A 48,442-nucleotide genomic window follows, 5' to 3' on the forward strand; every position below is an offset into this window, starting at 1 on the left:
GGGAGTGGGGCCGTCGCACCATTGGATCATCCGGGACATGCTCGGCCTGCCCTACGACAAGCCGGCCGCCTACACCCGCGACTACCTGCAAGTGCTGGGCGCCGCGCTCGCCGGTCCCGGACCGGTGGACGTCGAGAACGACCACTTCACCGTGCACAACCCGACCGCCCTGGGCGCCGACACCAAAATGCCGGTCCTGGTGGCCGCGCTCGGTCCGGTGATGTTGCAGATCGCCGGGGAGCACGCCGACGGCACGTCGTTGTGGATGGCCGACGAGAAAGCGATCGCCGAGCACATCGCCCCGAAGATCAACAAGGCCGCGGCCGATGCGGGCAAACCGCAACCGCGCATCGTGGCCGGGATCCCGGTCACCCTGTGCGCCAATTCCGAGATCGAGGCCGCCAAGCAGCGCGCCAACCGCATCCTGGCCGAGGCCGAGACCTCGCCGAACTATCAGCGGCTGCTGGACCGCGGTTCGGCCCGCGATGTCGGTGACCTTTGCGCGGCCGGCGATGAGGAGTCGATCCTGAAGCGGTTCAAGCAGTTCGCCGACGCCGGAGTGACGGATCTGTCGGTCCGGTTGCTGCCGATCGGCGACACCCGCGATGAGCTGATCGCCTCCAAGTACCGCACCCGCGAGGTGATCGCCGAACTCGCCAAGGCCGTATAGGTGGCCGGACCGCTTGCCGGAATCCGCATCCTCGAAGTGGGGGTGATGCTGGCCGGCCCGTACGCCACCATGCTGCTGGCCGACCTCGGTGCCGAGGTCATCAAGATCGAACCGCCGGGTGGGGAGATCTCCCGCCAGGTCGGCCCCAGTTACTTCGCCAGCCTCAACCGCAACAAATCCAGCATCCAGCTGGATTTGGCGTCGGAGGCCGGGCAGGCGAAGCTGGGCGAGCTGGTCGCCGAATCCCATGCGCTGCTGGTGAATATGAAACCGTCGGTAATCAAACGGCTCGGGCTCACCTACGACGCACTGTCACGGTTCAACTCGCGGATCGTCTGTGTCGCGCTGACCGGGTTCGGCCTCGACGGCGGCGACGAACCGGCCTTCGACTACGTGATCCAGGCGGCCACCGGGATCGCCGCGATGACCGGCGACCCCGACGCGCCGCCGACCCTGCCGGGCTACTCCTCGGCCGACAACTCCACCGGGCTGACGGCGGCACTGGGTCTGTTGGCCCAGATCGTTAGCGGCCGCGGCGGGCAGGTGGAGGTATCGCTGCTGGATGTGATGCTGTCGCAGCTCAACTACCGTGCGGCGGCCTACCTCAACGACGGAGTCGAACCCCAGCGTCACCCGCACGGCGCGCATTCGTATTACGTTCCCGCACAGCTCTTCCCGACCGCACAGGGATATCTGGCCCTGTTCGTCACCCATGACGGGTTCTGGAAGACCTTTGCCGCAGAAGCTGGAATCGACGGCTTCGCCACGATGGCCGAGCGCGCGGCCTGCCGCGACGAGGTCCTCGCTGTCGTCACCGCAGCGCTGGCCGGCGACACCGCGGCCGGCTGGGAGGCGCGACTGCGTCCCCTGGGCATCCCGGCGGCAGCGGTGCGCACCCTGCCCGAAGCGCTGCGGGAGCATCCGGAAATGGTGGTCACGGCAGGCGATTTCCGGCTGGTGGGCAGCCCGATCCGGATCGCCGGATATGAACCGTCCTACTCACCGCCGCCGGGGTTGGCGGAGTAACCGCCCGCCGTCCGGCTCAGACCGTGACGATCGATGCCGACGCCGTGCCGGGTGCGCCGTAAACCTGGGCGAACCCCACCTTCGGGCCGCCCGGCACCTGACGGTCGCCGGCCTGGCCACGTAGTTGCAGCACCAGCTCGTGGATCTGGCGCAGGCCCGACGCGCCGATCGGTTCGCCGTTGGCGATCAGCCCGCCGTCGGTGTTGACCGGCAGTGACCCGCTGATCTCGGTCGCGCCGTCGGTCAGCAGCTTCTCCTGATCGCCGTCGGCGCAGAAGCCGCACTCGGCCATGTGGATGATCTCGGCCCCGGCGTCGGTGTCCTGCAACTGGACCACATCGACGTCTTCCGGTGTCACGCCGGCCTTCTCGAAGGCGGCGCGGGCGGCGTAGACCGTCGGCGCCACGTCCTCTTCGATCGGGGCGGAGGTGGCGTGCACCTCGTAGGCGCCGTAGCGGCGGGTGCGAATCTCGGTGGCCTGCAGGTAGACCGGCTTACCGCTGAAGCGGTGTGCGATGTCGGCGCGGCACATGACCACCGCGGCCGCGCCTTCGTCGGGTGCGCAGAACATGTACTGGGTGAGCGGGTAGTTCAGCACCGTCGAGTCGAGGATGGCGTCCTCGGACATCGGCTTGCGCCGAAACGCGTTGGGGTTCAGCGCGCCGTTGCGGAAGTTCTTGGCGGCGACCTTGGCCAGCGTGCGCGCCGAGATGCCGTGGTCGTGCAGGTAGCGGTTGGCTTTCATGCCGAAGAACTTGGTGGTGACGAACTGTCCGTTCTCGGCGTACCAGGCCGGCAGGGCCAGCTTGGCCGGGTCGTCGGTGAACGCCCCGCGGGGGTGCTTGTCCATGCCGATCGCGATGCCGATGTCGTACTTGCCGGACCGGATGTTGTCGGCGCAGACCTGGGTCGCGGTGGCCGCAGTGGCACAGGCGTTGAACACGTTGGTGAACGGGATGCCGGTCAGACCGACCAGCCGGGTCACCGCATCGGGATTGGAGATCTCATAGCTGCCGCCGACGCCGAACTGGATGTCTTTCCACTGCGCGCCGGCGTCGGCCAGGGCCAGGTGGATGGCCTCGGCGCCCATCTGCATCGCGGACTTGTCGAATCGGCCGAAGGGGTGCAGCCCGACCCCGATGATCGCCACATCGTTGTTCGCTACCGTCATGTTCCAGGTCTCCTTAGACGGGCTGGAATGCCCAGGTGAGAATCTCGGTCCCGTCGTCGTCGACATAGAACGGCACCATGGTCAGTTCGACGTTCATGCCGAATTTCAGCTTGGCGGGATCGGATTCGGTCAGGCGGGCCTCGACCTGGACCACATCACCGAGCCGGACCAACCCGACCCCGTACGGGGCGAAGCCTTCAGCGGTCTCGCCGCCGGCGTAGGGCAGCTTCGGGACGAAGCCCTGAGTGGTCCAGGCCTCCAAGGTGCCTTGGCGGGGTAGCAACAGGTCCTGCATCTGGGGGCCGCTGCATCGCGGGCAGTGATCCTGGCGGGGCCAGACGGTGGCTTGGCACTCCGCGCACTGGCTGCCGATCAGGGCCACGTTCTCGTCGGGCCAGTTCGTGACGTCGGGAGCGAGGGCCTTACGCATCCGCGGCGGTCTTCCAGGCGGACACGCACAAAGTGGAAATCACATTCTCGATTAGAGCATACGCACGTACTGCTAGGGAAGCCTGAACGGGCCATCCGGAGGGTGCGGCGGCGGTACCGGTTGCGCGAGGGTGCGCAGAATGTCAGTTTTTTGCGGCGTGTCGCGTGCAAACACGCACGCTCGCGGCAGAAATGGCGCTCGCGGCAGAAATGGCGGGGGCCTACTTGGCGAGGCCGTGGGCGCAGAAGTCCCAGACCTCATCGGCGGTGATCGGGTGAGCCGCCGGGTCCTCGGATTCGGCACTGGACTGCGCCACGAACATGACGGTCTGCATGATCATCGCGGCCATCCGCCGGGCATTGACACCCGCGCGCAGTTCGCCGGCGGCGTCGGCCGCCTCCATCAGCTCGGTGAGCAGTGACAACAGCGGCGTGAAGGCCACCCGCACTTCGGTGGGGTGGGAGACCAGCAGCCGCGGCGCGAAGTCGGTGAACAGCGGTCGCTTGGCCGAGGGGTCCGGTCGAGACAGCTCAAAGAGCAGCTCGATCGCCACTTTCAGCTGCTCCAGCGGCTTGCTCTGGCCCTCGGTGGCGGCCCGGATCTGGTCGGACGTGCGCACCAGGGCGTCTTCGAAAAGTGCCAGCAGCAGCTCGTGCTTGCCGTTGAATTGCAGATAGAAACTGCGCAGCGACTGCCGGGAGCGCTCGACGACCTCTTGGACGGTGAAGTCGGTGCTGCCCTTTTCGATGATGATGGCTTGGGCTGCGTCCAGGAAGCGCTGAACGCGCTGGGCGGCCCGCAACCGGGCGGTCTTGATCGACCGCTCGACCGCCCGCTGCTTCCAGACGGGCTCTTCTTCCGGGTTACTCACCAGCGGCTCCGATGGTTGCCTTTTTGGGAGAACACGAATGCACCCTACCGGAGAACAGGCCCGGATCGGCGTCGGCTGTCGCGGCGCTGCCATCCCGGTGGGGAAGATGGTAACTTTCCTCTCATGAGAAGAGCATTCTCAACAGTTGTCGGCGCAACCTGAAGGACGCTCATGTACATCGACTACGAGGTCGCCGATCGGGTCGCGACGATCACCCTGAACCGGCCCGACGCCGCCAACGCCCAGAACACCGAGTTGCTCGACGAGCTCGACGCGGCCTGGACGCGCGCGGCCGACGATGATGACGTCGCCGTCATTGTGTTGCGGGCCAACGGCAAACACTTCTCGGCCGGCCACGACATCAAGGGCGGCGGTCCGGTGCCGGACAAGATCACCTTGGAGTTCATCTACAAACACGAGTGCAAGCGCTACCTGGAGTACACGCTGCGGTGGCGCAATGTGCCCAAGCCGTCGATCGCCGCAGTGCAGGGCCGCTGCATCTCCGGCGGGCTGATGCTGTGCTGGCCGTGCGATCTGATCATCGCCGCCGACGACGCGCAATTCTCCGACCCGGTGGTGCTGATGGGCATCGGCGGCGTCGAATATCACGGGCACACCTGGGAATTGGGTCCACGCAAGGCCAAGGAGATGCTGTTCACCGGTCGGGCGATGACCGCGCAGGAAGCCGAACAGACCGGCATGGTCAACCGGGTGGTTCCGCGTGATCAGCTGGACGCCGAGACCCGCCAACTCGCCGAGCACATCGCCACCATGCCGTCTTTCGCGCTGCGCCAGGCCAAACGTGCGGTCAACCAGACCCTCGACGTGCAGGGCTTCCACTCGGCGATCCAGTCCGCGTTCGACATCCACGAAACCGGTCACGGCAACGCGCTGTCGGTATGCGGGTGGCCGATTCTGGTCAACCTCGACGAGATGAAGTCTCAGGTCAAATAGCCACTCGGCGGATCCAGCCCCGTGATTCGGTTCTCGGGGAATCTAACGATTGAGGCGAGCGACACCTCATGGCACCGTGGTACCCACAAGTACCGATCGGTGTGGAAGGTGTTGGAGTGGCCGAGAAGACGACCGAGCCGGTGCGGCTGCCGCCGGTAGCGCCGATCCCAAAGCCGCTGGCGGCCCTGCTGTTTATGACCGCTCGCAAGACTGCGATGCGGGCATTGGGAAAACGCTACGGTGGCGCCTTTTCGCTGCGGCTGCCGATCGTCGGACATGCGGTGGTGCTCAGCGATCCGGTGTTGGTCAAAAGCCTCTTCACCACCCACAGCGACCTGGTGGCTCGACCCGGCAATCTGGGGGCGGTCCTGGGGCCGGGCTCGACCTTCAGTCTGAACGGCACCCCGCATCTTCGGCGCCGAAAACTGCTGGTGCCGCCGTTCCACGGCAAACGGGTGACCGGATACGAATCCATCGTCGAAGAGGAGGCGCTGCGCGAGATCGCGACGTGGCCGCAAGACCGCGAGTTCGCCACCCAACCGTCGATGATGCGGATCACGCTCAACGTGATCCTGCGTGCCGTGTTCGGTGCTCAAGGAGCCGAGTTCGACGAATTGCGCGAGGTGCTGCCGACTTTGGTGGCGTTGGGGTCGCGGTTGGCGGTGCTGCCACCGCGAGCGCGACGCGACTTCGGCCGACTGAGCCCGGGCGGGCGCTACCACGACTATCGGCGACGCTACGACGCGTTGATCGCGAAATTGATCGACACCGCGCGCAACGCGCCCGACTTCGCCGAACGAACCGACGTCCTGGCTTTGCTGTTGACGGCCCGCTATGACGACGGGCAGCCGATCAGTGACGTGCATATCGCCGATGAGCTGCTGACGTTGCTGGCCGCCGGTCACGAGACGACGGCGACCACCCTGGCATGGGCGGTGGAACGGCTCCGCCGTCACCCGGACTTCTTGAATCGATTGGTCGCCGAAGTCGATTCCGGCGGAGCGGACCTGCTGCAGGCGGTGGTCTGGGAAGTGCAGCGGACCCGCTCTGTTGTCGAGGGGACCGGTCGCATCACTCGTACGCGGATCAAATTGGGCCCGTGGGTCATTCCGGAGAACCACGCGGTGGTGGTGGCTTTCCGGTTGCTGCACTTCGCCGAGGACAACTTCGCCGACCCTGAGACCTTCGACCCGGATCGGTTCGTCGGCAATCCTCCCGACACCGCACTGTGGGTCCCCTACGGCGGTGGGGTGAACCGTTGCGTGGGTGCCGCGTTCGCCAACATGGAGATGCTGGTGACGCTACGGACGCTCTTGCGCCACTACGACCTTCTTCCGACCGCGGCCAAGGGGGAGCGCCACCACTCCCGAGGTATCACGACCGCCGCAGGGCGCGGCGGACTGGCGGTGGTGCACCGGCGCGACACCGGCGGCCCGGTGGTCGCCCGCCTCACCCCAGCTGGGAACGCAGCTGGCGTTTGAGCACCTTGCCGTAGCTGTTTTTGGGCAGCGCGTCGACGAACTCGTAGCGCTTGGGGCGCTTGAAGCGCGCGATGCGTTCCAGCAGATGACTGTCCAAGTCGGCAACGGAGACGTCGCCCACGATGAAGGCGACCACGATCTCGCCCCACTCGGCGTCGGGGGCACCCACCACCCCCGCCTCGATGACGCCGGGATGACTCAGCAGCGCCTCTTCGACTTCACGCGGGTAGATGTTGCTGCCACCGCTGATCACCACATCCTTCGAGCGGTCGCGCAGGGTGAGACAGCCGCGGGCATCGAACGAACCCTTGTCGCCGGTGAACAGCCAGCCGTCCCGGATGGCCTCGGCGGTGGCGTCGGGGTTGTTCCAGTAGCCGGCCATGACGACATCGCCGCGGCAGACGATCTCGCCGACTTCGCCGATGGATGCGCGGGTGCCGTCGTCGCGCAGCACCGCGACCTCGACCCCGGAGCGCGGCCAGCCGACTGAACCCAGGACCGCGTCGTCGCCCCGGTGATCAACGCGCCCCAGGCCGGTGATCGTCATGGGCGCTTCGCCCTGGCCGTAGAGCTGGGCGAACACCGGCCCGAACGCGGACATCGCCCGCTTCAGATCCCCGAGATACATCGGACCGCCGCCGTAGACGATGCTGCGCAGGTTGGACGGCCGCCCGCGTCCGGTGGCCACCAGTCGGCCTACCATCGTCGGCGCCAAAAAGGCGGTGGCGCCCGGATGGTGATCGCACAGGGCGAGGAACTCCGCGGCGTCGAACGAACCCGATGCCGGCACCACCTGGCGCGCTCCGCGCAGCACATACGGCGCGATATAGAGACCCGATCCGTGCGACATCGGCGCGCCGTGGATCAGGCTGCAGTCGGCGTCGGGGTCATCCAGGTCGGACAGATGCGCCAGCGTCATCGCCATCAGGTTGCGGTGGGTGAGCATGGCGCCCTTGGAGCGCCCGGTGGTGCCGCTGGTGTAGAACAGCCACGCCAGCCGGGACGGATCCGGGTCGACCGCATCGACCGCAGGGCAGCAAACCCGGTCCAGGTAGGTGCTGTCGCCGAGGGTCTCGACGGGTGCAGCAACGAGGTCGGCCAGCCCTGGCGCCAGTTTCGGGGACGCGAAGACCAGCGCCGCGCCGGCGTCGCCGATGATCTGCGCCATCTCCCGTGGGTGCAGTTTGTAATTGAGCGGCACCACAACACAGTCGGCCGCCCAAGTGGCGAACATCAGCTCGATGATCTCCGGCCGATTCTCGCTGGCGATCGCGATCCGGGCGCCGGCCCCCGCCACCCGCACCAGCGACGTGGCCAGCCGTCGCGCGCGATCGGCCAGCTCGCCCCAGGTGTGCAGGCGGCGCTCGCCGTGATACACCGCGCCCCGATCGCCGAACCGGGTCGCCGCCTGGTCCAGCACCGTGAACAGGTTCACGGTGTCACCCAGTCGGAGTCGAGGCCGAAGTCGGACAGATACTTGGTCGAGCTCCAACCTCCGTCGACGACGATGGTCTGGCCGTTGATGAAAGAGCCGGCTTCCGAGCACAAGAACGCTACGGTGCCCGCGATGTCGTCCACCCGGCCCAGCCGCGGAGCCGGCGTCATCTCGGTGTTGAGCTTGCGGAACCGGTTGTCGGTCAGGCGTTGTTCGACCATCGGGGTGACAGTGACGCCGGGTGCCACCGCGTTGCAGCGAATGCCCTGGGCGCCGTACTGGCAGGCGATGTGGGTGGTCAGCGCGGTCAGGCCGCCCTTGGCGGCCGAGTACGCCCCGCCGCGCAGTCCGCCCACCACGGCGAAGGTGGAGGTGATGTTGATGATCGCCGATCCCGGCTGCAGGTGCGGCAGCACGTCACGGGTAAGCCGGAACGGCGCCCGCAGCATGAGATCGAGGAACTGGTCCAGGGTCTGGTCGTCGGTCTCATGCAGCGGTTTGGGGCTGCCGATGCCGGCGTTGTTGATCAGGTAGTCCACTCGCCCCCACCGGGCCAGGGTGGCGTCGACGATCTGCTGTGGCGCCGTGTCGGCGGTCAGATCGACGGCCAGCGTGGCGATCCGGTCGGGATCTGTACCTGCGGCCCGCAGTGTCTCCGCCAAGCCGGCCAGGCGGCCCTCATCACGTCCGGTTGCCAGCACCGCCATCCCGGTCTCGGCAAGCTTTGTCGCGCAGCCCAACCCGATTCCGCTGCTGGCCCCGGTCACGATCGCTACCTGCATGATCTACTCACCTAACTTCTGTGCGGGACAGCTGCGCCCGGATCTGCTGCTTGACCACTTTGCCGGCGTCGTTGCGGGGCAATGCATCCCAGATCATCACCTGTTCAGGGGTTTTGAACAACGCGACGCCATGCTCGGCCAGCAGGGCGCGCAGCTCGGCGACACCCGGAGCGGTCTGGCCGGCCGGCACGATCACCGCGCAGGCACGCTCGCCGGTGCGGTCATCGGGGATACCGACCACGGCGACCTCCGCGATCTGCGGATGACCGATCAGGATGTCCTCCACCTCGCGCGCGGAGATGTTCTCGCCGTTGCGGATGATCACGTCCTTGAGTCGCCCGGTGACCAGCAGACAGTCCCCGTCGACCCACCGGCCGAGATCGCCGGTAGCGAAGTAGCCCTGGTCATCGAAGCAGCCGTTTTCGTCGTCGGGGCGCTGGTAGCCCAGCAGCATCTGCGGGCCGCGGACGTAGATCTCGCCTTCGCCCGGCGGAGCGCCGGGGTGCGGGGCCAGTTTGATGTCGGCGATCCCGGCCCGGCCGTCGGTCTCTGCGGCGTGGGCGAGGTCGCCTGGACCCAGCGATCCGACCGTGCTGACCGGAACTTCGCTGGACCCGTACACCCGGGTGACGACGGCGGTGCGAAAGTAGCCGGCCGCGTCGCGGATCAGCGATGCCGGGACCGACGCGCCGCCGCAGACGAAGAGCTTGAGATGCGGCAGAAACGTGCCGGCAGCGCGCGCGGCGGCCAGCAATTGGGCCAGAAACGGTGTCGCGCCTGCCACGTGGGTGCAGTGCTCGGCGAGCATGAGCGCTATCGCGGCATCGGGGTCCCAGGTGTCCATCAGCACGGCGGTGGTGCCCAGCAACAACGGGGCCTCGAACGTGTAGATCGATCCGCCGATGTGGGCGATGGGGGACGGGACCAGAAACCGGTCACCGGGTTCGACCAGCCAGTGCCGGCCCACCTGGCGGATCAGGGCGTTGATCGAATTATGACTGTGCAGAACGCCTTTGGGATGTCCGGTGGTACCGGAGGTGTACAGCAGCAACCGGACTGCATCGGCATCCACCGCCGGCAGCGCCACCGGTTGCCGGACGCCGTGCAGCAGGTCCCGGTAGTCGGTGTGAACAGTCGAGGACCCTCGCACCACCACCACTTCGGGTGCCTCGGGCAGCGACGCAGTCACCCGGGTCAGCATCTTTGCGTAGTCGTGGCCGCGGAACCGCTGGGGCGCGAACAGCATTCGGGTGCTCGAGTCGGTGAGGATAAAGGACAATTCCGCGTCGCGCAGCGACGGCAGGATCGGGTTGACCACCATCCCGGCCAGCGTCGCCGCCAGATACACCGCGGCAGCCTCATGCCAGTTCGGCAACATGAAGGACACCACACTGCCGGGACGGATCCGTTCCAGCATCGCCCCGGCCAGCATCGTCGCCTGGGTGTGCAGCTCCCGGCAGGTCAACCGGGTGTCGCCGTCGATCACCAGAACCCGGTCCGGAGTCTGCTCGGCCGCCTCGCGCAGAGTGTCGGCCAAGGTAGTCGAGACCCACAGGCCCGCAGCGTAAGCGTCGGCGGCCTGTTGGGCGGTGCGGCGGGGTGTCACGGGCTGCTCGGTCCGGGCACCCGGTGCAGCGTCATCGAGTAGCGATAGTCTTCGCCGGCGTGGGTGTTCACCGTCACCTGGGCGACCTCACCCTCGGAGGTGGTGTAGTTGCGCTGCATCTGCAGCCCGGCGGTCCCGGGTTCGACGGCCAGCGCAGTGCTGAGTTCGGGCGTGATGATCACCGCCCGGATGTGCTGGCGGACTTCGACGACGCTGACCCCGAACACATCCTCGATCAGCGGGAAGATCGGGCCGGAGTGGCGCTGCAGCAGCCGGCCGACTCCGGCGAACGCCCGGTTGATGTAGTACTCGGTTCGACAGATCGGCGCGGACTGTCCTTGGCTGCGCCGGTTGCCGCGCACGGCCAGCCATTCGGTGCCCACCGGCAGGCCGGTGCGGGCAGCGACATCCTCGTCGAGGGTGACCATGGCGTTGGAGTCGATCTCGAACCGTGCCCCGGCCGCGAACGCCACCAGGTCATCGATCGACACCACGTCTTGGGCGTAGCAGTTGGTCGCGGCGCGGGGGATCACCACGGTGCCCGCGCGGGGACGGGAGACGACGAGGTTGTCTTCCCGCAGTCGTCGCAACGCCTCACGGACCGTGTAGCGGCTGACGGTGAACCGTTCGCAGAGTTCATGTTCGGTGGGCAGCTGCGATCCGATCGGATAGACGCCGTCGGCGATCTCCTTGCGCAGCGTCCGCGCGACCTTCAGGTAGCGGTGGTCGGTCACGGGACGACCGGGTGCAGTGCCAGCACGCTGCCGTCGCCGTCGGCCGAGACGAACAGGGTGCCGTCGCGGCCGCGCGCGATGCCGGCGAACGGGCCTTGGGGGCCGGAGAACGGCGGCATTCCGTTGAGCGGTTTGGGTGTCACGCCCGGTGCGGGCCCGATCGGTAACCCCTCGGCGATCAGCTGCCGTGCCCCGGTGTCGAGGTCGACGGCGAGCACCTGCCGGGTGCCGGCGTCCACGACATAGAGCGTGCGGTGCGCCAGCGCAATCCCTTGCGGCCGAACAAGTCCGTCGACCACCGGTTGGACATCTGAGCCGCTGATGCGCAGTACCCGGCCAGCGCCGGACTCGGCCACCAGGTAGGTCCCGTCGCCGGCGATCTCGATCCCGACCGGGCCGGCCAGGTCGCGAGCCAGCACGTCCACCGCACCGGCGCGCACCCCCAACACCCGGCCGGTGCCGAACTCGGTGACCGCGATACCAGCGGGGCCCACCGCCACTCCATAGAGCTGGTCGAAACCGTCGGCGAGCACCTCGCTGGACGAGCGCGCCGGCAGGTAGCGTGCGACCTGCCCGCCGGAGGTGGTGACGACGAATTCGCCGGGGCCGACGGCTGCCACGCCCCGCACGAACCCGGGATAGCCGGGGCTGAAGAGCATTCCGAGGGTTTCCAGGCGACCGCTCGCACCGATCGCGTAGAAGTAGGTGCCGTCGGCGACGTAGAGCCTGCCGGTACCGTCCACGGTGAGATCCAGCGGCCAGTTCAGGCCGCCGGGCAGCACCGTCGATATCTCGCCGGTGGCGCCGATCTCAGTGATCTCGCCGGTGAAGTTCGAGACGAACAACCGCCGGTCAACGAAGGTGCAGTTGTCCAGTCCGGGATGCAGCTGCGCCAGCACGGCGGTCGTGCCGGTGCGCGGATCGATGCGCAGCACCTGCCCGCTGGCGGCTTGGGTGGACACGATGAAGCCGTCGGCGTCGAATTTCACTGAGTCCGGTACGCCCAGATCGCCCGCGACCCGTTGCGGGGCGGCGTCGGCGGCGAACGGATCGATGCGCCAGATCTCGTTGGCGGTCATCACCGGGAAGTACAGCAGGCCGTCAGGCCCCACCTCCATGGCGTTGGGCGACGGCAGGTTCTCGGTCACGATGCGCCTGCCGCCGGTGGCCCGGTCGAGTTCCATCAGGCGGCCGCCCTCGCGGCATTCGCCGACGAACAGCCGGTCTTGGTGCACGGTGATGCCGTTGGCGCAGGGCAGGTCATCGCGCAGCACGCGGCTGCGCCCGGAGGCGTCGAGCGCGCTGACCCGGGCGTCCATCACCTCGGTGGCGTACAAGGTGCCGCCGGCATCGAAGGCTACGTCGTCGGGGGCGACGACATCGCCGCCGCGCGCGCTCACCACCGCCAACTCGCCGGTGACCACGTCCAGTGCACTGATCTGACTGCCGGTCACCTGCGCGATGTAGACCCGCTCGTCCGGTCCGGTTCGCAGCCCGTTGGCGCCGAACAACCGGCTCGGTTCGGTGATCCGTTCCAGCCGCCAGCCGGGCGCGGCGGAGGGGGTACCGGCCACCTCGCGAGGGAGCGGCAGGGAGGCAGTCATGACTCCGGACGTTATCAAGCCCGGTTAGTCCAGACAATAGGCCGCAAAAGCACGACCACCCGGCCTTGACGCACGAATAACCGCTGCGGAATAGTGTTCTGCATTACGCAGAACGGAGTATTTTGTCCGAACAAATGAGGGCGGGCGCCCACGGCGCCGGTGGGTACGCTCCGGCGCACGGGCCGCTGAGCGGCGTGCGCGTGGTCGATCTGACGACCATGGTGATGGGCCCGTACTGCACCCAGATCATGGCCGACATGGGTGCCGACGTCATCAAGGTCGAGCCCCCGGAAGGCGACGCCACCCGCTATATCTCGGCCGGTCCCGCACCCGACATGAGCGGAGTGTTCGTCAACGTCAACCGGGGCAAGCGCAGCGTCGTACTGGATCTGCGCAGCGCGGCCGGGCAGACCGCGATCACCGCACTGATCGGCCGGGCCGACGTGTTCATTCACTCCATGCGGGCCAAGGCGATGGCCAAGCTGGGCCTGGGCTACGCCGAGGTGGCCGCGCTCAACCCGGGGATCGTCTACACCAACTGCTATGGCTACGGCCGCCGCGGCCCGGCCGCCGACCGCCCGGCCTACGACGACACCATTCAGGCCGAATGTGGACTGCCCGCGGTACAAGAACAGCTCACCGGGCGAGCCGACTACGTCGGCACCATCATGGCCGACAAGATCGCCGGACTGACCGCCCTCTACGCCACGATGATGGCGCTGTTCCACCGGGAACGGACCGGACAAGGCCAGGAAGTCGAAGTCGCCATGTTCGAGACCATGGCCTCGTTCATGCTCGTCGAACACGCCAACGGTGCGATGTTCGACCCGCCGCTGGGTCCGGCCGTCTACCCGCGCACGGTGGCACCCAACCGGCGGCCCTATGCCACCAGCGACGGCCAGATCGCCGCGCTGATCTACAACGACAAGCACTGGAACGCCTTCATCGGTGCGGTGCAACCGCCGTGGTCCTCCGAGCAGTACGCCACGCTGGCGCAGCGGGCCCGACAGATCGACACCATCTATGGGCTGGTGGCGCAGACCATGAAAGAGCGCACCACCGCCCAATGGCTGGCGCTGTTCGAGGAACTGGAAATCCCAGCGGCCCCGCTGAACTCGCCCGGGGCACTGTTCGACGATGCGCACCTCAACGCGGTCGGTCTGTTCGAGACCGTGGACACCCCCAACGGCCCGGTTCGCTTCCCCGGGGTGCCCACCTGGCTGTCGCGGACCCCCGGCCGGGTCGCCGGCGCGGCCCCGGAACTCGGCGCGCACACCGCGGCGGTCTTCGCCGAACTCGGACTCGAGCAGGGCGCCTCGTGACACTCGACTTCGACATGGGGACGCGGGCCGGTGAACTACGGCTCCAGCTGCGCGACCTGATCGGACGTGAACTGCCCGAACGCTTCCCGGGTGCGTTCACCGACGACCCCGCAGATCTTGCTGCGGCACAACGATTCTGCCGGGTGATGGCGGAGCAGGATCTGCTGTGTCTGTCCTGGCCGGAAGAATTCGGCGGGGCGGGCGCCTCGGTGTGGGAACAGACCGTGGTGCGCGAGGAGATGTGGGCGCACCATGAGCCGCGCGGTGCCCAGTACATGGGCGTGAACTGGGTCGGGCCGATCATCATGCGGCACGGCACGCCCGAGCAGCAGCGCCGCCACCTGCCGCCGATCGCGGCCGGCGAGGTGATCTGGTGCCAGGGCTTCTCCGAACCCGAAGCCGGCTCGGATTTGGCCTCGCTACGCACCCATGCTCGCCGCGACGGCGACGGCTGGCTGATCAACGGTCAGAAGATCTGGACCTCGTACGCCACCATGGCGCAGTGGTGCTTCCTGCTGGTGCGCACCACCCGGATCGGCGAAGGATCGGTCACCAAGAAGCAGCAGGGCCTGACGGTATTCCTGGTCCCGATGGACAACCCCGCCATCACCGTACGGGCGCTGGGCACCATGATGGGTCCGCACCATCTCAACGAAGTGTTCTTCGACGACCTGCGCGTCACCGATGCCGACGTACTCGGTGAACTCGACGCGGGATGGTCGATCGTGGCCGACGTGATGGCCTTCGAGCGCGTCGGAATCGCCCGCTACGCGCGCTGCGAACGGCTGCTCGCCGCGGCGCCGCATGTCCTCGGGCCGCGATGGGACGCCCTGCCCGGCGAGCTGATCGCGCGGTGGGTGCGCATGCTCACGCACTGCCGGCGGGCCCGGCTGATGGCCTACCGGGTGGTATCGCTGCAGGCCAGCGGCCGCATAGCGCCCGGTGACGCGGCCGCCTACCGGATCGCGGTCACCCGGCTGGACCAGGAAAGCGCCGAGGTGCTGATGGAGATCGCCGCCGAGGCTCCCGACAGCCCGCCGGCACAGTGGTACCGCCAAGAGGTCGAAGACCACTGGCGCTACTCGCAGGCGGCCACCGTGTCCTCGGGCAGCATCGAGATGCAGCGCATCCTGCTGTCCCGCGCGTTGCTTGCGGCGGGGCGATGAATCTCGAACTCGGCTCGGACGCACAGGAATTCGGCCAGGCGGCACGCCGGGCCTTCGAAGCGGCAGGCGGCGACGACCTGGTGCTGCGCGCTGACGCCGACCCCGCCTTGCGCGAGCAACTGGTCGCGCCGATCCTGCGCGGGCTGGGCGCCTACGAGCTCAAGCCCCGCGACGACGCCGACGAACTCGAAGCCGCCGCCGCGCTGTGCCGGGCCGCCGGGTACTGGGCGCTGCCATACCCGGTGGCCGAATGCCTTTCCGCGCCCGCCGATCTCGACGTCGACGGGCTGATCGTGGTCGCCGAGCATGCCCCCGCCGGCGGGGTGGCCGGACTGTCGAAGCGCTGGGCCACGGTCACGCTGGCCGGCCTGCGCAGCACCGTGGTGGGGCAGTCGGAGGCCCGCCCGGCCCTGGTGGCCGAACTGGTCCTGGCCGAGGTCGACACCCTCGGTGCGGCCGACCTCGCCCTAGCGCTGGCACTGCCCTGCTGGACGCTGTTGGGAATGCTGGACCGGGCAATGGATCTGACGATCGCCCACGTGCGGCTGCGTGAACAGTTCGGCCAGGCGCTGTCGACGTTTCAGGGCGTGCAGTTTCAGCTCACCGATGCCGAGGTGGAGCGCGCCGGGCTGGACATGCTGGCCAAATACGCGCTGTGGAGCATTGCGACCGGGCGTCCCGAAGCCACCGACGACGCGCTGGCGCTGCGATCGGCGGCGCTGGAAGCCGCCGAAGTGGTGTTCCGCGTCTGCCACCAACTGCACGGCGCCGTCGGGTTCTGCGACGAGACCGCACTGTCGTGGCTGTCGCGCTACAGCCAGCCACTGCGCCGCCTGCCGTGGGGGCTGTCAGCCACCCGCGACCTGCTGGCCCGCCGCGCTCAACAGACCGGACTGACGGGACTCTACGCGTGAAATACGACCTGCCTGAAGAGATCACAGTGACCGGCGACGGACCGGTCCGCAACGTCACGATCAACCGGCCCGACGAGCTGAACAGCATCAACGCCAACCTGCACTGGGGCCTGGCCAACGTATGGCGTCAACTGGCCGCCGACAAGGCGGTCCGGGTCGTGGTGCTGACCGGCGCCGGGCGGGCGTTCTCCGCCGGCGGCGATCTCAACTGGATCACCACCTTCCTCGACGACGAAACCGCCCGCGACGAGAGCATCCGCGAAGGGGCGCAGATCGTCGAAGAGATGCTGCGGTTCCCGCTGCCGATCATCGCGGCCGTCAACGGCCCCGCCGTTGGACTGGGCTGCAGCGTGGCGGTGCTCTGCGACATCGTGTTGATCTCGCAGAAGGCCTATCTCGCTGATCCGCACGTGGCGGTCGGGTTGGTCGCCGGTGACGGGGGAGCCGCCCTGTGGCCGCTGATCACCCCGATCCTGCGATCCCGCGAGTACCTCTACACCGGCGACCGCATCGACGCCGCCACCGCCGTCGAGCTCGGACTGGCCAGCCGCACCGTGGCACCCGAAGAGCTGCTGCCGCAAGCACATCAGCTGGCCGACCGCCTGGCGGCCCAACCTCCTGAGGCGCTGCAGGGCACCAAGCGAGTGGTCAACATGTATCTGTCGCAGGTGCTGGCCGGGCCGCTGCAGGCCGGGTTCGCCGCCGAGGTCGCGACCATGAAGTCCGAGGAACACCGGCAGCGCTTGCTCGCCTTCGCAGAGCGGGCGAACCGGCGATGACAGCACCGCAGGAAACCGCCGATTTCCGCGCGCACGTTCGCCAGTGGTGCCGCGACAACATTCCCGCGGACTGGCGCCAAGCCCAGACCGGGGTGAGCGAACAGGAGTTCGTCGACTTCCAGCGCAGCTGGTTCGCCACCCTGCACAGCGCCGGGTTCGCGGTCCCGCACTGGCCCCGCGAGTGGGGCGGTGGCATGTCGGTGGCCGAGCAGGCCGTGCTGTATCAGGAACTCGCCGCCCACGACGCGCCCCGGCTGGTGCTGGCCTTCGTCGGCATCCACCACGCGGCCGCCACCCTGCTGGCCGCCGGAACACCGGAGCAGCGCAGCCGGCATCTGCCGGCGATCCTCGACGGCGAGATCTGGGTGCAGGGCTTCTCCGAACCGGGGGCCGGCTCGGATCTGGCATCGCTGCGTACCACCGCGCGCCGGGTGGGCGAGGGCTATGTGGTGAATGGCCAGAAGCTGTGGGCCAGCGGCGCCAGCCACGCCCAGTGGTGTCTACTGCTGGCCCGTACCGACCCGCACGCCCCCAAACGCAAAGGCATCTCGTATTTCCTGCTGGACATGGCGACCCCCGGCGTGCAGGTGCGGCCGATCCGCAACGCCGTCGGTGACCAGCATTTCTGCGAGATCTTCCTCGACGACGTGGTCATTCCGGCGGCCAACCTGATCGGGGCGGAGAACGCCGGCTGGCAGGTGGCGCAGGCGACCCTGGGCGCCGAGCGCGGCATGACCATGCTCGAGCTCGCCGAGCGACTGGGCTGCGCGGGATTTCGGTGGCTGGTGCAAGCCGCCCCCGCCGATGACCCGGTGGTGGCCGACCGGCTGGCGCAGCTGGAGACCGAGATCACCGGACTGCGCGGTATGTGCCGCCAACTGGTGCACGACGTCGAAGCCGGCACCGCCGGGCCGGCCGATGCCTCGATCGTGAAGCTGTTCTACAGCGAGGTGCTGCAGCGGCTCACCGATTTCGGCGCCGAGATCGGTGGGCTGCAAGCCCACACCGTGCTGGACAAGCCGCTGTCCAGCGGATGGGAATCGGGAACGTGGGTGCTGGACTTCATCGGCTCCTGGGAGTGGACCATTCCCGGCGGCTCCAGCGAGATCCAGCGCACCATCATCGGCGAACGAGGTCTCGGCCTGCCCAGAGAGCCGAGCATGCCGTGACCACAACCGATTTCGCCGAACTGCACCACGAGCTGCGTGCGGTCGCCGCCGACCTGCTGGGCCGTGACCGCGTGGTCGGCTGGTCCACCGTCGTCGACGCCGGCTGGGTGGGTTTGGAGGTTCCCGAAGCCCTCGGCGGTGCGGGGGCGAGCTTCGCCGAAGCCGCGGTGATCTGCCAGGAATTGGGCCGCGCTGCTGCGGCATCGCACTATCTGGGTTCTGCGGTGCTGTCGGTGGGCATGCTGAACAGCCTGCAGGGCAGCGAGGTCCGTGATGCCCTGCTGGCCGACGTCGCCGCCGGACGGACCCGGCTTGCCGCGGTGATCGGGGGATCGTTCACCCTCGACGCCGACCGGCGGTTGACCGGCCGTGCCGACTTCGTGCCGGACGCCGACGGCGCCGACCGACTGCTGGTAGCGGCCTGCGATGCGTCCGGGGCTGATGTCGTGGTCGCCGTGGAAGGGCTGAGCGTCACCGAACAACCGGTGCTCGACGAAACCCGCCGCGTCGGAACCGTCGCCGCCGACGGAATCGAAGTGGCCGACGCGGCGGTGCTGCGGTTCGCCGGCAACCCGGCGGCCCTCGCGCAACGGGCGGCGGTCGCGGTGGCATGCGACAGCCTCGGTCTGGCCGAGGCCATGCTCGCCGCAACGGTGTCGTATGCGCAGACCCGGGAACAGTTCGGCCGGCCCATCGGCTCCTTCCAGGCGGTCAAACACGCCTGCGCAGACATGCTGGTGAAAGTCACGGTGGCCCGCAACCTGGTGCGCGACGCGGTTCACGCCGTGGCGACGGGCGGGTCCGACGGCGCAGACGTGGATGCCGCTGCCGCCATGGCGAAGTCCTACACCTGCGCGGCCGCCGTCGACGTGGTCGGCAAAGCACTGCAATTGCACGGCGGCATCGGCTACACGTGGGAGAGCGGCATCCACGTCTATCTCAAGCGCGCCACGTTCAACCGGTCGCTGTTCGGATCCCCGGCAGCGCACCGTCGTCATCTCGCTCAACGGTATTAACAAGTCAAGCAAGGAGTTTCGACTGTGGGTGTGCCCGTCTATCGCCGGATCCTGGAACTGTTCGAGGCCGAAGGCGTCAACACGCTGTTCGGCATCCCCGACCCCAACTTCGTGCACATGTTCGTCGAGGCCGAAAAGCGCGGTTGGTCGGTGGTGGCGCCGCACCACGAGGAGAGCGCCGGATTCATGGCCGAGGCCGCCTCGCGGATGACCGGCCGGCCGGGCCTGTGCATCGGCACCCTGGGGCCCGGGGTGGCCAACATCGCCGGCGCCATGATGTGTGCGCGAGTGGAGAACTCCCCGGTGGTGTTCCTCGGCGGCCAGCGTGCCCGCATCACCGAGCGCCGGGTGCGGCGCGGGCGGATCCAATTCGTGCGCCAGGAAGAACTTTTCACGCCGTCAGTGAAGTACAGCGCGTCGATCGAATACGCCGACCAGACCGACGAGATCGTGCACGAGGCGATCCGCCGCGCCATGTCGGGCACTCCCGGTCCGGCCTACATCGAATACCCGTCGCACGTCATCCTCGAAGAGCTCGACGTCGCCGACCCGCCCGAGCCGCACCGCTACCGGCTGGTGAATCAGCGGGCCGGCGCACCCGAGGTGGCGCAGGCCGCCGAGATCATCCGCAAGGCGTCCAGCCCCATCCTGCTGGTGGGCCACGGGGTATACACCTCGCGCAGTGCGGCCGCGGTCGCCGAGCTGGCCGAGCTGATGGCCTGCCCGGTGATCCAGACCTCCGGTGGTACCGCGTTCATCCCGGGCCTGGAGGACCGCACCTTCCCCTACGGCTTCTCCACGGCGGCCGTTGAGGCCGTCGCCGGCTCGGACGTCTGCGTGGCGCTGGGCACCGAGCTGGGCGAGCCGGTGCACTACGGCACCACCCGGCACTGGGCCGGCAAGAACGGCGAGCGCAAGTGGATCTACGTCGAACAGGACCCGCTGGCGATCGGGGTGAACCGGCCGGTGGACGTAGCCCTGGTGGGTGATCTGCGGGGCATCGTTCCGCAGTTGGTCGAGGAACTCAAAGGCAATCCCCGCGTTCCTTCCGCGGACCTGGACCGCTGGATCAAGCAGGACGCCGACCAGCTCGCCGAACTGGCCGAAACCGCACCGGCTGGTCGTTCCCCGGTACATCCGGCGCGCTTCGTGGTCGAGGCCACGCGGGCATTCCCGGCCGACGGCATCATGGTGCGCGACGGCGGCGCCACGGTGATCTTCCAATGGACCTATTCGCAGGCCAAACCGCATGACGTGATGTGGAACCAGAACTTCGGGCACCTGGGCACCGGGCTGCCCTATGCCGTGGGCGCCTCGGTCGCTGAGGGCGGTAAGCGGCCGGTGATGCTGCTGACCAGCGACTCGGCGTTCCTGTTCCATATCGCCGAGCTGGAGACCGCGGCCCGGCTGGGCCTGCCGCTGGTCTGCGTCGTGGGCGTGGACCACCAATGGGGCCTGGAAGTCGGCGTCTACAAGCGGACCTTCGAGCAACCCTCGCCGCAGCCCGGCGTGCACTGGGGCAAGGACGTCCGGTTCGACAAGATCGCCGAGGGCATGGGTGCGCGCGGGGAGTTCGTCGACGACGAAGCGCAGATCGGCCCGGCCATCGAGCGGGCCTTCGCCGCCGGCGGAACCGCGGTGATCCACGTCTGCATCGACCCCAAAGCCAACTCCGAGGAGATGCCGAACTATGCCGAGTTCCGCACCTGGTACGCCGAAGGAACCCAGTAAGCGAGAATGTTATTCTCGTTTTTGGCTAACAACGTGCACGTGCTGATGGGCTGGAGGAAACCATGTCCGGCGGAATGAGCTTCGAACTGACCGAGGACCAGCAGCTGATCCGGCAGTCGGTCGCCGAACTCGCGGCGAAGTTCGACGACCAGTACTGGATGACCAAAGACCAGGCGCATGAGTTCCCGCAGGAGTTCTACGACGCCATCGCCGGCGGCGGCTGGCTGGGCATGACCATCCCCGAGGAATACGGCGGGCACGGCCTGGGCATCACCGAGGCCACCATTTTGGCCGAGGAAGTGGCGCGTTCCGGCGGTGGCATGAACGCCGCCAGCTCGATCCACATGTCGATCTTCGGCATGCAGCCGGTCGTGGTCTTCGGCTCGGACGAGATGAAAGCCGAAACGCTGCCCCGCATCGTCCATGGCGATCTGCACGTGTGCTTCGGGGTCACCGAACCCACCGCGGGCCTCGACACCTCCCGTATCACCACCTTCGCCAAGCGCGACGGCAGCGATTACGTGGTCAACGGGCGTAAGGTCTGGATCTCCAAAGCCCTGGAGTCCGAAAAGATCCTGCTGCTGACCCGCACCGAGTCCCGCGAGGACGTGGAAAAGCGCGGCGCCAAACCCACCGACGGTCTCACCCTGTTCCTCACCGACATCGACCGCGACCATGTCGACATCCGGCCGATCACCAAGATGGGCCGCAACGCGGTGTCGTCCAACGAGGTGTTCATCGACGACCTGCGCATCCCGGCGGAACACCGGATCGGTGAAGAGGGCAAGGGCTTTTCCTACATCCTGCACGGGCTCAACCCGGAGCGGATGTTGATCGCCGCCGAGGCGCTGGGCATCGGCCGGGTCGCGCTGGACCGTGCGGTCCGCTACGCCAATGAGCGGGTGGTGTTCGACCGGCCGATCGGGATGAATCAGGGCATCCAGTTCCCGCTCGCCGACTCGCTGGCCCGCCTGGACGCCGCCGAGCTGATCCTGCGCAAGGCCACCTGGCTCTACGACAACGGCAAGTCCTGCGGCCGTGAGGCCAATATGGCCAAATACCTCTGTGCCGATGCCGGTTTCGCGGCCGCCGACCGGGCGCTGCAGACCCACGGCGGGATGGGTTACTCGGAGGAATACAACATCTCCCGGTTCTTCCGGGAGTCCCGCCTGATGAAGATCGCCCCGGTCAGCCAGGAGATGATCCTGAACTTCCTCGGCTCTCATGTGCTCGGCCTGCCGAGGAGCTACTGATGGCTGCACCGCTGGCCGGCATCACGGTGGTGGCGCTGGAACAGGCGGTGTCGGCGCCGATGTGCACCCGCGCCCTGGCCGACTTCGGCGCGCGGGTCATCAAGGTGGAAAACCCCGACGGCGGTGACTTCGCCCGCTACTACGACGACGTGGTGCACGGCCAGGCCGCGCACTTCGTCTGGGTCAACCGGGGCAAGGAGTCGGTGACCCTGGACCTGAAAAGCGAAGCGGGACGCGATGTCCTGCACCGCCTGTTGGACCGCGCCGACGTGCTGGTGTCCAACCTCGCGCCGGGCGCCACCGCACGTCTGGGCCTTTCCCCCGAGCAGATGGCGCACCGGCACCCGAACGTGATCGCCGTGGAGATCGACGGCTACGGCACCGGCGGACCGCTGTCGCACAAAAGGGCCTACGACCTGCTGGTGCAGGCCGAATCGGGCGTGTGCTCGGTGACCGGCAATCCGGGCGCCCCGGCCAAACCGGGCCCGCCGGTCGCCGACGTCACCACCGGCCTCTACGCGGCGCTGTCGATCATGGCGCTGCTGGTCGGCCGAGATCGCAGCGGGCCGGCGCCATCGGTCAGCGTGAGCCTGTTCGACACCATGGCCGAGATGATGGGCTACCACCTGACCTATGCCCGGCACTCCGGGATCGACCAGCAGCCGCTGGGCATGAGCTCACCGGCGGTGGCGCCCTACGGCGCCTATCCCACCGCGGACGGCCACACCGTGGTGCTGGGCACCACCAACGACCGGGAATGGCAGCGGCTGGCCCGAGAACTGCTGGGCCGCAACGATCTCGCCGACGATCCGCGCTTCACCGGCAACGCCGACCGGGTCGCGAACCGGGCGATACTGGACGAGGCGATCGCCGCGTGGTGCGCCCGCCACGACCTGGCCCACATCCAGGACGCCGCCGACGCCGCCGGGATCGGCAACGCCCGCTACAACACGCCCAGCGACGTGCTGGCGCATCCGCAACTGGGCGACCGCGACCGCTGGCACAGCATCGACACCCCGGCCGGCCCCATCCCGTCACTGCTGCCGCCGCCGGTCATCTCCGGCTACCGCCCACCGATGGGGGCGGTACCGGACTTGGGTGAACACACCGACACGGTGCTGGACGAACTGGGCCTGACCGGCGAGGAGATCGTCGCCCTGCGCGCCGACGGGGTCATCGGGCAGGCTGGGCGTTGATGGCTTACGACGAAGTACTGCTGCGCGCCGACCGCGACGGCGTGCGGACGCTGACCCTGAACCGGCCCGCCCGCAAGAACGCGATCAACCCGGAGTTGTGGCGTGCGCTGCGCGACGCACTGCGCGCCGCCGCCGACGACCCCGACCTGCGGGCCCTGGTGATCACCGGCGCCGGCGGGGCGTTCTGCTCGGGCGCCGATATCGGCGCCGGAGATGAGGTCCACCCGGTGGAGAAGCTGCGTCGCCTCTCCGATGTCGCACTGGCCCTGCACGAGCTGACCGTCCCCACCATCGCGAAGGTGGCCGGTGTCGCCGTGGGGGCCGGCTGGAATCTGGCGCTGGGTTGCGATCTGGTGGTCGCGACACCGGAATCGACGTTCTGCCAGATCTTCTCGAAGCGGGGGCTCTCGATCGATCTGGCCGGATCCTGGTTGCTGCCCAAACTCGTCGGGCTGCAGCAGGCCAAGCGGCTCGCCCTGCTGGCCGAGACCATCGACGCCGGCGAGGCGCAGGCGCTGAACCTGGTGACCTGGGTGGTGGGTGCCGGCGAGATCGACGAATTCGTGGACGGCCTCGCCGACCGACTGGCCGCCGGCCCGCCGCGCGCGCTGGCGCAGACCAAGGCGCTGCTCAATCAGGGGGCCGATGCCACCTTGCCCGAGTCCCTGGCCAATGAGGCGCGGGCCCAGATCGTGAACTTCGCGGGCACCGATGCCGCGGAAGCCTATGCGGCGTTCGCCGAGAAGCGTGCGCCGCGCTTCACCGGCGGGTGGCCGCCGAAGACAACGAGAACGGAGTAGTCAGATGCGACCCACGGTGATTGTCGGAGCGGTGCGTACCCCCGTCGGCAAGCGCAACGGCGGGCTGGCCGGCACCCATGCCGCGGACCTGTCCGCGCTCGTGCTGGGCGAACTCATGGAGCGCACCGGAACCGACCCGGGCATCGTCGATGACGTGGTGTGGGGCTGCGTGTCGCAGGTGGGCGATCAGTCCTCCAACATCGGCCGGTACGCGGTGCTGGCCGCGGGCTGGCCAGAGCACGTCCCGGCAACCACCGTCAATCGGGCCTGCGGCTCCAGCCAGCAGGCGCTGGACTTCGCGGTGCAGGCCGTGATGTCGGGCCAGCAAGACATCGTGGTCGCCGGCGGCGTGGAGGTGATGAGCCGGGTCCCACTCGGCGCCGCCCGCGCGACCGGCGAGCCCTTCGGTCCGAAAGCGCTGGCCCGCTATGACGGTTTCGTGTTCAACCAGGGCATCGGCGCCGAGATGATCTGCGAGAAATGGGGTTTCGACCGCACTCAGGTCGATGAGTATTCGGCGCGCTCCCACGAGTTGGCCGCCGCCGCGCAGGACATCGGTGCGTTCCGCGATCAGATCGTCCCGGTGGCGACCGACGCCGGCGTGGTGGACGCCGACGAAGGCATCCGCCGCGGCACCACCGCGGAGAAGCTGGCGGGGCTCAAGCCGGCCTTCCGTGCGGACGGATTGATCCACGCCGGCAACTCGTCGCAGATCTCCGACGGCGCCGCAGCGCTTTTGGTGATGAGCGAGGACGAGGCCGCCCGTCGCGGGTTGACTCCGCTGGTGCGCTACACCGCCGGCGCGGTGACCGGCGCTGACCCGGTGCTGATGCTCACCGGGCCCATCCCGGCGACAGCGAAGGTGCTCAAGCGTGCCGGACTGGGCATCGACGAGATCGGCGTCTTCGAAGTCAACGAGGCCTTCGCCCCGGTGCCGATGGCGTGGCTGGCCGAGACCGGCGCCGACGCCAAGCGGCTCAACCCGCTCGGCGGCGCGATCGCCTTGGGCCACCCGCTCGGCGCGTCGGGGGCAGTGCTGATGATCCGGATGATCAACCACATGCGCGACAACGGGATTCGCTACGGCCTGCAGACCATGTGCGAGGGCGGCGGTACCGCCAACGCCACGATCGTCGAGCTGGTCGGTTAGGGGACTGTTCATGCGGCGCGACCTGTTCACCCAAGACCACGAGTCATTCCGGGCCTTGGCCCGCGACTTCGTCGAGAAGCACGTGGTGCCCGAGTACCCCAACTGGGAGAAGGCCGGCCGGATGCCCCGCGAGGTGTTCGAGCACCTGGGATCGCTGGGGATGCTGGGCATGGCCATCCCCGAGCAGTACGGCGGCGCTGGTGTCGAGGACTACCGCTACAACGTTGTGCTGCAGGAGGAAGCGGCGCGCGCCCTGGTCACGCTGTCCACGGTGCGCACCCAGCTCGAGGTGATCCTGCCGTACTTCCTGCACTACGCCAACGACGAGCAGCGGGCGCGCTGGTTTCCCGGGATGGCGGCCGGCACGCTGCTCACCGCGATCGCGATGACCGAGCCCGGCACCGGATCGGATCTGGCCGGGATGCGCACCACGGCCGTGCGAGACGGCGAGGACTACATCCTCAATGGCGCCAAGACGTTCATCACCGGCGGCATCCAGGCCGACCTGGTGATCGTGGTGGCCCGCACCTCGACCGACCCGGACAACCGTCGCCGCGGGTTGACCCTGCTGGTGGTCGAGGACGGCATGGCCGGCTTCGAGCGCGGCCGCGAACTGGACAAGATGGGCTGCAAGGTCCAAGACACCGCCGAGTTGTCGTTCACCGACGTGCGGGTTCCGGTGGCCAACCGGCTGGGGGCCGACGGTGAGGCGTTCAGCTATCTGGGCCACAACCTCGCCCAGGAGCGTCTCACGGTGGCGGTCGGGTCGGTCGCGCAGGCCCGCTCAGCGCTGGCCGCGACCATCGACTACGTCCAGAACCGCAACGTGTTCGGTTCGCCGGTCGCGTCGTTCCAGAACACCAAGTTCGAGTTGGCGGCGGTCTCCACCGAGATCGAGGCGGCCCAGTGCATGCTCGACCGGGCGGTCGCCGACCACGTCGAGGGAGTGTTGTCGGGTGCTGACGCCGCCCGCACCAAACTGTTCTGCACCGAGATGCAGGCCCGGGTCATCGACCGCTGTCTGCAGCTGTTCGGCGGCTACGGCTACATGATGGAATACCCGATCGCCCGGCTGTACACCGATGCGCGGGTGGCCCGGATCTATGCCGGGACCAGCGAGGTAATGAAGATGATCGTCGCCAAGTCGCTGGGTCTCTGAGGGCAGACGACGCCGCGGATTCCGTCCGAGCGAAGCCAACGTCACGCTCGGTGAGAGGTACTCCGAAAAATTATTTGAGTGAGACCCTTGTCACAGTGGGCCTAACCAACCTACTGTGTGTTCACTTGGTTGGTTAAGCGAAGGAGACCGGTGACGTCACCCCGGCCGTACGCCACACTTCTCGCCAAAGGCGAGGACCGCAGGCAGCGGATTCTGTTGGCGGCTGAGCACCTGTTGGCGCGTAACGGCTGGCGCAACACTTCGCTGGCGCAGATCGCCCGCAACGCCGGCGTCAGCGCCGCCGGCCTGCTGCACCATTTCGCCTCCAAGGAGCAGTTGTTGCACGCGGTGCTCGACGCCCGCGACGCCGACGACGACATCCACGCCGACCGCAGCGGCGACCTCATCGAAGAGATTCAGCGGGTGGCCGAGCGGTTCACCCGGGCGCCCGAACTGGTCGGCACCTTCACCGTGCTGCTCGCCGAGAATGTCCTGCCGGAGGCGCCGCTGCACGACCGGATGCTGAACCGGTACCGCAGTGCGCTGGAGATCGTCGCCGACCTGATCCGGCGCGGCATGGACGACGGCCGTTACCGCACAGACCTCAACGCGACCGCCAAGGCCGCGGAGATTATCGCCTTTATCAACGGAATGGAGATGTCATGGCTGCTGGATCCCTCAATACCTCTGAACGAAGTGTTCGCGGGGTACGCGGAAACGTTGGCCCGCGACTTCGCTCCGCCGGAAAAGGAAGCCCAGCGGTGAGCGGGACCGGGGAGCAGGACATGCGCTACCGGTTCGACATCGTGGGCCGCAGCGTCGTCGACGTCGTGATGGCCGCCGGCGGCTGGCTCTATGACCGGGCGACTGCCGGCTGGGACGTCACGGTCTTGATCGATGACGTCGAGGACACCCGCCCGCTGGAGATCCTCGGGGCCAAGGTGCTGGACCTGGCGTCGGTGCTCACGCAGTGGGAGCACTGGCCGCACCCGCAGACCATCGCGGTGTGCGCCGAGATGTTCGACGGCCACGCCCAGGTACGCCAGGGCGTGATCGACGCGCTGGAGCACAGCAGCACCGAGGTGACATTGTGGGGCGACGTGCCCGCGGAATTGAACAGCGACGTCGACGCCCGCCACCACCGGCTCAGTGCGGCAGCTCGTGCCTTCAAGGCGCAGGCGCTGCGCGCGGCCGGCATCGATCCGGCGAATTCGCACGCCGGAGACGGCCACATCGAGACGTTCCGCTGCGGGCCGGCGGCGTGTACCTCGGTCGCGGCGGACCTGAGCCCAGCCAGTTGAGGGGCGCGGGCAGCGCGCGACCGACATGATGCCGGACCCACTGGCACGCTCCCTGGTGCTGGTGACCGACTATCGGGTGCCGGATCCGGCCAAGGTCTGGCCGCTGATGCAGCGACACCGCGACAGCCTTGCCCACCTGGGCGCCCACCACGTGCTCGTCTACACCTCGACGGTCGATCCGGGTCGAGTGCTGGCGGTGATGGCGATTTACGCCGCGCAGCCGGTAGTCGACCTGCTGCGCGATGAGGCCTTCATGGCCTGGTTCGATGCCGTCGGCGTCAGCGACATCCCGGCGGTGTTCGCCGGATCATTGGTGGAGCGCATCGATCTGACCGACACGTCGAGCCTCGCCGAACCGCCGGGTTCATGCGGCGGTCCCGGCTTCGCCTCTCCTTCGTCGAGCCTCGCCGAACCGCCGGGTGTGGTGGTCGCCGCCGTGGCCGAAGTCGGCGACACTCAAGCACTGATCTCCCACGTTCATGCCACCGAAAAGCACTTCACCGCGGCCGGTATCCGAAAGATCCTGATATTCCAGGCCTTCGACAACCCGCGCGAGATCTTCATGCTGCAGGAAGCAGACGACGAATTCGGCGCCGGGCAGTGGATCAACGAACCCGAGTTCGCCTCCGAATGGATCACCCGAGCCGGCGTCGGGATCTATCCGCCGGTGTTCGTCGGTCGCCTGGCGCACCTGATGCGCGTCGGCGACGAATCTGAAACGGCGGACGAGCCGGCGAGTTGAGCGCTCAGTCGCTGGCCGGCAGCGGCTTGGCTTCTTTGATGCTCAGTGGCACGGTACCGATGCTCAAGGTTCCGGCGCCGGCCTTGGTCACCAGCACCTCGGCGCCGGCTTCGTCGACATAGCGCTTGCCCATCACCGCACCGCCGGAGAAGTCCGGGTCCAGTGCTGCGTCACTGGAAGTGGTGTCGTCCAGCGGCACCATCGGGGCGCCACCGGCGCGCAGATCATCGAGACTGTCGGCGGTCTTGACGACGATGACCTGGGTGTCGCAGACCTGGCTCTTCAGGCGGGTACCGGACTTGATCATTGCGCCCCTTCGGCATTGGTGGGCAGTGCTTCAACTTCAGAGACGAGTTCCCGGCGCAACACCTTGCCGGTCGGGGTGGTCGGCAACTCCGGTCGGAAGACGATCCGGTCGGGGGTGCGGGATCCTCGCAGCTGCTGTCGAACATACTCGCGCAGTGCCTCGGAATCAGGCGAGGCACCCGGTGCCGGCACCACGCACGCGACGATGATCTGTCCCCACTCCGGGTCGGGTGCGCCGACCACCGCGACGTCGCGCACCTCGGGGTGCTCGACCAATACGTCCTCGATCTCGGCGGGGGCGATGTTCTCCCCACCCCGGATGATGGTGTCGTCCGAGCGCCCGACGATGAACAGGTAGCCGTCCTTGTCGAGCACGGCGAGGTCGCGGGTGGGAAACCAGCCCTCGTCGTCGAGCACCGACCCGATGCCGGTGTATTTGCCCGAAACCTGTTCGCCGCGTACATAAAGCTCACCGGGTTGTCCGGCTTCCAGCACGCGGCCCTCGTCGTCGCGGATGGCGGCTTCGATGCCGGGCACCGGACGGCCGACCGAACCCAACCGCCTGCGAACGGCTTCCTCGGTGGAGGCATAGGCGGTCCGGTGGTCTTCGGGGGTCAGCACCGCGACCGTCGAACTGGTCTCGGTCAGGCCGTAGGCGTTGACGAAGCCGACCTCGGGCAGCAGATCCAGTGCGCGGCGCACCAGTGGCAACGCGACTTTGGAGCCGCCGTAGGCGAGGTTGCGCAGGGTGGCCAGCGGGGTCGGGCGGGATTCCAACTCGGAGACAATGCGCTCCAACATGGTGGGGACCACGGTTGCGGTGGTCACCGCCTCGGTGTTGACCAGCCGGATCCATTCCGAGGCGCTGAACCGGCGCAGATAAACGGCTTTGCGCCCGGCGTACAGATTGCTCAGCGCGGCGCCGACACCGGCGATGTGGTACGGCGGCACGCAGATCAGCGCGGCGTCGCCCGTATCCGCGGAGTCGAACTCGACCGTCTGTGTCACGTAGCTGGTCAGGTTATTGTGCGTTAGCTCAACGGCTTTGGGTGTGGACGTGGTCCCCGAGGTGAACAGCACCACCGCCACCTCGTCGGGATCGGGCCATTGCACCGTGGGTGTGGCGGTCTGGGCGCGGGCGCAGAAGGTGTCGGAATCGATTACCGCGACGCCGATATCGCCGGCCTCGCCGATCATGTCGCGGTATTCCTTGTCGACCACGACGAGCGGCTGCGGCAGTCGCTCGATCAGCTCGCGCAGCGCTTGGCCGCTGAGCCGGTAGTTCAGCGGTGCGAACGGCCGCCCGGAGCGCGCCGCGGAGAACAGCAGCAGCGGCAGCATGTCGCCACCCATCCCGACGTAGGCCACGCTGCCGGCGCCGGTCTCCTCGATCACTCCCGCGCCGGCGTCGGCGAGGGCGTTGAGCTCCGCGGTGGTGTAGCGGGTGGTCTCGGAGACGACCGCAACCCGATCCGGGTCGGCGGATACCGCCATCTCCAGCAGCAGCGAAATGCTCACCGTTGCGCCCTCCGAACAGCCATGAGAACGACATTATCATTTTTCGGTAGTTTCGATATCGTACGGGCCGTGGCAACACCGCCGCTGGGTACGCTCACGTGCAACATGATCGAAACGGTCGACCTGGAAGCCGCTGTGCCCGACGCCGCGCCCGGCGCCGGGATCACCATCGCGACAGGTGCTCGCTTCGACACCGCGCACGCCGAACACTGGCTGCAACACGCCACCTTCACCCTCACCGAGTCCGCGACGACGGACCGCCGGGTGATCACCGTCGCCTCGGTGCCCGAGGCGCTGGCCGAGGTCGCCGAGCGCTGCGCGCGCTGGCCGCAAGCCGCGGCGATCTGCGACGACGTGCTTCGCGCGGTGGACCCGGGGGCGCCGGCCTGGTCCGGGGTGGTCACCGAATCGCTGGCCTACTCGGTACTGCAAGCCGGCCCGGAGTTCGCCGACTGGCTGGCGGCACGCGGCCCGACCACCGTGCCGAAGATCGCCGACCCGCTGCTGCTCGACCGAGACGGCGACACCCTGCGACTGCGCTTCAACCGGCCGCAGCGCCACAACGCCTTCGACAACGCGACGCGGGCCGTTCTGCTCGACGGACTGGCCGTGGCCGCGGCCGACCCCGCGATCGACGAAGTGGTGCTCAGCGGAGTCGGACCGTCGTTCTGCAGCGGCGGCGACCTCGCCGAGTTCGGCGGGTTCACCGATGTGCCCAGCGCCCACGTGGCCCGCACCCGGCACAGCCCGGCGCTGGCGCTGGACGCGCTGACCGCTCGGCTGGGCGCGCGTTGTCGCGCCGAGATCCACGGCCAGGTGCTGGGCAGCGGCCTGGAGATGGCCGCCTTCTGCGGCTGGGTGCGAGCACACCCGGCCACGGTGCTGGGTCTGCCCGAGCTGAGCCTCGGGCTGATCCCGGGCGCGGGCGGCACGGTCAGCGTCACCCGCCGCATCGGCCGATGGCGCACCGCTTATCTCATCCTGTCCGGCCGCACCGTCGACGCGGCGACCGCGCTGCGATGGGGCCTGGTCGACGAGATCGTGTCGTGACTGCCGAGCAAGCCTGGGGTGCGTCCGGGCTGGCCTGGCTGACCGGTCAGCCCGACGGCCGCCCGGATTTCTCCCGGGCCGCGGTGCTGCAGCGCGCCACACACGTACTGCGGCGCTTCAGCGCTGCGACCGGTGTGGGGGCCGATGCCGCGGAGCTATTGGCCGGGCGAGCCGGGCTGCTGGGCTGGACGCGTTCCGGGCGAGTCTCGGCCGGGGGAGCCTCGCGGTTGCTGGCCGCAGCAGACGGGAGGTGGGCGCTCACGCTCTCGCGCGCCGACGACCTCGACGCGGTGCCCGCCCTGATCGAATCCGAGTGCTCCGATCCATGGGCGGGGATCACCGGCTGGTCTTCGGCGCGGCCGGTGGCCGAGGTCGTGGCGCGGGCGCGGCTGCTGGATCTGCCCGCCGCCGCGCTGGGCGAGACCGCCCCCGGAGCGCCGGTGGTGCGCCGAGTCGGCCCGCCGGGCCCGGCCCGCGGTCTGGCCGGTGCGCTTGTCGTCGACCTGACTTCGCTGTGGGCCGGGCCGTTGTGCGGGCGTCTGCTCGCCCAGGCTGGGGCGACGGTGATCAAGGTGGAAAGTCCGTCGCGCCCGGACGGCACCCGCGTCGGAACCAGCGCCTTCTTCGACTGGATGAACAGCGGAAAGCTTTCCTGCGCCCTGGATTTCGACCGTGATGCCCGGGATCTGGCCCAGTTGTTGGCGGCCGCCGATGTGGTGTTGGAGGGCTCGCGACCGGCCGCCCTGGCCCGCCGCGGCCTGGGCCCGCTCGACGTGGCCGGCCGGCCCGGACGGGTATGGCTGCAGATCACCGCGCATGGTGCCGAGCGCGGCTACGTCGGGTTCGGCGACGACGCCGCGGTCGCCGGCGGCCTGGTGGGTTGCGACGCCGATGGCGGCCCGGTGTTCTGCGGAGACGCCATCGCCGACCCGTTGACCGGGATCGAAGCTGCTGCGGCGGTAGCTGATTCGTTGGCGCGCGGCGGCGGCGAGGTGATCACGGTGGCGCTGGCCGCCGTCGCCGCCAACTACGCCGCCTCGCCGAAACACGCTCCGGCTGGTGAGGTTTCGGCCCTACCGCCGCCCTGTCCCCGCATCGAGGGCGCCGGGCCGGCGCTGGGTGCCGACAACGCCCGCATCCGCGATCTCATGGCGGCGCGGTGCTGATCCAGCGAGCGGTACTGCTCGACGGGTCGCGGGTCGACATCCGGCTCGGCGACACCATCGAGGAAATCGCACCGGCATTGACGGCACGCCGCGGCGAAGACGTCCTCGACGTAGGCGATGCGACCGTGATTCCCGGACTGCACGACCATCACGTGCACCTGCGGTCAGCGGCCGCGGCGCTCGATTCGGTGTGCCTGGGCCCGCCGTACGTACGTACCCTCGATGACCTGGCCGCTGCACTGCGGGGCGCCACCCCCGACTCCGATGGCTGGGTGCGGGGCTACGGCTACCACGAATCCGTCGCCGGCGAACTCACCGCCGCACTGCTGGACCGCTTCGCACCGCAGTTACCGGTGCGGGTGGCGCACCGCAGCGGCGCGCTGTGGGTGCTCAACTCGGCCGGCCTGGCCCGCACCGGGATGGCCGACCGGCCTGACGGGCGACTGCTGCGCGCCCACGGCGATCCCGCGCCCCGGCTCCCACGCCGCGAACCCTCGCTGGCCCGGTTGAGCCGGCAGCTGGCGGCCCGCGGCGTCACCGGAATCACCGACGCCACCCCAGGCCATGGCGACGCCGACATCGCCGCGTTCGCCGGCGCGCGCGGCGGCGGCGAACTGCTGCAGCGGCTGCACTGCATGGCGCCGGCCGGGGCCGCCGCTGCCTCCGGGATCACCCTCGGGCCGGCCAAGATCATCCTCGACGACGCAACCCTGGATCTGGATGCGCTGTTAAACACGGTGTCCGACAACCACGCTCGCGACCACGGCGTGGCACTGCACTGCGTCACCGACGCCCAGCTTACCGTCGCCATCGCCGCATGGCAGGCCGCCGGAGCGCACCCCGACGACCGCATCGAACACGCGGCGGTGATACCCGAGGACCGGCTGGTCGACCTCGCCGCACTCGGGATCACCGTCGTCACCCAGCCCAACTTCGTCGCCGAGCGCGGCGACGACTACCTCGCCACCATCGAACCCGAGTGCCAGCACGAACTGTGGCGGGTTGCCTCATTGCAGCGCAACGCCATTCCGGTGGCACTGTCCACCGACACGCCCTTCGGCGACGGCGACCCCTGGGCGGCCATGCGCGCCGCCGTCCACCGCGCCACCCCCAGCGGTGCCGTGCTGGGGGCGGGGGAGCGGATCTCGGCTCGTACCGCCCTACAGGGGTTCACCGGCCATGCCGAGCGGCCAGCGACACCGCGGCGCATCGCCGTCGGTGAGCCCGGCGACCTGTGCGTGCTCAGCGGTGATCCGCTTGCGCTCGACGCCGGCCTGGTGACGTCCACGATCGTCGCCGGTGCTGTGGTCCACGGCGGTCGGTAGCCTGGCTAGATAGTTTGAGATTTTCGAGAGAGGCATCGATGACGCGCACGGACAGTGACAGCTGGGACTTGGCCACCAGTGTGGGAGCGACCGCGACCATGGTGGCGGCGCAGCGCGCGCTGGCCACCTCCGGTCCGGACAAACTGATCAACGACCCCTGGGCGGCACCGCTGGTGCGTGCGGTGGGCATCGACTTCTTCACCCGGATGGTCGATGGCGACATCCCGGTCGTCGAAGGCGGCGAGTTCGACCCGATCCGGATGGGCCACGGCATGGGCGTGCGGACCCGATTCTTCGACGAGCACTTCCTGTCGGCGACCCGCAGCGGCATCCGCCAGGCGGTCATCCTCGCCTCCGGCCTGGATTCCCGCGCCTATCGGCTGGACTGGCCGGCGGACACCGTGGTCTACGAGGTCGACCTGCCGGAGGTCATCGAGTTCAAGACCACCACGCTTCGCGACTTGGACGCCGAGCCGACCGCCGAGCGTCGCGCCGTGGCCATCGACCTGCGTGACGACTGGCCGAGTGCCCTGCGGGCCGCCGGCTTCGACCCGCAGGCTCCCACGGTGTGGAGCGCCGAGGGTCTGCTGATCTACCTGCAGCCCGACGCCCAGGACGCCCTGTTCGACACGATCAAGTCGCTGAGCGCTCCGGGCAGCCGGGTGGCCTGTGAGTTCATCAGCGACACGTCGGTGTTCGCCGGCCCGGCGTGGCGTGAACACCGGGAGAAGATGTCGGCGCTGGGGTTCGAAGTGGAGATCGGCGCCCTGATTTACCACGGCGAACGCAACCACATCATCGAGTACCTGACCGGCGCGGGCTGGACGGTGACGGGCCGCCAGGTCCGCGACCTCTACGCCGAGTGCGGCCTGGAGTACGGCGACGACGAACTGGCGATCGCGTTCGACGACATGACTTACTTGAGCGCCGTTCTGGCTGGTCCCGAGGTATGAAACGGGTCACAGCGCTGCGTTCGCCGATGTCGGCGGTTGGACGGTGGTGTGGTGCCCCCAGCAGGGCTCGAACCTGCGACCTGCGGATTAAAAGTCCGTAGCTCTACCAACTGAGCTATAGGGGCCGTGCTGGAACAGAATACTGCCTGCCCGATCGTGGTCGATGGGGACCGGGTTTGAGGATTCGGGCTCCTGTGCCCTAAGCTAGCCAAGCTCCCAACGTGAAACGTTGTGAGTGCCTCGGAGAGATTCGGTTCTGGCCCCCATCGTCTAGTGGCCTAGGACGCCGCCCTTTCACGGCGGTAGCACGGGTTCGAATCCCGTTGGGGGTACTCGCGTCGTAGTAATAACGGAGCGAACAGCAAGGCCCTGTGGCGCAGTTGGTTAGCGCGCCGCCCTGTCACGGCGGAGGTCGCGGGTTCAAGTCCCGTCAGGGTCGCTTTTACGCGGCGAGGCACCTGGTGCCTTCCGGCCAGGTAGCTCAGTTGGTACGAGCGTCCGCCTGAAAAGCGGAAGGTCGCCGGTTCGATCCCGGCCCTGGCCACCACGTTCTACCTGCATAGACACGGGTTATGCACTCGGTTGTCGGTTTGATTCGTCCGGTTCTTGTCCGGTCTTCGGTGTGTGAATCTCAGTTGCGTGAAGCTGATCGAGGTTCGTTGCCACCTGATCCAGCTCGTCGGAGTAGAGGTCGCTATAGATGTTCGCGGTGACGGTCGGTGTCGAGTGGCCCATGGTCTTCTGCACGTATCGCAGGTCGGCACCTGATTTTCGGGCCAGGCTCGCGTAGGTGTGGCGTAGATCATGAATGGTCAGCGGGGCCAGATCCGTCTTCTTGAGGGCCTTATTCCAGTGGGTGTGTCGACGCCAGTTGTTGGATCGCAGCATTTTTCCGTTGGGTGACGTGATGGCGGGCTCGTCAGGAGGCCGCCTGCCGACCCGCGCCTTGAGGATGTCGACGACGACTTGCGGCAGCGGGATGGTGCGGATGCCAGCGCGGGTCTTCGGAGGGCCCACGACGATATGGCCCTCGACTTCTGGTGCCGCCCGTCGGACATAGAGACGGCGGGCGATGAGGTCGACGTCTTTGACGCGGAGGCCGACAAGTTCGGACCACCGCAGACCCGTGTAAGCGAGGATGGTCACGACGTCGCCCTGGTCGCCGCACGCGGTGGCGAGCGTCTGGACCTCCTGAGCGGTCAGGTAACGGTGACGCTCCCGCTCGGGAATGCGACCCGCTGAGACACCCAGGGCAGGATTCCGGTGGATCCGGCCATCCTGGTGTGCCACTTCGAGAATCGAACGCAGCAGTCGCAACGTGGACACCTTCGCCCACGGCCCGACCGTCAATCCGTCAACGAACGCCTGGACGTCGGTGCGGGTGATCTCGTCGACCGGGACGTGCCCGAACCGCGGGGCGATGCGCAGTTCCCAGTGCTGGGTGTAACCGCTCCAGGTCTTCGGCGACACTGCCGGTTTCTTGGAGCCGGAGAACTGGGTCCAGATCCGGTTGAGCGGTGTGCGGCCGAGGCGCGGATCGAATCGGCGGGCGCCGAGTGCGGCCTCGTTGTCGCGTTCGGATTTGAACGCCTTCGCCTCGCGCAGCGTGGGGAATGTCGCCGACGTTTCCACCCAGCCTGACGGTACGTCGGGGTCGCGGATCAAGTAGCGGACTTGGTAGCGAGGCTCCCCGGCGGCATTGAGTCGCTTTCGGATGCCGCGCGGGGTGTTGCCGGCCATTACCGACGCACCTGCTTCAGCCAGGACCGGACTTCGGCGCAGTCCCAGCGGCGCACCCGCTCAGACAGCGTGTAGCAGGGTGGACCGATCTGCTCGCCGGTCGTTTCGCGGATCGCCGCCCAGCGGTTGAGGGTCGCAGCGGATACGCCGAGGAGTGCCGATACTTGCTCGGCGGTGAGTAACTCGGGGAACGTGCCGGCGGTGACGAGGGTATCCCGCAGGCCATGAGTCATCGTCATCTCTCACCTCGTGGCCTGGCATCGAATTGCGGCGAACCAGCAGCGGGTAGACGGCAGCCCGGCTGCGAGATCGTCCTCGCCGCGTGCGATTCCCCACAGGGTGAATGCCCAGGTGGAAAGGGCGGAGTCCGTCGTCTCACCGCAGCGTTGCAGTTCGGCCTGGTCATCTAGGACCAGCGCGACGCCGAGGATTTCGCCGCTGGACCAGCGATGGCGGTACTGGTCCCATCCGTATCGGCGGACCAGAGCGGCGCGCTGTCGAAGATCGTCGGCGCGGCGGGCCAACCGTTCCCGGTTGGGTGGTTCGATGAGGGGCAGGCTGTCGATCATTGCGCTGCCTTTCGCCCCGAAGTACGGCCGTATTGCTTTGCAATGGCGCGGATTTGATCGTCGGTCCAGAAGTCCGATCGCACCTTGGTTACCTGGCCGTCCTCGGCGACTACGTAGCCGGTGCCCGGTGCATCGGGGCTGATCCGATGTGCAGGTGCGGCGTCGGCCGTCCCGTCGCCGAGGACCATCGCGACCTCGTCGCGGGACCGCAGCCGCAGTGCGATGGTTTGGGTAAAGAGGCCGCGCATCGGCAGGATTTCCTTGCGTGGGTCTTGCAGGAACGCGCCCACCACGATCCCCAGGGCGCGGCCCTTGGTCAGAATCCGCGACAGCGAGGCTGAGGCTTCTTTACGGAGAGCAGGGTCGCTCATGTACGCGGTGACGCCGGCCAGCTCGTCGATCAGCAACACCGTCAGCGGAGCCGATGCAGTCGGCGTATGGTCGCGTACGCGGCCCGCCATCGCGGTACCGCGTTTATTCATCAACTGTTCCAGCGCGGCAAGGGTTTTCACGGCATCGGATTCGGTGGTGGCGATCTTGGTGAACAACGCCGAGCCAACCGACAACTCGATGCCGTATTTGAGATCGATTCCCACCAGTCGGACCACGCCGGCGGCCACCGCGGGGCCAAGTCCGCCGGCGATACCCCAGAAGATGGAACCTTTGCCTGCGCCGGAGCAACCCACGGTCAGGGTGTGCCGGCCGCTCAGTGGAAGAGTCCAGGCGGAGCCGTTCTCGCAGCGCCCCAGCCTGACTCGTGCTGTGGTGACCGTCGTCGTCGGCGCCGCGGTGCCGACTGTGGAGAGCTGCTCGCGCATGACCAAGTCGATCCGAATGGTGCCGGGCGAGACCACAACCGAACGTGCCGAGTGGGCACGCGCGGCGTCACGAATCGCCGGAACCGCTCTCTCCAGGTCGTCGACGGTTTGTCCCATCCTGGCCCGCACCGTCAGACACAGGCTGGTGGGGGTCACCTCCGTTCCCACCAGTCGCGGATGAAACCAGCGGATTGAGGTCACGTGGCGTCCTTCGCGATCGCGACGAGTGACCTGTTCGGAGGCTGACAAGCCGCAACGCTTGCAGAGGCGCTGCCACGACATGTGTGCCCAAAGCCGCCAGCGAATGAGGCGGGCAGGTCCCGCGAACTGTTCTTCGTAGGATTCCGCTGAGCTCAACCGCCAGTAGATCAAGGCGGAGCCGGCGATCACCACGATGACCGCGACCCACATGACGAGATTCGTCACCAGGTGCAAGAGATGGTCGAGTCGCAGCGGTGTGTCTGGATCGACGGGTGCGAGCGGGTCGGGATTCATGCTGACGCCTTAGCCGTGTTGGCCGCAGCGGAGGTCTTGGCCGGCGCTGTCATTCCCGAAGCTCGGAAGGACCAAGTGATCCGCGAGAAATCGCCTGACCGCTCGATGTACGGCAGAGCCATCAAACCTTCGAACACCACAGGGGTAAACGGCGTTCCGCTGGTGTTGGCCGGCGCAGTGGGCTGCGTTGGGGCGGCGAATTTCACGGTCACGGTTCGGCTGCGCTTCGGTGCCGCGGGATCGCCGTCGAGCACTTCGACCTGCCACATCGGCAAACCGGTATCGCGGTCGGTCGCCTGGACGCGGTTGTCACCGGAGGACTTGTCGAAATCGATCATCGGCGTCACCTCGGACACCAGGTACGCGCCGAGTGAAAACACCTGGTCGTGGCTGATCTGGAGCCATTTGGGGATGGACATCTTCTGTTCCTTCCAGTTGTGTGGTTTGGCCGCACCCATGGTGCGCGCTCAGTGTATAGCCAAAGGTTAGCCAATGGCAAGGCATAGGTCAGGCCTTGGTCGGTAGGAGCTCGAAACATGTAGCGCGGGTTTCGCGGCTTGTGTAGAGCCTGGTGATCGATCTCGAATGATCGGTGGGCGTAACATGGCTGACCAATGGCTAGTGTTTTTCGACAGTGGGAGCCTTCTTTTGAACCTTGGGCAGATTGACCGCGAAACCGATGTGCCGCCCTTTCAGCAGATCGCGGATCTGCTTCGGCGCGCGATTACGTCGCGCCAACTAGCCTCGGGCGAGCGACTGCCGACAGAAACGAAGCTGGCAGAGCATTTCGGCGTGGCAAGGATGACCGTTAGGCGAGCGGTGCGAGAACTTCGTGCTGAAGGGCTGCTCGTATCTGCCGCCGGTCGCGGAGTGGCTGTCCGTCCTGCGTCCGGAATTAGAGAGGTATGGCCGCAAGAACCGGGCTACCCGTCCGAGGCAACGCCCCAGGATTTCAACGCTTGGGGAGACGTTGCACCGCTCATCGCCCAGGCCGAGAACATTCGCACGCGTCTCTACACGTTGTCAGGGGACCTGTCTGAATTGGGACTACTGGTAGGTGATCCGGTCGTGGTGGACAAGCTGATACGGACACTCGCAGGTATCAGCTTGGCGCAGGAAGACGTTCTCGGTTCTTTAGCCGTTCGTCTCCACGCGCACCTTTTGGACCCTGAGCGCCGACTCGAGGTTTTTGGTGCGATGGAGGCTGCGCGGCGGGCTCTTTCAGAGGCTTGCGGTGCTGCCCAATCTGCATCAAAGACATTGCGAGAGTGTACTTCTTCTCAACCGAGTTTGCCGTCAGTCAATTCATCTGGTCCGTCGTCGCACCACATCGACGACTAGCTTGACGGCGGAGATCATCGGCGCACTTCCCTGACCGGACTCGATGCCTCCAGTTCGCGCCAGCCGGGGACAAGGGCAGTCATCATCGCAGTAAAGGCTTTGCCGTGGGAGCGGTAGCGCAGATGAAGCAGTTCGTGGACGACGACGTAGTCCTGGAAAGCCACCGGCATGTTGATGAGGTCCTGCGCCAACGTGATCACACCGTCGGGCGCGCACGAACCCCACTTCGTCGTCTGTTCGGCGATGACAATGCGCGAGGGATTCACTCGAATCTTGGTCGCCCACGCCATCGCCTTGCGGGTGAGAGCTTGGTCGGCGGTAAGTGTCATCTTTGGCCTTGCCATCAGACCTTCTCCAGCACGTTCATCACGTTGTCGATGATTTCAGCGCAGGAACTCGCAGGAACCTGGCTGCCCAGCAGGGGTTTGTAGAGTCCACTGCGCAGGCGGCGTCGCTCGTCGGGGTTCTGCCGCCAGTGCGGGAACTGATCAACCGCCACCTCGATGCTCACCGCAATCCTCTGGATGTCGACGTGCAGCCCACTCAACGCTTGCTCGGCCCGCAGTGCCGAGTAGATGCCGAGGGCACGATCTGACAGTCCGCTCTGCTCAGCGAACTCACGCAGTCTGCCCTTCTCCTCCGCAAGCGCCTTCAGTTCATCTAGCGCGGCTAGGCCGTTGATCTTGCGCTCTTCGAGATTTTCAATGACGCGGTCGGCCTTCTCCTTGATGCTCTGGAGCGCCACCGCAGCCGCCGGGTTGTCGTCCATCTCCTTGCGTAAGCCGCGCAGCAGGTTGTACACCTTCTCCTCGGGCGGCTCGTCGTCGTTGTCCAGTGCTTCCAACGTTGGCACGTCGAATGTGGCGATCTTGGTGAACCGACCGAGCCTTTCCTGGGTCGCGGTCTCCTCGATCAGGCGCTTCGTCTTGTGCTCCAGATCTGCAGTGAAACCGGTCGCCTCAGAGAGGGCGGCGCGCACCACCGCGTACAGGACCGACAGGCGCTTGTACGTCGCGATGTGATCGCGCAGTTCCGCTGACGGGGAGAGGATCTCCCACAACGCCTCGATGTCCCGGTAGTCGTCGAAGAACTTCTTGCGCTCACTCTCCGCGACGAACTTGCCGTAGATGAGGCTCTCCAACTGCTCGTCGCCACCTTGGTTGCCGGCGACCTGTAGGTACTCGGTGGAAGCGGCGTCGATCTTCACCAGCAGGTCCGCCATCAGTACGTCGAGGTCTTCCAGTGCTCCTTCGACGTCCGCGGAATCGAAACGCAGTGCCTTGTGAAGCTCCTTCAGGATGCCGACGAAGTCGACGACGAGACCTACCTTCTTCTGCACACCCTCGTTGTCGACGTACGGCCGGTTCACGCGCGCGAGAGCCTGCAGTAGGACGTGGTCGCGCATCGGCTTGTCCAGGTACATCGCATACAAGATCGGCGCGTCGTAGCCGGTCAACAGTTTGTCGGTGACGATGAGGATCTTGGGTTGCTGGCCAGTCTTCTTGAACTGCCGCCGCACCTCTTTCTCGCGGTCGTCGGAAAGCTGGAGCTCATGCACGTCGGGACGGTCGACGACATCGCTCGCATTTTTGCTGTAGACCACCTCGGACCACTCGGGCGGCAGCAATTCATCAAGTGCGCGCTTGTATTTCGCACACGTCTCGCGGTCGACCGCGACGAGAAATGCCTTGTACCCCAGTGGGTCTACGTTCTCCTTGAAGTGGTTCGCGACGAACTCAGCCACCTGCGTCACGCGGCTATCAGAGCCCAGGAAGGTGCGCAGTCCGACGGCTCGCTGCAGTACCTTGTTGAGTTCGTCGATGTCGGTGACGGCCTCGTCGGAGGCAAGGGCGTAGAACTGCTCGTCTAAATCCTCTGGCGCCATGGACATCGACGACGGCGCCAGCATGTACTTGATCGGCAGGGTGGTCTCGTCGTCGATTGACTCGATGATCGAGTACTTGTGCAGGTGGCCCTTTTCGTCCTGCGATCCGAAGATCTGGAACGAATCAGAAGTGTTTCCCTGCGTCCCCCTGACCGGTGTGCCGGTGAAGCCGATGATCGTGGAGTTGGGCACTGCCGCCATGAGGTACGAGCCCAGGTCAGCGGCAACTGAACGGTGTGCCTCGTCGATGAAGACGAAGACGTTGTCCCGATTGGAGCTGTCCTTCCGGATCGTCTCGAACTTGTGGATCATCGACACGACCAGTCCACGGAAGTCGGAATCGAAGATGTCCTGCAGGTCATCCCTGCTGTTGGCGCGCCGAACCGGGATGTCGTTGGCCTGCATCTCACCGAGCAACCTATCGACCCATTCTTTGAGCTGGCCCTCGAGTTCGGTCCGGTCAACGACGAGGATGACGGTTGCGTTCTTGAAGCGGTTCTTCTGAGTGAGGATCAGCTGCGCTGCTGTCAGCAAGGTGAAGGTCTTGCCCGAGCCTTGCGTGTGCCAGATCAGCCCCCGGTTCTTCGCTGGGTCGGCACACCGTTCGACCACCGCATCGACTGCACCGCGCTGGTGCTCGCGAAGGACCGATTTCTTCGTCTCGCCGTCTTCAATGTAGAAGAGCACCCACTCGCGCAAAGTGCGCAGGAAGTCGTGCGGTTCGAAGAACGCCCGCACGGCGTCGCAGTAGGTCTCGTCGCTCGTGTGCTTCCACTTGAAGAGCATGCGGCGGTTGATGTTCCACGTGACGCCGTACCAGTAGTCGATCAGGTGCGTCTCGTTGTGGAGCTGCGCCTGAGCCACGATCTCTGGCGTCTCCTTCTCGTAACGCCGGAGTTGGGTCACCGCCTTGGTCAGTGCGTCGCGGTCCTTCGGGTTCTTGTGCTCGACGATCGTGACCGGGATGCCGTTGACGACGAACATGACATCCGCGCGGTTCCCCTTTGTCCGGGCCGGCGGCTCGATCTTCCACTCCCACGTGACGTGCAGGGCGTTCTCGTGGGGTACATCGAATTCGACAACCTGGACCGGGCGTTGGCGCTGTTCGTTCTCGTCGTGCCACTGGCGTTCTCCTCGGAGCCAACGCAACACCTCTCGGTTGCCCTCGATCGTGGCGGGCAGCGCTTCAATGCTCTCGACGATCGCGCGGGCCTGATCCTCGGTCAGCCACGGGTTGAACTGCCGGAGTTTCTTCTCAAGGACCTCGGGGAACAACATGTTCGCCCGACCACGACGCATGCCCTCGGCTTCCTCTGGCGCGAGTTGCACCCAGCCGACGCTTGAGGCGTGCGTCACCATCGGGAACTGCACCGACTTAGCCTCGGAGATCTTGATCTGGCTCATGCCGCACTCCCATCGCTGGCCGGCAGCGCACTCAGGTCGAGGTCACGGACCGAGATTTCACCGGTCATTAGCTTGTGCAGCAACGACTTGAAGAGCTGGTCAAGAACCGCGCGCTTGCGACGATGCAGGTCTATCTTGCAGTCGAGAGCGTCCAGCACTACTACAATTTCTTGTTGCGTTTCGACGTCCGGCCAGCTAATGACCTCTGCATGAAGGAAATTGCGATTCAGTGCGGGGTTGGCTGCACCTGAATCGAGTCGCTTCATATCCACCAACTGGAGGCGGTAGAAGACGAACCTCGGTACGTTGCCGAGGAAGTCCTTGCTCCATAGTGTCGTGTCGTGGGGCCAATAATCCGACTCGACGTAGTGAACTGTGCCGATCGACCCCTTACGTCCGATGATGACACCAGGGCCGCTGGCGGCGGCAATATCGTGAAAACTCCTCACCCCGCCAGACGAAACCACAGGGATCGTTCCATTTTCGGCTTGCGAGCGCTTCGTGATGTCAAAACCCCGCTGGAACTGTGCTAGCTCGCCGAGTGGCCCGACCGTCCAGCTATCGGGAATCAGACCTATCTCGGTCTCCTTCTGTGCCTCGCCGCGCAGACCCTGCGAGAATAGGCGCTGCATCGCCGCGGCTTTCAACTCTTCCGTCGTTGCGATGAGACTCTCGTTAAGGCGCCGCGCCTGCTGCACATGTCTGAGTGCGTCCGCAATCGCCACCTGCTCCCGGAATGGGGGGTGAGGAACCTCGAGAGCCTTGAGCCTTCCCGACGACAAGTTAGGGATCGTGGTCTTGTTGCCGGCGCCCTCAAAAATTCCTAGCTGCGTGAAAGCGGACTGCAGGAAGTACACGTAGAAGCGCGGATCGACGTCATCTGTTGCCGGGCGAAGACGGTGCAGATGGTTCTGGAAGGACATCGGCGTTGGGCCACCCTCCCAGATGGCTGCTCGGCCAATTTCGCCGCCCTCGCATACGAGTAGGTCACCGGGCTCGACAAGCTTCGCCGCCAGTTCGTGCTCGGGAATAGCCATCTTGTCCACTTCGGAGAGATCAATCTCGTCCCAAAGGACATTCGACGTACGTAGGAATGGAACCTTGTTATCACCGGACCGTCCTGCTGCCGACATGGTCTTCCCGGCCCCGACGAGGAAGAGTTCACCCAGAGGCTTTGTCGGCCAATCGGTCGCGCTCACAGCTTCACCAGCATCTTCGCGAGTGCTTGATCCGTCTGCCGCGCAAGTGCATCCAACTCGTCGAGCTCGGCCAAGAGTTCCTTAATTGAACGGTGGTCTTGGACGCTTGCTTGCTGAATCCAGCGGCTTGGGCTCAGGTTGTAGTCCGCCTCGGCGACTTGGGCGAGGTCGACGACCGCGACCTGCCCCTCGACTTCCTCTCCGGCGTTGTAGAGCTTCGCGAGGTCCACGACGTCCTTGTCGGCGAGGTGGTTCTTGGGCTTGCCCTTGGTGGCCCGCTTGCTGGCGTTGAGCAGCGTGATCTTGCCCTTCTTGGACTCAGGCTTGCGCTTGTTGAGCACGACGATGACACCAGCAGCCGTCGTGTTGTAGAAAAGGTTGTCCGGCAACAGGATCACGCCCTCGATGAGGTCGTGGTCGACGAACCACTTGCGGATGTTGCGTTCTTTGTCCTCGTTTTTCGAGCCCGAGCCTCGAGTTACGGCACCGGTGTCGAGGACGACCGCCGCACGTCCGGTGTCCTTGAGCACCGACAGCGTCTGCTGGAGCCAAGCCCAGTCACCCTTGCCCGACGTTGCGCCGCCGTGCTTGATGAACCGGTCGTACGGGTCGTCCTCGAAAATGCTCGGGTCAAAAGGCTGGTTCCACATCGGGTTGGCGACGACAAGATCGAACTGGTCGAGTGATCCCGACGACGTGCGGAACTTGGGATTGATCATGGTGTCGCCGCGACGAAGGTCGACGTCCATGTCGTGGATGATCGCGTTCATCCGGGCGACGGCGTAACTCTCGGCCTGGAGTTCTTGACCAAACAGCTTGAGCGGAACCCTGGCGGTGGGGTCCAGCTCACGTGCGATGAGTTGGAGCTTGATGAGCAGACCGGCCGAACCGCAGGCGTAGTCATGGCAGGTCTGTCCCGGCTTCGGTCGGAGGATGCGTGCCATGAGGAATCCGACCTCGGTTGGAGTGAAAAACTCGCCTGCACTCTGGCCCGAGCCTTCTGCGAACTTCCGGAGGAGGTACTCGTATGCGCGGCCTAGGAAATCGGGTTGCACGTCGGCGAGGCCTAGGCGATAACGCGGGTCCGAAAAGGTCTCGACGACGCCATTGAGCTTGGCGGGGTTGATGTCCCGCTCGCCGTTGCGCTCGGCCGCGAAGTCCACGACGTCGATGACTCCGGCGAGGCTCGGGTTGAATCGGACGACGGCTCGCACAGCCTTGGTGAGGCGTTCACCGATATCGCGTGGTCGCGTCGATCGGCCGCGCTCGTCGTCGGGCCAGTCGTACTGTGCGCGTTCGCTGATGATGGCCCAACGTGCCTCGGCCGGGAGGTAGAAGCGGAGCAGGTCGTGGTCGTTGTCCGCGATCTCCAGGGCGATGTCACGGTCGCCGTACTCCTCGGCAAGTCGGTCGATCTCGTCGTCAAAGACATCGGAGAGGCGCTTAAGGAATAGCAGCGGCAGTAGGTAGTCCTTGAACTTCGGCGCGTCCTTCTCGCCTCGGATCGAGCAAGCGGCGTCCCACAGCATCTGCTCCATTGGCTTTGTGGTCGGAGCTGCCGGCTTAGCTTGGCGGCCGCGGCGACGGGTGACTACTACGGCATCGGCAACCGGGGCATCGCTGGGGTCTACGCCAGCTGCTCCTGCCAGAGCGTTGATCTTGGCGAGCTGGGCCCTCTGCGGCTTGCTGGAGCCGCCCTCCCACCTGTTCACCGTGGCAAACGAGACGCCCAGACGTTCGGCGAGCTCAGCCTGGGTGAGATTGAGCACGGCGCGGATCGCCTGAAGGAGTGTCGGGATGGTCGAGGGTTCCGTCATGTCTGCTATATTTGCATAGTGATATAACAAAAACAATCCAGTCAGCCACGGCTGGCCGAGGAAACCTGCGCTCGCCGGCGATGGTTGAAAGGAGAGGCCGTATGGAAGAGCCAAGGGAAGAGCCTTCAGCGGCGGAAGGCCGCACCGCGCTGTTGCTCGCGCAAGTCCGTGAGTTGTACGGACGCGCTGCGTACACGCACAAAACTCATGAGAAGCAGGCGGACATCTGCTACCGAAAATATTGGTGGCAGCGCCGAGGGCTTGTGGCCATGACAGCGGTTAGCTCGACCGCGTTCGTGGCGTCGCTCCTCGGTCTGGCAAACGGGGAACAGTGGGCGCCACTGGTCACCTCGTTCATCGGGGTGGTCGTCACCGGGATGAACCTTGGCAGCAAGAACTTCAAGCACGGCGAGGAGATGCAGCAGCACCGTGACACGGCGGCAAAGGTGTGGGACGTCCGCGAGTCCTACCTGTCCCTCATCGTTGATCTTCAAGCGGGAGCGTGTTCGATGCAGGAGGGAATCACACGGCGCAACGATTTGCAGGAGCGGTACGTCGCCATCCTCGGTGATGCGCCCCGCACAACCTCAAAAGCCTACGAGGCTGCGCAGGACGGTTTGAAGAACCGCGAAGACTTGACGTTCTCGGAGAGCGAGATCGACCAGATGCTGCCGGTCCAGCTGCGACAGGGAAAGCCGGCAGTCGATGAAGACAAGTGAGATTTTTGAGGGTCTGCTTACGAACCTACAGGTCGATAATGCCGGCACCATCAGTGCCCGCCGCGATGAAATTACCAAGGTGCTGAACAAGGAGTTTCGGAACCTCGACAGCTCCAAGGACCATCAGCTCATGGTCGGCTCCTACGGGCGTTTCACGGCAATTCGCGGCATTTCGGACCTTGACATGCTCTACGTCCTGCCGTCGTCGCTATGGGACAAGTACAACGGAGAGGACGGACCCTCGGATGTCTTGTCGCGCACGCGCGCCGCTATACAGGCCCGCTACCCGACGTCCAGTGTGAAGGTTGACAGTCCGGTGGTCGTCGTGGCGTTTCAGAATTTCATGTTCGAGGTACAACCCGTTTTCGAGCAAGAGGACGGTTCGTTTAAGTACCCGCATACGAAATCGAAGTCCTGGAAGATCACCAAGCCCCGCGAGGAGATCATTGAGACCCGAGACTTCGACAGCATTACCAATCGCAATTTCCGCAGACTATGCAAGATGGCGCGAGCGTGGAAGAACAAGCACGGCGTAGTCATGGGTGGCCTGTTGATCGACACCTTGGTGTACAACTTCCTCCAGAAGAACACCGACCACCACTCCGCGGCCGCGGCGGCTTATGCCTTCATGGTCCGAGACTTCTTCAAGTTTCTGTCCGAAGAGGACGACCATGACCACTACCAGGCGTTGGGAAGTAAGCAGGATGTGAAGGTTAAGAAGAGGTTCCAGGGCAAGGCAAAGACCGCGTACGAGTTGTGTCTCGAAGCGATTGAAGCTGACGGTAAGACGACGGCCAACGCTAAATGGAAGAAGGTCTTCGGAAAGCCTGTTCCTGCAGCCGAAACCACCGCGAAGACTGCGAGCGCCTACACGTTCGACAACACCGAAGAGTTCATCGAGGATGAGTTTCCGGTGGATATTAGATACAACCTGTCCATCGACTGCACCGTCACCCAAGATGGCTTCCGCCCGAACACGCTACGCAGCATGCTTGCCCGACAGGTCTGGCTCAGGCCGCAAAGGACGTTGGACTTCACGGTCACGGAATGCGATGTGCCACAACCATACAAGTTCAAGTGGAAGGTCTTGAATCGCGGCGACGAAGCCGAGAGGCGAAACGAGATTCGGGGTCAGATAATCAACGAGGACAGCCGAACGCATCGTGAATCGACAAAGTTCCGTGGTGAGCACTACGTCGAATGTTACGCCATCAAGAACGGCGTGATCGTTGCGCGGGACCATATTGAGGTGCCAATCACCACGGCCCCGTAAACCCTAGGCTAAGCCGTCTGCTGGTCGCCACATCGTGGTCACGATCAACGCTGGGATCACTTGCGGCACATTCCAACTTAGATGGCCGAGTCGATTGCGAAACCGCTCACGAGGTGACGGGCGCCGGAACCATAGCCGTTGCTCTCATCGGCGGGCTGTGCTGAGTGCCGATATCCGTAAACACGTTGTCTGGCAACAGACGACCTCGGCGCGGTCAGTGGTGGCTCACCGAAATTTCGCCGACAACGGCACATCGGGGTCGGTCAATCACCGACCAGGACTTGATGGATGAGCGCTTACTCTGCTTGGTCAGACGGGTCACGAGCTATCTTCCGCCAGCATCGGCAGCAGGATCTCGGCAACCTCGGTCATCTTGTGCTCTGTTGATCGCGCTCATCGAAA

At 66.4% G+C, this 48,442-nt stretch carries 45 protein-coding genes and 4 tRNA genes (1 of these 49 running past the window's edge); 29 read left to right on the plus strand and 20 right to left on the minus strand.

Features of this window, described 5'->3' with window-relative positions:
• Together N416_RS0104995 and N416_RS0105000 are read left to right on the plus strand one after the other, a co-directional pair.
• A protein-coding gene (locus N416_RS0104995; RefSeq protein WP_024441028.1) for an LLM class F420-dependent oxidoreductase crosses the window boundary here: on the plus strand, positions 1-670 show its 3' portion. 284 nt of this gene lie to the left of the window's left edge; only the last 670 of its 954 coding nucleotides appear in the window; its start codon lies off the left edge, out of view; the stop codon is at positions 668-670.
• Positions 671-1,696, plus strand: coding sequence for a CaiB/BaiF CoA-transferase family protein (locus tag N416_RS0105000; protein WP_024441029.1), 1,026 nt, complete (start codon positions 671-673; stop codon positions 1,694-1,696).
• Between the two features lie 16 nt (positions 1,697-1,712).
• Here N416_RS0105000 and N416_RS0105005 read toward each other — a convergent pair whose 3' ends face one another.
• The 3 genes from N416_RS0105005 to N416_RS0105015 all read right to left on the minus strand — a co-directional run bounded on the left by N416_RS0105005 (position 1,713) and on the right by N416_RS0105015 (position 4,168).
• On the minus strand, positions 1,713-2,867 hold the full coding sequence (locus N416_RS0105005) for a thiolase family protein (RefSeq protein ID WP_024441030.1): 1,155 nt from the start codon (positions 2,865-2,867) through the stop codon (positions 1,713-1,715).
• Positions 2,868-2,880: 13 nt separating this feature from the next.
• Positions 2,881-3,297 carry a Zn-ribbon domain-containing OB-fold protein gene (locus tag N416_RS0105010; protein WP_024441031.1) on the minus strand — a complete coding sequence of 139 codons (417 nt, stop codon included), beginning with the start codon at positions 3,295-3,297 and terminating at the stop codon, positions 2,881-2,883.
• A gap of 220 nt (positions 3,298-3,517) precedes the next feature.
• Positions 3,518-4,168 carry a TetR/AcrR family transcriptional regulator gene (locus tag N416_RS0105015; RefSeq protein WP_024441032.1) on the minus strand — a complete coding sequence of 217 codons (651 nt, stop codon included), beginning with the start codon at positions 4,166-4,168 and terminating at the stop codon, positions 3,518-3,520.
• A 171-nt stretch (positions 4,169-4,339) separates the two neighbouring features.
• On the opposite strand from N416_RS0105015, the gene N416_RS0105020 reads away from it, so the two are divergent.
• On the plus strand, positions 4,340-5,122 hold the full coding sequence (locus N416_RS0105020; RefSeq protein ID WP_024441033.1) for an enoyl-CoA hydratase: 783 nt from the start codon (positions 4,340-4,342) through the stop codon (positions 5,120-5,122).
• A 116-nt stretch (positions 5,123-5,238) separates the two neighbouring features.
• The gene (locus tag N416_RS0105025) at positions 5,239-6,603 is read left to right on the plus strand and encodes a cytochrome P450 (RefSeq protein ID WP_024441034.1); all 1,365 of its coding nucleotides are present in this window, start codon (positions 5,239-5,241) and stop codon (positions 6,601-6,603) included.
• On the opposite strand, the gene N416_RS0105030 is transcribed toward N416_RS0105025, so the two are convergent.
• Genes N416_RS0105030 through N416_RS0105050 form a run of 5 tightly spaced genes read right to left on the minus strand, consistent with a single transcriptional unit; the run spans position 6,572 to position 12,764 of the window.
• On the minus strand, positions 6,572-8,038 hold the full coding sequence (locus N416_RS0105030) for an AMP-binding protein (RefSeq protein WP_024441035.1): 1,467 nt from the start codon (positions 8,036-8,038) through the stop codon (positions 6,572-6,574). The two genes, N416_RS0105025 and N416_RS0105030, sit on opposite strands and share 32 nt — an antisense overlap.
• Positions 8,035-8,820, minus strand: a complete 786-nt coding sequence (locus tag N416_RS0105035) for an SDR family NAD(P)-dependent oxidoreductase (protein WP_024441036.1) — start codon at positions 8,818-8,820, stop codon at positions 8,035-8,037. The genes N416_RS0105030 and N416_RS0105035 overlap by 4 nt, the downstream gene beginning before the upstream one ends.
• A gap of 7 nt (positions 8,821-8,827) precedes the next feature.
• Positions 8,828-10,426: an AMP-binding protein gene (locus N416_RS0105040; RefSeq protein ID WP_024441037.1), complete on the minus strand. Its 1,599-nt coding sequence runs from the start codon at positions 10,424-10,426 to the stop codon at positions 8,828-8,830.
• Positions 10,423-11,160, minus strand: a complete 738-nt coding sequence (locus tag N416_RS0105045; RefSeq protein ID WP_024441038.1) for a GntR family transcriptional regulator — start codon at positions 11,158-11,160, stop codon at positions 10,423-10,425. The genes N416_RS0105040 and N416_RS0105045 overlap by 4 nt, the downstream gene beginning before the upstream one ends.
• Entirely contained in the window at positions 11,157-12,764 is a 1,608-nt protein-coding gene (locus N416_RS0105050; protein WP_024441039.1) for an SMP-30/gluconolactonase/LRE family protein, read from the minus strand. Before N416_RS0105050 ends, N416_RS0105045 begins: the two co-directional genes overlap by 4 nt.
• A 185-nt stretch (positions 12,765-12,949) precedes the next feature.
• On the opposite strand from N416_RS0105050, the gene N416_RS0105055 reads away from it, so the two are divergent.
• The 15 genes from N416_RS0105055 to N416_RS0105125 all read left to right on the plus strand — a co-directional run bounded on the left by N416_RS0105055 (position 12,950) and on the right by N416_RS0105125 (position 28,462).
• Positions 12,950-14,086 carry a CaiB/BaiF CoA-transferase family protein gene (locus N416_RS0105055; protein WP_024441040.1) on the plus strand — a complete coding sequence of 379 codons (1,137 nt, stop codon included), beginning with the start codon at positions 12,950-12,952 and terminating at the stop codon, positions 14,084-14,086.
• Positions 14,087-14,100: 14 nt separating this feature from the next.
• On the plus strand, positions 14,101-15,252 hold the full coding sequence (locus tag N416_RS0105060) for an acyl-CoA dehydrogenase family protein (RefSeq protein ID WP_196805098.1): 1,152 nt from the start codon (positions 14,101-14,103) through the stop codon (positions 15,250-15,252).
• Positions 15,249-16,166, plus strand: a complete 918-nt coding sequence (locus N416_RS0105065) for an acyl-CoA dehydrogenase family protein (protein ID WP_024441042.1) — start codon at positions 15,249-15,251, stop codon at positions 16,164-16,166. The genes N416_RS0105060 and N416_RS0105065 overlap by 4 nt, the downstream gene beginning before the upstream one ends.
• Positions 16,163-16,945, plus strand: a complete 783-nt coding sequence (locus N416_RS0105070; RefSeq protein WP_024441043.1) for an enoyl-CoA hydratase/isomerase family protein — start codon at positions 16,163-16,165, stop codon at positions 16,943-16,945. The genes N416_RS0105065 and N416_RS0105070 overlap by 4 nt, the downstream gene beginning before the upstream one ends.
• Positions 16,942-18,114 (plus strand): acyl-CoA dehydrogenase family protein, encoded by a 1,173-nt coding sequence (locus N416_RS0105075; protein WP_024441044.1) that lies wholly within the window; start codon positions 16,942-16,944, stop codon positions 18,112-18,114. Before N416_RS0105070 ends, N416_RS0105075 begins: the two co-directional genes overlap by 4 nt.
• Positions 18,111-19,130: an acyl-CoA dehydrogenase family protein gene (locus N416_RS0105080; RefSeq protein ID WP_024441045.1), complete on the plus strand. Its 1,020-nt coding sequence runs from the start codon at positions 18,111-18,113 to the stop codon at positions 19,128-19,130. The genes N416_RS0105075 and N416_RS0105080 overlap by 4 nt, the downstream gene beginning before the upstream one ends.
• Positions 19,131-19,154: 24 nt before the next feature.
• Entirely contained in the window at positions 19,155-20,861 is a 1,707-nt protein-coding gene (locus N416_RS0105085; RefSeq protein WP_024441046.1) for a thiamine pyrophosphate-binding protein, read from the plus strand.
• Positions 20,862-20,935: 74 nt separating this feature from the next.
• Positions 20,936-22,114 carry an acyl-CoA dehydrogenase family protein gene (locus N416_RS0105090; RefSeq protein WP_024441047.1) on the plus strand — a complete coding sequence of 393 codons (1,179 nt, stop codon included), beginning with the start codon at positions 20,936-20,938 and terminating at the stop codon, positions 22,112-22,114.
• Entirely contained in the window at positions 22,114-23,310 is a 1,197-nt protein-coding gene (locus N416_RS0105095) for a CaiB/BaiF CoA-transferase family protein (RefSeq protein WP_036457263.1), read from the plus strand. The genes N416_RS0105090 and N416_RS0105095 overlap by 1 nt, the downstream gene beginning before the upstream one ends.
• On the plus strand, positions 23,310-24,110 hold the full coding sequence (locus N416_RS0105100; protein ID WP_024441049.1) for an enoyl-CoA hydratase/isomerase family protein: 801 nt from the start codon (positions 23,310-23,312) through the stop codon (positions 24,108-24,110). The genes N416_RS0105095 and N416_RS0105100 overlap by 1 nt, the downstream gene beginning before the upstream one ends.
• 4 nt (positions 24,111-24,114) lie before the next feature.
• A complete protein-coding gene (locus N416_RS0105105; RefSeq protein ID WP_024441050.1) occupies positions 24,115-25,260 on the plus strand; it encodes a thiolase family protein in 1,146 nt (381 codons plus the stop codon).
• 10 nt (positions 25,261-25,270) lie between these two features.
• Complete coding sequence (locus tag N416_RS0105110; RefSeq protein ID WP_024441051.1) at positions 25,271-26,419, plus strand: acyl-CoA dehydrogenase family protein; 1,149 nt, start codon at positions 25,271-25,273, stop codon at positions 26,417-26,419.
• A 150-nt stretch (positions 26,420-26,569) separates the two neighbouring features.
• Positions 26,570-27,184, plus strand: a complete 615-nt coding sequence (locus N416_RS0105115) for a TetR/AcrR family transcriptional regulator (protein ID WP_024441052.1) — start codon at positions 26,570-26,572, stop codon at positions 27,182-27,184.
• 20 nt (positions 27,185-27,204) lie between these two features.
• Positions 27,205-27,720, plus strand: a complete 516-nt coding sequence (locus N416_RS0105120; RefSeq protein WP_024441053.1) for a hypothetical protein — start codon at positions 27,205-27,207, stop codon at positions 27,718-27,720.
• Between the two features lie 28 nt (positions 27,721-27,748).
• Positions 27,749-28,462 (plus strand): hypothetical protein, encoded by a 714-nt coding sequence (locus N416_RS0105125; RefSeq protein ID WP_024441054.1) that lies wholly within the window; start codon positions 27,749-27,751, stop codon positions 28,460-28,462.
• A 4-nt stretch (positions 28,463-28,466) separates the two neighbouring features.
• On the opposite strand, the gene N416_RS0105130 is transcribed toward N416_RS0105125, so the two are convergent.
• Together N416_RS0105130 and N416_RS0105135 are read right to left on the minus strand one after the other, a co-directional pair.
• Positions 28,467-28,769, minus strand: coding sequence for a hypothetical protein (locus tag N416_RS0105130; protein ID WP_024441055.1), 303 nt, complete (start codon positions 28,767-28,769; stop codon positions 28,467-28,469).
• Positions 28,766-30,286, minus strand: coding sequence for a class I adenylate-forming enzyme family protein (locus N416_RS0105135; protein WP_024441056.1), 1,521 nt, complete (start codon positions 30,284-30,286; stop codon positions 28,766-28,768). Before N416_RS0105135 ends, N416_RS0105130 begins: the two co-directional genes overlap by 4 nt.
• Positions 30,287-30,391: 105 nt before the next feature.
• Between N416_RS0105135 and N416_RS0105140 the strand changes: the two genes are divergently transcribed.
• Genes N416_RS0105140 through N416_RS0105155 form a run of 4 tightly spaced genes read left to right on the plus strand, consistent with a single transcriptional unit; the run spans position 30,392 to position 34,780 of the window.
• Positions 30,392-31,336, plus strand: coding sequence for an enoyl-CoA hydratase/isomerase family protein (locus N416_RS0105140; protein ID WP_024441057.1), 945 nt, complete (start codon positions 30,392-30,394; stop codon positions 31,334-31,336).
• Entirely contained in the window at positions 31,306-32,502 is a 1,197-nt protein-coding gene (locus N416_RS0105145; protein ID WP_051190181.1) for a CoA transferase, read from the plus strand. The genes N416_RS0105140 and N416_RS0105145 overlap by 31 nt, the downstream gene beginning before the upstream one ends.
• Positions 32,496-33,827, plus strand: coding sequence for an amidohydrolase family protein (locus tag N416_RS0105150; protein WP_024441059.1), 1,332 nt, complete (start codon positions 32,496-32,498; stop codon positions 33,825-33,827). Before N416_RS0105145 ends, N416_RS0105150 begins: the two co-directional genes overlap by 7 nt.
• A 38-nt stretch (positions 33,828-33,865) precedes the next feature.
• Complete coding sequence (locus tag N416_RS0105155) at positions 33,866-34,780, plus strand: class I SAM-dependent methyltransferase (RefSeq protein ID WP_024441060.1); 915 nt, start codon at positions 33,866-33,868, stop codon at positions 34,778-34,780.
• A gap of 49 nt (positions 34,781-34,829) precedes the next feature.
• On the opposite strand, the gene N416_RS0105160 is transcribed toward N416_RS0105155, so the two are convergent.
• Positions 34,830-34,905: transfer RNA gene (locus N416_RS0105160), tRNA-Lys, on the minus strand.
• A 134-nt stretch (positions 34,906-35,039) separates the two neighbouring features.
• On the opposite strand from N416_RS0105160, the gene N416_RS0105165 reads away from it, so the two are divergent.
• The 3 genes from N416_RS0105165 (at position 35,040) to N416_RS0105175 (ending at position 35,327) form a co-directional block, all read left to right on the plus strand.
• Positions 35,040-35,112: transfer RNA gene (locus N416_RS0105165), tRNA-Glu, on the plus strand.
• A gap of 33 nt (positions 35,113-35,145) precedes the next feature.
• Positions 35,146-35,219, plus strand: a tRNA-Asp gene (locus tag N416_RS0105170).
• A gap of 31 nt (positions 35,220-35,250) precedes the next feature.
• A tRNA-Phe gene (locus tag N416_RS0105175) sits at positions 35,251-35,327 on the plus strand.
• Positions 35,328-35,350: 23 nt separating this feature from the next.
• Here N416_RS0105175 and N416_RS0105180 read toward each other — a convergent pair.
• From N416_RS0105180 to N416_RS0105200, 5 genes are read right to left on the minus strand one after another with little or no spacing between them, the layout of a single operon-like run.
• Positions 35,351-36,520, minus strand: coding sequence for a site-specific integrase (locus tag N416_RS0105180; RefSeq protein WP_024441061.1), 1,170 nt, complete (start codon positions 36,518-36,520; stop codon positions 35,351-35,353).
• Complete coding sequence (locus N416_RS0105185; protein ID WP_155943323.1) at positions 36,520-36,753, minus strand: AlpA family transcriptional regulator; 234 nt, start codon at positions 36,751-36,753, stop codon at positions 36,520-36,522. The genes N416_RS0105180 and N416_RS0105185 overlap by 1 nt, the downstream gene beginning before the upstream one ends.
• A 9-nt stretch (positions 36,754-36,762) precedes the next feature.
• Positions 36,763-37,089 carry a hypothetical protein gene (locus N416_RS0105190; protein ID WP_024441063.1) on the minus strand — a complete coding sequence of 109 codons (327 nt, stop codon included), beginning with the start codon at positions 37,087-37,089 and terminating at the stop codon, positions 36,763-36,765.
• On the minus strand, positions 37,086-38,402 hold the full coding sequence (locus tag N416_RS0105195; RefSeq protein WP_024441064.1) for a cell division protein FtsK: 1,317 nt from the start codon (positions 38,400-38,402) through the stop codon (positions 37,086-37,088). Before N416_RS0105195 ends, N416_RS0105190 begins: the two co-directional genes overlap by 4 nt.
• The gene (locus N416_RS0105200; RefSeq protein ID WP_024441065.1) at positions 38,399-38,821 is read right to left on the minus strand and encodes a hypothetical protein; all 423 of its coding nucleotides are present in this window, start codon (positions 38,819-38,821) and stop codon (positions 38,399-38,401) included. The genes N416_RS0105195 and N416_RS0105200 overlap by 4 nt, the downstream gene beginning before the upstream one ends.
• Before the next feature lie 184 nt (positions 38,822-39,005).
• On the opposite strand from N416_RS0105200, the gene N416_RS22395 reads away from it, so the two are divergent.
• Positions 39,006-39,743: a GntR family transcriptional regulator gene (locus N416_RS22395; protein ID WP_081654461.1), complete on the plus strand. Its 738-nt coding sequence runs from the start codon at positions 39,006-39,008 to the stop codon at positions 39,741-39,743.
• Positions 39,744-39,757: 14 nt separating this feature from the next.
• Here the strand turns inward: N416_RS22395 and N416_RS0105205 are convergent, their stop codons facing one another.
• The 4 genes from N416_RS0105205 to N416_RS0105220 are packed head-to-tail and all read right to left on the minus strand — an operon-like array spanning position 39,758 to position 46,048.
• On the minus strand, positions 39,758-40,072 hold the full coding sequence (locus N416_RS0105205; RefSeq protein WP_036457293.1) for a M48 family metallopeptidase: 315 nt from the start codon (positions 40,070-40,072) through the stop codon (positions 39,758-39,760).
• 14 nt (positions 40,073-40,086) lie between these two features.
• Positions 40,087-43,032 (minus strand): type I restriction endonuclease subunit R, encoded by a 2,946-nt coding sequence (locus tag N416_RS0105210; RefSeq protein ID WP_024441067.1) that lies wholly within the window; start codon positions 43,030-43,032, stop codon positions 40,087-40,089.
• Positions 43,029-44,231: a restriction endonuclease subunit S gene (locus N416_RS0105215; protein WP_024441068.1), complete on the minus strand. Its 1,203-nt coding sequence runs from the start codon at positions 44,229-44,231 to the stop codon at positions 43,029-43,031. Before N416_RS0105215 ends, N416_RS0105210 begins: the two co-directional genes overlap by 4 nt.
• Positions 44,228-46,048: an N-6 DNA methylase gene (locus N416_RS0105220; protein ID WP_024441069.1), complete on the minus strand. Its 1,821-nt coding sequence runs from the start codon at positions 46,046-46,048 to the stop codon at positions 44,228-44,230. The genes N416_RS0105215 and N416_RS0105220 overlap by 4 nt, the downstream gene beginning before the upstream one ends.
• Before the next feature lie 101 nt (positions 46,049-46,149).
• Between N416_RS0105220 and N416_RS0105225 the strand changes: the two genes are divergently transcribed.
• On the plus strand, positions 46,150-46,767 hold the full coding sequence (locus N416_RS0105225; RefSeq protein ID WP_024441070.1) for an SLATT domain-containing protein: 618 nt from the start codon (positions 46,150-46,152) through the stop codon (positions 46,765-46,767).
• The gene (locus N416_RS0105230; RefSeq protein ID WP_024441071.1) at positions 46,754-48,040 is read left to right on the plus strand and encodes a nucleotidyltransferase; all 1,287 of its coding nucleotides are present in this window, start codon (positions 46,754-46,756) and stop codon (positions 48,038-48,040) included. The genes N416_RS0105225 and N416_RS0105230 overlap by 14 nt, the downstream gene beginning before the upstream one ends.
• Positions 48,041-48,442 lie beyond the last annotated feature (402 nt).

Source organism: Mycobacterium sp. UM_WGJ, from assembly GCF_000455125.1.
Taxonomy (GTDB): Bacteria; Actinomycetota; Actinomycetes; order Mycobacteriales; family Mycobacteriaceae; genus Mycobacterium.

Excerpts from the sequence above, each read along its gene's own strand:
- N416_RS0105005 (WP_024441030.1), bottom strand. The coding sequence starts at position 2,867 with ATGACGGTAGCGAACAACGATGTGGCGATCATCGGGGTCGGGCTGCAC.
- N416_RS0105010 (WP_024441031.1), bottom strand. The coding sequence starts at position 3,297 with ATGCGTAAGGCCCTCGCTCCCGACGTCACGAACTGGCCCGACGAGAAC.
- N416_RS0105020 (WP_024441033.1), top strand. The coding sequence starts at position 4,340 with ATGTACATCGACTACGAGGTCGCCGATCGGGTCGCGACGATCACCCTG.
- N416_RS0105035 (WP_024441036.1), bottom strand. The coding sequence starts at position 8,820 with ATGCAGGTAGCGATCGTGACCGGGGCCAGCAGCGGAATCGGGTTGGGC.
- N416_RS0105050 (WP_024441039.1), bottom strand. The coding sequence starts at position 12,764 with ATGACTGCCTCCCTGCCGCTCCCTCGCGAGGTGGCCGGTACCCCCTCC.
- N416_RS0105060 (WP_196805098.1), top strand. The coding sequence starts at position 14,101 with ATGGGGACGCGGGCCGGTGAACTACGGCTCCAGCTGCGCGACCTGATC.
- N416_RS0105065 (WP_024441042.1), top strand. The coding sequence starts at position 15,249 with ATGAATCTCGAACTCGGCTCGGACGCACAGGAATTCGGCCAGGCGGCA.
- N416_RS0105075 (WP_024441044.1), top strand. The coding sequence starts at position 16,942 with ATGACAGCACCGCAGGAAACCGCCGATTTCCGCGCGCACGTTCGCCAG.
- N416_RS0105090 (WP_024441047.1), top strand. The coding sequence starts at position 20,936 with ATGAGCTTCGAACTGACCGAGGACCAGCAGCTGATCCGGCAGTCGGTC.
- N416_RS0105095 (WP_036457263.1), top strand. The coding sequence starts at position 22,114 with ATGGCTGCACCGCTGGCCGGCATCACGGTGGTGGCGCTGGAACAGGCG.
- N416_RS0105100 (WP_024441049.1), top strand. The coding sequence starts at position 23,310 with ATGGCTTACGACGAAGTACTGCTGCGCGCCGACCGCGACGGCGTGCGG.
- N416_RS0105105 (WP_024441050.1), top strand. The coding sequence starts at position 24,115 with ATGCGACCCACGGTGATTGTCGGAGCGGTGCGTACCCCCGTCGGCAAG.
- N416_RS0105110 (WP_024441051.1), top strand. The coding sequence starts at position 25,271 with ATGCGGCGCGACCTGTTCACCCAAGACCACGAGTCATTCCGGGCCTTG.
- N416_RS0105120 (WP_024441053.1), top strand. The coding sequence starts at position 27,205 with ATGCGCTACCGGTTCGACATCGTGGGCCGCAGCGTCGTCGACGTCGTG.
- N416_RS0105125 (WP_024441054.1), top strand. The coding sequence starts at position 27,749 with ATGCCGGACCCACTGGCACGCTCCCTGGTGCTGGTGACCGACTATCGG.
- N416_RS0105130 (WP_024441055.1), bottom strand. The coding sequence starts at position 28,769 with ATGATCAAGTCCGGTACCCGCCTGAAGAGCCAGGTCTGCGACACCCAG.
- N416_RS0105140 (WP_024441057.1), top strand. The coding sequence starts at position 30,392 with ATGATCGAAACGGTCGACCTGGAAGCCGCTGTGCCCGACGCCGCGCCC.
- N416_RS0105145 (WP_051190181.1), top strand. The coding sequence starts at position 31,306 with ATGGGGCCTGGTCGACGAGATCGTGTCGTGACTGCCGAGCAAGCCTGG.
- N416_RS0105155 (WP_024441060.1), top strand. The coding sequence starts at position 33,866 with ATGACGCGCACGGACAGTGACAGCTGGGACTTGGCCACCAGTGTGGGA.
- N416_RS0105180 (WP_024441061.1), bottom strand. The coding sequence starts at position 36,520 with ATGGCCGGCAACACCCCGCGCGGCATCCGAAAGCGACTCAATGCCGCC.
- N416_RS0105185 (WP_155943323.1), bottom strand. The coding sequence starts at position 36,753 with ATGACTCATGGCCTGCGGGATACCCTCGTCACCGCCGGCACGTTCCCC.
- N416_RS0105190 (WP_024441063.1), bottom strand. The coding sequence starts at position 37,089 with ATGATCGACAGCCTGCCCCTCATCGAACCACCCAACCGGGAACGGTTG.
- N416_RS0105195 (WP_024441064.1), bottom strand. The coding sequence starts at position 38,402 with ATGAATCCCGACCCGCTCGCACCCGTCGATCCAGACACACCGCTGCGA.
- N416_RS0105200 (WP_024441065.1), bottom strand. The coding sequence starts at position 38,821 with ATGTCCATCCCCAAATGGCTCCAGATCAGCCACGACCAGGTGTTTTCA.
- N416_RS22395 (WP_081654461.1), top strand. The coding sequence starts at position 39,006 with ATGGCTGACCAATGGCTAGTGTTTTTCGACAGTGGGAGCCTTCTTTTG.
- N416_RS0105205 (WP_036457293.1), bottom strand. The coding sequence starts at position 40,072 with ATGACACTTACCGCCGACCAAGCTCTCACCCGCAAGGCGATGGCGTGG.
- N416_RS0105210 (WP_024441067.1), bottom strand. The coding sequence starts at position 43,032 with ATGAGCCAGATCAAGATCTCCGAGGCTAAGTCGGTGCAGTTCCCGATG.
- N416_RS0105220 (WP_024441069.1), bottom strand. The coding sequence starts at position 46,048 with ATGACGGAACCCTCGACCATCCCGACACTCCTTCAGGCGATCCGCGCC.
- N416_RS0105225 (WP_024441070.1), top strand. The coding sequence starts at position 46,150 with ATGGAAGAGCCAAGGGAAGAGCCTTCAGCGGCGGAAGGCCGCACCGCG.
- N416_RS0105230 (WP_024441071.1), top strand. The coding sequence starts at position 46,754 with ATGAAGACAAGTGAGATTTTTGAGGGTCTGCTTACGAACCTACAGGTC.